The organism is Kribbella pratensis, from assembly GCF_004365355.1.
Lineage (GTDB): Bacteria > Actinomycetota > Actinomycetes > Propionibacteriales > Kribbellaceae > Kribbella.
The window spans coordinates 2,285,824-2,341,983 of sequence record NZ_SODP01000001.1 but is presented as its reverse complement, the minus strand read 5'-3'; the positions used below and the strand labels follow the sequence as shown (position 1 = coordinate 2,341,983).

The window sequence follows — 56,160 nt, the reverse complement described above, 5'->3', positions numbered from 1 at the left end:
TACAACGTGAGCACCGGGTCCAGCTCCACCTCACCACAGTGCCTGAAACGGTTGCCTTCGGCAAGCTAACTGAGGGTCAACCTGCCGGCGCGGTCCGCGATCCGAACTGGCGCTGCCCGGGTGGGGGCACTTGCTCGATGCGGGTCCAGCCCTTCCAGCCGCGTTTCTCCATGATCGCGAGTAGCCGCGCTGCTTCGGGTGCGGACTCGAGCATGACGGCGTCCAGCAGTTTGACGAGTTGGTCGTCGAAGGGCTCGTCGCCCAGCTGACCGGCTTCGGCGGCGCGGATGTACAGGCGTTCCAGGATGTCGGCGATCTCGACGAGCAAGGCCTCGTCACCCTGATTGTCGACGGCCTCGCTCACCAGGCTGTAGAGCTTCTGCGCATCGGGATCCTCCAGCTGCTCGTGCTTCGCGGCGATCACGGTGTCGATCAGGTCCGGTACCTGCGCGGCGATCATGATCCACGCGTCGCGCTCCATCTCGAGGTAGCGCTCGCTGACGCCGTGACGGCGCAGCCGGTCCAGGTAGTCGATGACACTCTGGGGGAGCGCCAGCTGTTCGCCGGCCGCCAGCCTGGCGAGCCGTCGGCGGCTGGCCTCCAACCGCCGGATCTCCGCGCGCAGCTCCTTGTCGATGTCGTGTACGCCGTCCTCGAACTCCTGCGGCGCGGCGTCGAGGAGCTTCTGTACTCGGGCCAGCGGTACACCGGCGTCCGTCAGGGTGCGGATCCGGATCAGCCGTACGACGGCAGCCGAGTCGTACGACCGGTACCCGGACCGGTCGCGCGCGGGCTCCGGCAGCAGCGCGATCTTGTGATAATGCCGCACGGCCCGCACCGTCACACCGGCGTACGTCGCCAGCTGGCTGATAGTGAGCATGCGTCCAAGCCTGCCTCAGGCGGACTTCCGGCGATACGCGACCATCGCCAGGACGTACGCCGCGACGAGCACGCCGACGCACCACGCCAGCGCTGTCCAGATGGCGTTGCCGACCGGCTGCTCGGCGAACAAGGCACGGATCGTGTCGACGATCGATGTGACCGGCTGGTGCTCGGCGAACCACCGCACCGGGCCGGGCATGGTTTCCGTGGGCACGAACGCCGAACTCACGAACGGCAGAAAGATGAGCGGGTAGGCGAAGGCGCCCGCGCTCTCCACCGATCCCGCAGTGAGTCCGGGGATCACGGCGAGCCAGGTCAACGCCAGTGTCGACAGGAGCAGGATGCCGGTGACCGCGAGCCAGGCCAGGACACCTGCGCTCGAGCGGAAGCCCATGAGCAGAGCGACACCGACGACGATCACCAGCGCGATCAGGTTGGCGACCATCGACGTGACGACATGGGCCCACAGCAGGCCCGACCGGGCGATCGGCATGGACTGGAAGCGCTCGAGAATCCCGCTCTTCAGGTCCATGAAAAGGCGGAATGCGGTGTAGGAGATGCCGGACGCGATCGTGATCAGCAGAATGCCGGGCAGCATGAAGTTGATGTACTTCGATCCGGTGGAGATCGCCCCGCCGAACACGTACACGAACATCAGCATCAGCGCGACCGGGGTGAGTACGGTCGTGATGATCGTGTCCAGGCTGCGGGTGATGTGGCGCAACGTCCGGACGGTCAGGGCGAGCGTGTCGCTGAGGAAGTACGTGTTCATCGGCGGTCTCCGATGATGGCCAGGAAGATCTCCTCGAGCGTGGGCTGCTTCTCGACGTACTCGACCTCGGCGGGTGGGAAGAGCTGTTTGAGTTCGGCCAGCGTGCCGTTGGCGATGATCCGGCCCTGGTGCAGGATCGCGATCCGGTCCGCGAGTTGCTCGGCCTCGTCGAGGTACTGCGTGGTGAGCAACACCGTCGTACCGGAGCCGGCGAGCTCCTTGACCATCTGCCAGACCTCGATCCGCGCCTCCGGGTCGAGACCCGCGGTCGGCTCGTCCAGGAAGATCACCGGCGAATCCCCGATCAAGCTCATCGCAATGTCCAACCGGCGGCGCATGCCACCGGAGTACGTCGACACCCTGCGGGTGGCCGCGTCGGTCAGCGAGAAACGATCCAGCAGGCTGTCCGCGATCGCGGCCGGGTCCTCGAGGTGCCGCAGCTTGGCTACGAGTATGAGGTTCTCCCGACCGCTGAGGATCTCGTCGACCGCGGCGAACTGTCCGGTCAGGCTGATGGAGCCGCGCACCTGCCCGCCCTGCGTGGTGACATCGAAGCCGTTGACGGCCGCGGTCCCCGCGTCGGCCTTCAGGAGGGTGGCGAGAATCCTGATGGTGGTGGTCTTGCCGGCGCCGTTGGACCCGAGCAACGCGAAGATGCTGCCTCGCGCCACGTCGAAGTCGACGCCACGCAGGACCTCCAGCTTCCCGTACGACTTCTCCAGGCCCCGCACACGGATCGCCGGACCGGCGCTTTGCCGGTTCTTCTCGATCAACGTCGTCATCATCTGTCTCCTTCGTGGAGCCGTTCCCGTCACCGAGGAAGGGCTTGCCACACAGGATGGAGGGTTGACGCTGCGTCAAGGTCAAGTCGACCGCGGGCGTCAGCCACGCAACCTCGTTCCCAGGCTTGGCTAGGGCTGGAAGCGGTAGCCGATGCCCGGTTCGGTGATCAGGTGTTCGGGGCGGGACGGGTCGAGTTCGAGCTTGCGGCGGAGTTGGGCCATGTAGACGCGGAGATAGTTCGTCTCGGCCTCGTAGGTGGGGCCCCACACCTCCTGGAGCAGTTGCTTCTGGCTGACCAGCTTGCCGGTGTTGCGGACGAGAACCTCGAGGAGGCTCCATTCGGTGGGTGTCAGCCGCACGGGCCCGTCGGTCGTGGTGACCTGCTTCGCGGCGAGGTCGATGGTGAAGGCGTCGGTCTGTACGGTCACGACTCCGCCGGTGGTGGGCGTCGTACGGCGAAGTGCGGCGCGGACGCGGGCGAGCAGTTCGTCCATGCCGAAGGGTTTCGTGACGTAGTCGTCCGCCCCGGCGTCGAGCGCCTCGACCTTGTCGGCCTGGGCCTCGCGGGCGGACAGGATGATGATCGGGGCCGAGAACCAGCCGCGCAGTCCGTACACCACCTCGACGCCGTTCATGTCGGGCAGGCCGAGGTCGAGGATCACAAGGTCCGGCGGCCGGCGCCTCGCGGCTTCGAGCGCCGCGGTGCCGTCGGCCGCGGTCTCGACGTCGTACTGGCGAGCGCGCAGGTTGATGGCCAGCGCACGCAGTAACTGCCGGTCGTCGTCGACGATCAGAACCTTGCTCATGGCATCAATCGCCCGTCAACGGCAGCTGGATCGTCATGGTCAGGCCTCCGCCGGGGGTCGATGACGGGTTGAGCGATCCTCCGATTGCCTCGCTGAAGCCGCGGGCGATCGCCAGGCCGAGACCGACCCCGGTGTCGGGCCGCTGATCGCCGAGCCGCTGGAACGGCGTGAACATCCGCTCCCAGTCCGCCGCCGGAACGCCTGGTCCGGAATCAGCCACGCTGAGATGCGCGACATCGTCTGCCCAGGCTCTGACCAGGACCGGCACACCGCTGGGTGTGAACCGGCACGCGTTGTCGACCAGATTGGCGATCGCGCGCTCGAGGAGTCCCGGGTCGGCGAGAACGAGCGGCAGGTCGTCAGGTACGTCGACAACGACGACGTCGGCCGGGACACCGACCAGCGCCTTGGCGACGACCTCCTGGAGCACGATCCGGCGTACGTCGACCGACAGCGCACCGGCCTGCAACCGGCTCATCGCCAGCAGGTTCGCGATCAGGTCGTCGAGGCGATCCGCCGACTCCTCGATGGTCTCCAGCAGTTCGTCGTGCTCGGCCGGGCTCCAGGTCACGTCTTGCTGGCGGAGGCTGGACACGGCCGCCTTGATGCCGGCCAGCGGTGTTCTGAGATCGTGACCGACGGCGGCCAGCAACGCTGCGCGTAGCCGGTCGATCTCGGCCAGCTGCCGCGCCTGCGCTGCCTCGCCGGCGAGCTGCTGCCCCTCCCAGGCCCGTGCGGCCGCCGAGGCCAGCCGGGTCAGCAGCTTCCGGTCCTCCGCGAAGAGCTCGGGGCCCTCGGCAACCAGTCGTAGGCCGTCGCGGGCCGGGACCGAGATGACCGCGTTGCCGTGCAAGGGCCGTCCGGCGAACGCGGCTACCTGATCGATGTCACCGTGACGTTCCATCAACGCGACGGACTCCATCCCGAACGATTCGCGCACCTCCTCCAGCACCGCCATCAGCGAATCACCCGACACGGGCTCGGTCGTCAGGCGGGACAGCACCTCCGTCTCGCTCCGGCTCCGTACCGCCGCGAGCCGGTAGCGCGTGGCCACTTCGACAGTGACACTGACCGTCACCGCGACCAGGACGAAGACGAACAACGCGATGATGCTGTCCTGCTGGTCGACCACCAGCGTGTGGTACGGCGTGGTGAAGAAGAAGTTGGCCAGCACGACTGCCGCGAACGCGGCCGTGACCCCGGGCAGCAGACCGCCGGTCACGGCGATCAGAACCACGGCGAGCAGGTAGAGCAGGAGAACGCTCTCAAGTGCCAGGCTGTCGCGGATCGGGAGCAGCGCGACCGTCAAGGCCGGCAGCCCCGCCACCACGAGGCCCAGTCCTGCCCAAACGCGCCTCCTGAGACGGGAGTGGCGCGCCTCCTGCCGCTCGGGGGACGGTGACGCAGGCACGTCGTTCTCCACCACGGATCAACTGTTGCACAGCGCCGTACGAGACAGCGCATACGAGACAGCGTCGTACGAGGACGGCGGAGACTCAGACATGCACGGACGGGAGGTCGTCTTCCGCCGCCGTCTCCACGCGCCTGGACTCGAGCCCCTCCGCGGAACCCAGCTGCCACGGCACGTTGATGACCATGACCCCGGGCTGGAACAGCAGTCTGGCCTTCAATCGCAGTGCGCTCTGATTGTGGAGCAGTGCCTCCCACCAATGCCCCACGACGTACTCCGGAATGAACACCGCGACCAGGTCACGAGGGCTTGTCCGGCGAACATCCTTGACGTACTCCAGGACCGGCCCGGTCACATCGCGGTACGGGGAGTGCAGCACCTTCAACGGCACCGGGATGTCCCGGTCACTCCACTCCTGCAGCAACGCATCAGACGCGGCGAGGTCAGTGCTGACGGTCACCGCCGTCAGCGTGGTCGGGCGGGTCGCCCGGGCATACGCCAACGCGCGCAGGGTCGGGGTGTGCAGCTTCGACACCAGGACGATCGCGAAGACTCGCGGCGGTAGCGTCGTACCTCCAGGGGTGGGGCGGAGCTCTACCTCCACGCGGTCGTAGTGCCGCCGGATCCCCTTCATCAACAGGAACAGCCCGGGCATTGCCAGCACCACGATCCACGCGCCGTGGGTGAACTTCGTGATCAGTACCACGACCAGGATCACTGCGGTGAAGACCGCTCCGAGCGCATTGATCGCGCGCGACCGCTGCAGGTGCGTTCGGCTCGGTGACAGCACGTCCCCGCGCAACAACCGGGTCCAGTGCACGACCATGCCGGCCTGGCTCAGAGTGAACGACACGAACACCCCGATGATGTACAGCTGGATGAGTCGCGTCGTACTGGCGTCGAACAACCAGATCAGCAGGCAAGCCAACCCGGACAGGATCAGGATGCCGTTGCTGAACACCAGCCGGTCACCACGCCGGGAGAACTGCCGAGGCAGGAATCCGTCGTGGCCGAGCAACGACGCGAGGATCGGGAAGCCGTTGAACGCCGTGTTCGCGGCCAGGATCAGGATCGCCGCGGTGAACGCCTGCACGGCGAAGAACCCGATCGAGTGATAGCCGCCGAAGACCGAACCGGCTACCTGTGCGATCACCGTGCGCTGGTCGTACCCCGCCGGTGTACCGGTCAGCCGGGCCGGATCGGCGGCCACGTGTACCTGCGAAACAATCGCCAGTGCGGTGATCCCGGCGAACATCGCGATCGTGATCGACCCCATGATCGCGAGCGTGCCGGCCGCGTTCTTGCTCTTCGGCGGCTTGAAGTTCGGCACACCGTTGCTCACGGCTTCGACTCCGGTAAGTGCCGTACAGCCCGAGGCGAAGGCACGCATCCCGATCAGTACGGCCACCAGCCCGGTCGCGTGCGACGCCTGAGTGATCCCGTACGGCGCCGACTCCGCCCGCGGCGGGTCACCAATGACGACCTTGACCAGCCCGACCGCGATCATTGCCAGCACCACCGCGATGAACCCGTACGTCGGGATCGCGAACGCCGTACCGGACTCCTTCACGCCGCGCAGGTTCATCACCGCAAGCAGCGCGATCATCCCGATCGACACCAGCACCGCATGCGGACCGAGCGCCGGAACCGCGGACACGATGTTCTGCACGCCGGCGGCCACCGAGACCGCGACCGTCAGCACGTAGTCCACCAGCAGCGCACTGGCGGCGACCAGCGAAGCATTGCGCCCGAGATTGGCCCGGCTGACCGCGTAGGCACCGCCGCCGTTCGGGTAGGCGTAGCAGGTCTGCCGGTACGACGCGACGACCACGATCAGCAACGCGATGACCACGGCAGCCAGCCAGGGCGTCAGATGGAGCAGCGTCAGCCCACCAAGGCTCAGCATGAGCAGGATCTCCTCGGTCGCGTACGCGTTCGAGGACAGCGGGTCGCTGCAGAACACCGGCAGCGCAAGCCTCTTGGGCAGCAACGTATCGCCCAACCGCTCACTGCGCAGCGGTCGCCCGACCAGGAATCGTTTCGGCAGCTCCAGCACCTTCACGCCACCAGCCAACCGTTGCCCGATACCTGAAGGGCCCGCTCTTGACGCCGTCTTGACGCCCACCCGTCGCATCTTGACGCTTTCTTAGCGCCCCCTCCGGCGTTGTGAGCCCCGTCGATGCGTACGCCTCGACGGGATGTCTGGCTGTCGTGTCCCGTCGCACCTCGTCGAGGCGCGGCTCGGCCTGGTCGCGCGGCGATGGATCTGGCTTCCGACGACTCCACCAGACGGAGCTGGGTGCGCTACTTGCTCAGGTCGGCGAAGACCACCAGGTTGGCCTCGTACTTCGCCGACACGGTGTCGAGTCCGCCGCAGGTGATCAGCCGCAGCCCGGGGTGGTCGATATCGCCGTACACCGCGGCGCTGGGGAAGGTGGCCTTCGGATACTGCTGCACCCGGCTCACCCGGAACAGCGCGGTGGAGCGGTCTTGCCGCGTCACCGTGATCGTGTCGCCCCGCTCGAGCCGCGCCAGCCTGGCGAAGACTCCGGCCCGGCCGGCCCAGTGGACATGACCGGCGATGATGGCCGGACCCTTCTCGCCGGGCGTGGGAGCACCGGTGAACCAACCGGCCGGGAATCCGTTCCGTGGTACCTGCAGGGTGCCGTTGCGGTTGAGGCCGAGACGCACAAGACCCGAGTCCACCCCGATCGCCGGGATGATCACGCGGATCGGAGCCGACTTCGGCATTGGTGCCGACGGTCCGCGCCTCTGGCCTGGTGGCGTCGACGGCCGAGCGGGTGGCCCGGAGCTGTGTGTTGGGCTGGGCCCTCCTGCTGCAGGGGCGTGCCTGGGCGTGGGTGTGATCACGGTGGTAGTAGGCGCAGCGGTTCGCTCGCTCGCGACGCCGGCTGCGGTGGGGCCGGGCTGAGTCGGCCCCGTGCCTGACTCAATACTGCACCCGGTCACAGCCGACGCGGTCGCGAGGAGCAGAACCGCTGCGCCGGTCCTCATGGGGTGCCGGCCCCGATCCAGCCGAACCATGGCGCGGTCGGCGGCTCGACGAGCCAGATCGACGGGCCGGAGGCATCGCCTGTATTGACAGGGCCTTGCGGGGTGTCGGTGACCTGGGGCGGTCCGGGCGAGACCGTGGGCACCGGCGGGGAGGTCGGAGGCGACGTCGGTGGTGGGGTCGTGGGAGATGACGGCGGGGACGTGGGAGGCGATGTCGGTGGAGTCGTGGACGGCGTAGTGGGGGGCGTGGTGGGCGGTGAAGTGGGGGGAGTGGTGGGCGGCGTCGTGGGCGGTGTGGTGGGCGGTGAAGTGGGGGGCGTGGTGGGGGGAGTCGTGGGCGGTGTGGTCGGAGGCGAAGTAGGAGGTGATGTTGGTGGGGTTGTGGGGGGCGTCGTCGGCGGTGTGGTGGGCGGAGTGGTGGGGGTGCAGGACGGTTTGGTGAGGGTGTTGGTGTCGAGCGTGACGGACCCGTTGCGGGCCAGCATCCGGCCGACGGCTGTGGCCGCGGTGTTCATGGTGATGGACGTCAACGCCATGATGGTCCCGCGGAACTGCGTCGCCGTACCAAGGGTGGCTGAGCTGCCCACCTGCCAGAACACGTTGCAGGCTTGGGCTCCGTTGGTCAGTACGACGCTGCTGCTGGGCGCGGTGGTGAGGGTCGAACCTGCCTGGAACACGAAGACCGCTCCCGCGTCGCCCTCCGCGTCCAACGTCAGCGCGCCGGTCAGTCCGATCGAGGACGCCGAGTTGTAGACGCCCTGGGTCAGCGTCTTGCCGCCGAGGTCGTCGGTGATCGGCGTCGGCGGCGATTCGCCGGCGGCGACGTTGTACGCCGTGACCAGATCGTCCTTCGCCCCCTGGGTCACGTTGTCGCCGGCGTGGTTGGTGCCGGTGATCGTCATCGTCCCGGTGCCGCTGATCGCCGGATTCGGGAAGGACCCGATATCCCCGGTCAGCACGGTCGGACCGGTGTTGGTGATGCCGGCCCCGGCCAGGATGACGAAACTCTCGGCGGTGCCGAGTGGCACCACCACGGCCGCCGCCTGAGCAGTGCCGCCGGTGGCCAGCAGACCGCCGGCGGAGACGACGAGCGCGGCCGCGACGGCCAGAACGCTCAGACGCACCCGGCCGATCGAGGTCGCGTAGGTGGACAACTTCATGATCGATTTCACCCTCAGTCCATCGATGTACCGCACCGGATCGATCGGCGCGGCTTTGTTACCAGGCAATTCGTGGTGAAGGAGGATCCGCGGTCGCAAGAACGACATCGAGCGATCCAGGCGGGTCCGGGCCTGGCAACAGGACATCAGGAGAGACCGCCACGAGCAGCAGGACCGTTGCGGCCCCGCCATCTTGATGGCGTGTTCACACCCCGTTGGACCGGCGGTGCAGCAGCGCCTGCGCCGATCACAATTTGTTACTGAGCTTTGACGTTAGGTGAAGGATTGCGCGCTGTCAACGGATCGATGGATGCATTCTGCAACTGGTCGAAGTAGTTGCCGAAGCGAACCGATCAGGCTCCGCAGGGCTGCGCAACGCCGACATCATCGACGTGCTGCCGCATCTGATGATGTGGTCGGTACAACTAGCTGACGGTGACTCCGGCGGCTTCGAAGTCGTAGGTCTTGCCGCCGAACTTGAGTGCGTCGACCGCGCCGGAGAACGCGTAGTCGCGGCCCTTGCTGACGGTTGCCGTGAGCACCTTGGCGTCGTCGCCGCCGTCGTCCAGGTAGTTGAGCACCTCGGTCCAGGTGCAGCGGGCGCCGTTGATCGAGCACGTCGTGCCGTTGAACGCGGTGCCGGTCAGCCCCCAGTGCTTGTCCGCGTCGGTGGTGGCATTGAAGGCTGTCCACTGGTTGGCTGCGCCGTTGGCCGGTGTGTACACCAGCGACGCGTAGTTCGACGTCACCGCCGCCACATTCGGGTCGATCTCGAAGGCGATACTCGGCATGTTGTTGCCCAGGGCATTGTTCTCGCCGGTCGTGTAGACCGAGAAGCCGACCGTGCCGAGGTCTTTCACGTTCTGGCCGGCGAAGTCGACTTCGTTGCCGAACGCCACCTTGTCGTTCGCGGATGCGGTGTGTAGATCCAGGGCGCCGTCACCGAGTGGTGATTGGGTGGATGTCGTGGCGAGTTCGGCGTCTGCCGCGCCGATCACGTTGCGGTGCACCGTGCCCCAGTGCTTCAGGTACGCCGGGCCCGCCTTGTTCAACTTGCTCTGCACCGCTGGGGCGAGGTCGACCTCTGCCACTACGCCGTCCTTCAGCTTGGCCGACGTGTCGACCCCGTTCGCCGGGACCGCGAGCATCTTCGCGACGAACGCCTTCTGCAGGTCGCTCTCGCCGAGGCTGTAGTTGACCACCTGGCTCTCGGCCACCGAGTTGCGGACCAGCGGGTAAGTGATCGCCGTTGCAGTCAGGCCGGTGACGCCGGTGACGCCGGCGTCGGCCGCACCACCACCGAGCAGCGAAATACCGACTGCGGTGACGGCCAGCGTGAATGCGGATCCTGCCGCCACGAGGCGGTTCTTCGAGTTGGACATGATTCCCCTTGCTTCCACCCGAACGGGCGGAATTGCGGTGCGGCCAGGACTCGAACCTGGCCCGTTCCCCGCGCACCGACAGCGGACTATACCGCCTACCGTCCGTCACCATATAGGTCTTCGACAGTAATGGGAACAGCCGAGACCATCGAGGCCGCCCCAAGGCAACGGTCCCGGGATTCATCAACGGGTAACGACCTGGACGAGATCACCGCTCGCCGGTGCCGTCGCCGTATGCCGCAATCTGCCCTATAACCTTGACGATCTGCGGATCGACTTCTGACCGAGCCGGCTCACAATGAGGCGCCTGCGTCCGCGTCGCTGTCCGGGAGCGGGCGGACGTGGACACGCGTGCCGGTGGCCGCGGCTCGGCCCACGAGGTCGGTGACGCCTGCGGCGTCCGTCACCGTGCGGGTCGGTGCGTCGTGCTCGGGCGAGGTACAGGTCACCTCGTAGAGCACGGCGTCGGCTTCTCGGCCTGGATCCGGTCCGTTCAGTTCTTGTCCTCGGGTTGGTCCGGCGGCACTGTCACGTCGTTTTCCCTTGCGAGGTGGAGAAGGCTGTCGAGTTCGCCCGAGTACACCCGCTCGGCGTCGAGGTCACCGTCCCTCTGGGCCGCCCGGAGTGCGTGACGAGCAGCGGCGATCCGCTGTCGCAGTTCCGCGCTGAAGGTGTCCATGGTCTCCCGTCGGGCCGTGCGCTGTGGACACACTGCACAAGAGTTGCGGATTCTTTCAATTCACGATCGCATACATCGCGCAGGACGTGGAGTGATGGAAGGTAGATCGACGACCACGCCGCTGCACCAGTTGAAGGCGGAGTTCTTCAAGGCGCTGGGGCGGTGGCCGAGTTGCTCGCCGTTGCGCGGGCGACCGGGCTCTAACCGGTGCGGAGGTCGGCTCGTCGGTCGGCATCGCTACCTCCCTGGGACTGGGGCCATTGCGATTCCCGCGGCGGTTCGCTGAAGGACGCGGGACAGCGGGATACGTCCCGGAACCGCCAGGCCGTCCGGCGATCTAGGCAACCGATCTTCTGCTGAGCTCATCAGGCGTCTTCGAGGGTTCGCTCGAAGCGCAAGGCGACGCGGGTGAGGGCGCGCAGGGTAGCGACGGCCTCGGCGATCTGCCGGTGGGATTCCCTGGGGTGGGCTGCCTGGAAGGTGTCGTTGCGGAGGTCTTCGAGGTCGTCGACGAGGTGTTCGATCTCGTCCGCGATGATCGTGTCGTGCTGCTGCTGGGCGCTCAGCATCGGCAGGATCCGGCCGCGGAAGGCGAGAATCGTGTGCTGGGCCTCGGCCAGTCGGCGCTCTTCGAGGAACCAGTTGTCGGTCTGGCTGGCGTCGGCGATGTTGTCGAGGTCGGCCTGCCAGCGGTCGATCTCCGCGCGCAGTGCGGTCATGGTGGCTCCTTCAATCGGAGGTCGGCAAACCGGCCGACTGGTTCTCCGATTTCAGCTTCGCCCCGGGAGCCGGGCGCCGCTGGAGGCGAGAGTCCCGACCTGAGAGGCCGTTCGTCAGTAGTAGGCGGTATTGGGGTCTTCCGGGCCATGCCCCGCGAGAACACCGGCCGTGTTGCCGTCCGCAGCGGTCCCTGATCCGCCGGCCGCGGCAAGCGTTCCTGCCTGTTGTGTTGGACCGTCGAGTGGTAGCGTCGAAACCACTTCGAGGTGGCCCTGGACCACGGTGCCCGACGGCGCTCGGTTTGGGAGTCTGGTACTCATGTCGCCTGATCATTCAGTATTTGCTGCGGATGGCGCGTACCTGGATCGCCTGGCGCACTCGGCGCGACTGGACTCGTGGCGGACCGAGGAGCTGGCGGCCGCGCTGGCCTTGGTCGACGACGAGATCGGCGAGCGCCCGGAGCCGCCGGACGGCGAGCCGAGGGTACTCAACATCCGGTTCCAGATCTACCGCCAGCGGCTGCGGCGTGAGCTCGACCAGCGCGTGACGCCGAGGTGATCACCGGGCCAGGTACCCGCCGTCGATGTACAGCTCGAGTCCGGTGACGAACGAGGCGTCGTCGCTCGCCAGGTAGGCGACGCCGGCTGCGATCTCGTCGGGGCGGCCGAGGCGTCCCATCGGCGTCAGCTCGGTCATCGTGTTCCAGAACGGCGTCCCGCGGGCCGAATCCAGGATCGGGGTGTCGATGAATCCCGGGTGGATCGAGTTCACCCGGATGCCCTCGGGCGCCCAGTGCAGCGCGGCGTTCTTGGTGAGGGTCCGGACCGCTCCCTTGGCAGCGTGGTACGCCGGCGACGTGCCGAAGCCGCCGCTTGTGCCGAAGATCGAGCTGATGTTGATCACCGACGCGTGGCCGGAGGACTTCAGGTACGGCGCGCTGGTCCGCATTCCCAGGAAGACACCGGTCTGGTCGACGTCGATGGTGCGCTGCCAGTCCTTCAGCGTCGTCTCCTCGATCGTTTCCAGGTCACCCATTCCCGCGTTGTTGACCAGGATGTCGATGCCACCGAACTGCTCGGCAGCCGTTGCGCAGACGATCTCCCAGTCCGCTTCGCTCGCGACGTCGTGCCGTACGAACACTGCCTGCGCCTCGGAGTCCCGCAGGGCTTCCGCGACTGCTTCACCGGCCTCGACCGCGACGTCGGTCAACACCACGGCCGCGCCCTCGGCCGCGAGTCGCCAGGCGGTCGCCTGCCCGATACCGCTCGCCGCGCCGGTCACCAGCGCGACGCGATCATCAAGTCTGCCCATGTCGTTCGCCCCTTCGGTAGGTGTCACGGCTTCAGAGTTTCAGCGGACCGCGGACGCGGGCAGATTCCGTTGGGGCCTGCAAGTCGAGACTTTGGTCCCTGCCGGTCCGGACTTTCGGCCCTGCGGTCGGACGTGGGTCCGCGGTGCACTGGAAGGGGCGAGGAGGACTCGTCGAGGGCCACGGTTCCGCGAGCGGAGAGAGCAACGGACCAAGAGGCCCCGAACCGCGAGAATGGAAGCGGATTCTCCTCGTCAGCATCGGTTGGAGAGCGGGTCGAGGGGCGCGCCGCTCCAACCGCCGAACGCCGTGCGACCGTGACCTCACCGGCCGCACGGCGTTTGCGTTCGACTGGTGACTTTCGGCCCTGGTCAGGGCACGGGGAAGCGGCTGCACTGAGGGAATGGGGTCAGGGGGATTCTCTTCCGACGGCAACGCGGCGGTAGGCCAGTTCGCCGTGTTCTACCGCACTGTTTGGCGGGCGTTCTGCAGCGTTTCTCTGCTGATCGGCCTTGCTGCCGCGCTGTTGCTTTCTCCGCAGCTGCTGGCTCTCGCACTTCTGATCAGTGCTCTGGCCGGAGCGACGGCTGCGGCTATGTACAGCGGGAGCGACACCATTCGCTGGACGAGACGGCAGGTCATGATGGCCGCCGCTGCCGGAGCCGCGGTCGTCGTCCTGGCCGCCGGCCTCGCGGTCGTTCTCGGTGCGAGCGTGCTTTGGCTTGTGCTTCTCCTGGGTGCGACGTCGCCTCCCGTCGTGCGGTGGGGTCGCGGGATGCGAGGAAGGGGTGGCACGTCCGGATGCCGCGATGTGCCGGAACGCAGTACCGCGGACCTCTGCCGGCAATGGCGTGAAAGCTACGACGCACTACGGCTGGCGAGAACGGACGCGCAGCGCCTCCGCATCGTCATGGAACGCCAGCGATGCCTCGACGAGCTCGACCGGCGCGACCCGGAAGGTCTGCAGGCTTGGTTGGCCTCCGCCGCCAGCGCCGCCGGCGACCCGACCAGATTCCTCAAGAACCAGTAGCCCCAAAAGGTGCGGCTATCCCAACCAGGTCGGGATCAGGAGGCATCGACCTTCACCCGCCTGACGAGTAGGACGCCGATCACGATCAGCCACAGTGCCCACAGGTAGCTGCCGAGGAGGCCGCCCAGGTCCCAGACGGGGAATCCGGAGACTGCTGTGGCCAGGATGTCGCCTTGGTTGATGAGGTAAAGGGCGCTTGCGATGAGGCCGAGCCAGCCGGCCCAGGCGGGGATCACGTGGGAGCGCAAGATGATGACGCTGACGGTGACCGACCAGGCGATGGCCAGCAGTTGCCCGAGGTGCTCGCCCAGGAGCGCGCCGCCGTACTGGTGCTGTGCTGTCCAGGCGGCAGCCACGGCCGAGCGGGTGGTTTCGTCGCCACTCATGTACGAGTCGGCCAGGGGCGGTACGACGAAGACCCAGCGCAGGAAGCCGATCACCGACAAGAGGACAGAGGCAGCGCCGAGATAGGTGGCTGCCCGCAAGGCGGCGTCCCGGCGACGGGCCAATGCGGTCGGCAGCAACAAGATCGGGACCGCGAGTACGGCGTACGTCCAGGCCACCGCGAACCAGGTCCACACCAGACTCGCCCCACCTGCCGCGAACTCGGGCAGAACGACGTCCGGCGGTTCCCGCAGGATGTCGGGCCAGTCGAACGTCATCGACAGCACCGTCGCCGCGATCATGAATGCGATGGTGGAGGCGATGAACAGGCTGCCGGTCACCACAGCCGTTCTACGCCGCGGACCGGACGACGAAAGCCCTACCGCGATCGTCCGCTCTGTTGCCTCGCTACCCTGCCTCCGACCACTGACTGTGCCCATGCGAACCGCCCCCGGCGCGGACACGAACCCGCGGCGACCCTGAAGGAGCCACTCTGCGCAAGATCTGACCGCGCTGTGCCCAGCATGTGCCCTCCCACCACGGCTGTCCATGACCAGGACGCCCAGCATCGTTGACAGTTCGTGTACTCCCGAGGATGGTGGGCAGCACGGGGCGTAAGCGGGTGGGGGCTCCGGGCAGGTCCGTCGTTGACGGTCCTGGGCGCCGTGGTCTTGGGCTGCCTGCAGGGGGAGCTCCGACGCATGGCGACTGTGAGCGCTTTGAGACGTACTGCGATTGTTGCGGGCGTCTTCTATCTGGCCACCGAGATCACCTCGATCCCGGCCTTGCTGCTGTACCGACCGGTTCTGCGTGACGGCAACTACATCGCCGGCGCGAATGCGGACAACAGGCTGCTGTTCGGAGGGTTTCTCGAGCTCTTGCTCGTTGTCGCCTGCGTCGGCAGCGCAGTCACCCTCTATCCGGTGGTCAAGCGGCAGAACCACAGCATCGCGCTCGGCTACGTCTGCGGCCGGGTCCTCGAGTCGGCGATCATCATCGTTGGCGCTGTCAGCGTTCTCGTTGCCGTGACATTGAGACAGGACCTGGCCGGTACTGCGGATGCGGGCAACCCGGCGGTCGCCGCGATCGAGCGGTCTCTCGTGGCGATCCACGACTGGACCTTCCTGCTCGGACCGAGCTGGGTACTGGGATTCAACAGCTTCCTCCTGGCCTACCTGGTGTACCGAGCGGGGCTCGTGCCACGCGCGATCGCCGTACTGGGGATGAGCGGAGGCACGCTGGTCACCTTGTCGGCGACGGCGATGCTGTTCGGCGTCTACGGCCAGAGCGTCCACACAGTCCTGGCGCTCCCTGTGTTCGCATGGGAGGTCAGCTTCGCCCTCTGGCTCATCGTCAAGGGGTTCAAGCCGTCAGCGATCACTGCGATCAGCTCTTCCGGCGTAGAAGAACACATCCCGCTACAAAACCTTTGAGAGTTGGTTCTGGTGACAACATCTGTGGCATACCCGGTGCATGTGAACGCGGCGACGGATCCGAGATCGTCGCGGTGGCTGTGGCTGGTCAAATGGATCCTCGTGATCCCGCACTTCGTCGTACTGGCGTTTCTGTGGCTCGGCTTCATGGTCGTTTCGGTGGTTGCGTTCTTCGGGATCCTCTTCACCGGTCGCTATCCCCGCGCTCTCTTCAACTACAACGTCGGCGTGATGCGCTGGTCCTGGCGGGTGACGTATTACGCGTACGGTGCACTCGGCACCGATCAGTACCCGCCGTTCACCCTTGCCGAGGTGGAGGACTATCCGGCGCACCTGTCGGTCGACTACCCCGAGCGCCTGTCCCGAGGGCTGGTCCTGGTGAAGTGGTGGCTGCTCGCGATACCGCACTACATCATCGTCGGCATCTTCGTCGGCGGTGGAGCCTGGGCCGCGAACCGCTCCGAGAACTGGCAATGGAACATCAGCGGAGGCGGTGGACTGGTCGGGATCCTGGTGCTCATCGCCGCGATCATCCTGGCATTCACCGGCGCGTACCCTCGGCCGCTGTACGACCTGATCCTGGGACTGAACCGTTGGGCTCTCCGAGTCGCGGGCTATGCCGCCCTGATGACTGACGTCTATCCGCCGTTCCGCCTGGACCAAGGCGGCAGCGATCCCGACCTCTCCGTACCGCCTCCGTCCTCCGGCGCAACGCCCGAGACGCTCACGTAGAGGTAGGGGTTCAGATGGACGTTGACACAGATCGCGGGACCAGCACGGTCCACGCACGGAAGGTCGCCACGCTGACGGGGTGGTTGATGGTCGTCACCTTCGTCGCATCGATCCCGGCGTACTTCGTCTTGTACGCGCCGGTGCGGGATCATCCCGACTACATCACCGGGGTCGGCGCCGACCCCACCGCGAGTGTGGCTCTGGGCGCCACCCTCGAACTCATTGTCATCATCGCCAACATCGGCACCGCTGTCGTGCCGTACGCGATCTACCGGCGATTCAGCGAGAGCCTTGCCTTGGGGTACGTCGCTGCGCGCCTGGTCGAGGCCATGTTCATCGCGATCGGCATCGTCAGCCTGCTCACCTTCGTGTTCATGCGGCAGCAAGGAACGGCCGGCACCGGCGCTGCACTCGGCCAGGTCTTCGTCGCGATCTATGATCGGGCATTCCTGATCGGACCCGGATTCTGCGCCGGCTTCGCGAACGGAATCATCCTGGGCTACCTGATGTACCGGTCCGGTCTGGTGCCACGCGGCATGGCGATGCTCGGGCTCATCGGCGGCCCGCTGATCGTGATCTCGGGGATCGCCGTCATGTTCGACGTCATCGAGCGCGGCGGCACGGTCCAGGGCATCGCGACGATCCCGGAGTTCTTCTGGGAGTTGTCGTTCGGCATCTACCTCATCGTCAAGGGATTCAAGCCGTCGCCGAGGTTGGCCGTGCCGGTCGGCGGGACGAATTCGGGTCTATAGGCCTACGGAGGAGGGCCGTTAGGTGCGTAGTGGTGGCGGCGATATGGACGAAGACTCTAAGCAACAACGTTCACCACTCTGCCGCCGCACCTCGCGGCTCGAAAGGAACCGATCATGCGCCGCAAGACTTTCGACGCGTTGCTCACCTCCGCCGGACTTGTCCTCGCGATCGTCTTGGTCGCGGCGGGCGGTCTGTTGCTGTGGGCCCACAACTTCGTGGACAACCAGGTCCACAGTCAGCTCGCCGCCCAGCAGATCTACTTCCCGAAGGCAGGCAGCGAGTCCCTCAACGATCCGGCCGTCAAGCCGTACCTGTCGCAGTACGCCGGGCAGCAGCTGGTGACCGGCGCCCAGGCCGAGGCGTACGCGAACCACTTCATCGCCGTGCACATCAACGAGATGGCCGGTGGCAAGACGTACTCGCAGCTGTCGGCTGAGTCGCTGGCCAACCCCAACGACACCAAGCTGGCCGGCCAGGTCCAGACCGTCTTCCGTGGTGAGACGCTGCGTGGCCTGCTGCTCAACGCCTACGCGTTCGGCAAGATGGGCCAGATCGCCCTGATCGCCGCCATCACCGCGTTCGTGGCGGCCGGGCTCCTGCTGGTCCTGTCAGCTCTGGGCTACGCCCACCTGCGCCGGGTTCCGGCCGAAGCCGAGGTCATGCCGAAACTCACCAACCCGACACCCAGCACCGCCTGACCCACACAGCCAGAACCGCCGGCCCGATTCAGGGTTCGGCGGTTCTGCCATGCCCGGGAAGTCGTCCTCGGTCCCGTCCGGTGGCGGTGAAAGGCCTGGGGTGGCGGCTCTCAACGACCATCGGAGGCGGGTCCTCCGGCTTTCGGAGTGGGGCCTGAGGCCCGTGGTTCGAGTCATATGTTCGGCCGAGACTCGAAGTACCAAAGGGAGGTTGTGATGAGCACGGTGGGCGGCGCCACACCGCGGCCTCCGCCGGGCTGGAACCGTCCGCGACCCAACCAGCACGACACGAGGAGCGAGCATGACCAGAACAGCAGCCCAAAAGATTGCCGCTGGCAACGGGCAACCGACCAGGGAACAGGTCTGGCGACAGATCGCGAAAGCATCGTTCGCGGTGCTGAGCTACGTGACACCGACCGGTGAGCCGCGCTCGAGCGGAGTCGTGTACGCGGCCGCTCATGGCAGGCTGTATGTCGCGGTCGCGCCGGACAGCTGGAAGGCGCTGCACATCCCCGCAACAGATCAGGTCGCGGTGACGGTGCCCGTACGGCGTGGTGGCCTGCTCGCACTGCTGTTCCCGATCCCTCCGGCCACGATCAGCTTCCACGCGCGCGCAGTCGTACACACGACCGGTCGACCCGACATCACGTCGGTGTCGTCGGAACTGGCGACCCTGGTTCCGGCCGAACGGATGGCCGAGTGCCGCATCGTGGAGATCTTCCCCGAGGGCAACTTCCTCACCTACGGCATCGGCACCTCACTTCTCGCGATGCGCACGCCCAGCCTTGCCCGCTCCCGTGTCCCGGTCGGCTGAGGCGGAGGCCTTCGGACCAGCTGATGGTCCAGACAGCCGTGGCCAGGACCCACGGAAACAGCACGATCCAGACGATGATCTCGAGGAGGAGCGGTCGGGGTGGCGTCCGGCCGCAGGGCCGAAGGTCCGTGTAATGCGGTGCGTTCGGCCCTGCTGTGCGGACCTGGCGCGAGGTGTGGTGGAGGTGACGAGAAAGACGAGCGGAAGGAGACAGCATGACGACGCTGCAGCGCAGGGACGGCCGGCGGCAGCTCGCGGACCTGTTCGAGTGGGCCGAGGGCTTGCCGAACCTGTTCACCATGCCGGTAACGATGCGTGGCGTCCGGATCGAGGAGTTCACCGAAGAGGACAAGTACGTCGTTCGCGCGGAGCTGCCCGGCCTGGACCCGGCGAAGGACATCAAGGTCGAGGTCGCGAACGGGATGCTCACCATCTCCGCGACTCGTCAACAGGAGGAGCACGACGGTGCGCGCTCGGAGTTCCACTACGGCGCGCTCACCCGCCGGGTGTTGCTACCGGACGGTGCAGACGAGCAGGCGGTCGTCGCGAAGTACACGGCCGGAATCCTCGAGGTGACCGTGCCGCTGTCGGCGAAAGCTGCCGAGGCGCGTTCGATCACGATCGACCACACCGACTGACACATCCCGGCCCGGTCAGGTGCACCTGACCGGGCCGGCTCACGAAGGGATGGCTGTGATGAGACGGTTGGTGATATTGGGTGCCGGCACCGCCGGCACGATGGTGGCCAACAAGCTGAGGCGCCGGCTGGCGCTCGACGAATGGCAGATCACTGTCATCGACCGCGACCCGGAACACTTGTACCAGCCGGGACTGTTGTTCGTCCCGTTCGAGCCGGAACCGCCGGACCTGCTGAAGTCACGGCGAGGTTTGCTGCGGCGAGGGATCCAGTTGCTGATCGGCGAGGTCGGCGCGCTCGATACGGAGAACAAGACGGTCCGGCTCGCGGACGGCGGAGTGGTCGGCTACGACTACCTCGTCATCGCCACCGGCACCAGCCCGCGACCCGATCAGACACCGGGAATGCTGGGACCTCAATGGCATCGAAGCATTCACGACTTCTACACCTACGACGGCGCGTTGGCCGTTCGCGATGCCCTGCAATCGTTCCCCGGCGGCCGCCTCGTCGTCCACGTGGTGGATCAGCCGATCAAGTGCCCGGTGGCGCCGCTGGAGTTCACGTTCCTTGCCGAGGCGTTCTTCCGTCGGCGAGGGATGCGGGACCAGGTCGAGATCGTGTACGTGACGCCGCTGGACGGCGCCTTCACGAAACCGGTCGCGTCGCGCTTCCTGGGCCGTCTGCTGGACGAACGCAAGATCGCCGTCGAGACCGACTTCCTGGTGGAGCGGATCGATGCGGAGCGCAAGACGCTGGTCAGCTACGACGAGCGTGAGATCGGATACGACCTGCTGGTGACCGTTCCACTGAACATGGGTGCGGACTTCCTCGGCGACTCCGGTCTCGGCGACGAGCTGAACTACGTCCCGGTCGACAAGCGCACGCTGCAGTCGATAGCACACCCGGACGTCTTCGCCGTTGGCGACGCCAACGATCTGCCGACGTCGAAGGCCGGCTCGGTCGCACATTTCTCGAGCGAGATCTTCGTCGAGAACTTCCTCCAGTACGTCGACGGCCGCGCGATGACGCACCGCTTCGACGGCCACGCGAACTGCTTCGTGGAGACCGGTGACGGCAAGGGACTGCTGATCGACTTCAACTACGACACCGAACCGCTGCCCGGACGGTACCCGCTCGGGCGACTCGGCCCGCTGTCCCTGCTCCGCGAGACCAAGGCGAACCACTGGGGGAAGCTCGCGTTCCGCTGGATCTACTGGCACCTGCTGCTTCCCGGGCGGCGCCTGCCGGTGCCGAACAAGATGTCCATGACCGGCAAACACCGACCGGGCGAGGAGGTCCGACCATGACCACCATCCATGTCGACTCCGAGGGGTTCCTGACCGAGTACGGCGAATGGAGCGAGGATCTCGCGGCAGAACTGGCCGCGAGGATCGGCATCGAACTCACCGACGAGCACTGGAAGGCGATCCGCTTCCTGCGCGCGGACTACCCCTCGCACGGCGAGACCGCCACCCTGCGCAGGGTCTCGGTCCTGACCGGGATGCCGATCAAGCAGCTGTTCACCCTGTTCCCGGGCAAGCCGGCCAAGAAGATGGCGTACGTCGCCGGCCTGCCGAAGCCCCGCGGTTGCGTCTGAGAGAAGGCACCGTCATGACCACCACCGACAGCACTCCACTGGTCGTCCCCGACTTCGGCGACGAGGCAACGCAAGGCCGCAAGCTCGCGATCATCTGCTCGAAGGGCAACCTCGACATGGCCTACCCGGCTCTGATCCTGGCCAACGCGGCGCTCGGCGAAGGCGTAGAGACGCATCTGTTCTTCACGTTCTGGGGCTTCGACATGATCACCAAGTCGCGGATGAACGACCTCAAGTTCACGATGCTCGGCAACACCGCCACCCACCTGCCGCAAGGGCTTGGCGGCCTGCCCGGGATGACCGCGATGGCCACCCACCAGATGAAGAAGCAGATCCACGACATCGGCGTCCCCGACATGCCGGAGTTCCTCGAGCAGATCGTCGCCTCCGGCGGCCACCTCTGGGCCTGCCGGATGTCCGCCGACATGATGCACCTGGACGAGTCCGACCTGTACGACGACGTAGAAGCCATCATCAGCGCCGCCGACTTCATCGAAAAAACCGACGGCGCCCAGATCATCTTCATCTGAGCGCCGGCGCGAGGGATGGTCGGGGGCTCATGCCGATCTCCTCGGGGCCGCAAGGGGGATACCGTCGCTAGCGGTCAGGAGCTCGCGGAGGCGGCGTACGAAGCGGGCCGTGGGGGCACCGTCGACGACGTCGTGATCGACGCTTATGGTCAGCTGCAACCAATCACGTTCGACGAGGCGGCCTTGGAAGAGGACCGGGCGGCGTGTGATGCCGCCGATGACGATGCTGAGCGTGTGGAGTTGGAAGGCGATGCCCCAGCCGCCGCCGGCGCCGAACATTCCGACGGCCGTCACGCCGACAGTCCCGGCGAGTGCCCGCTGCCGGTAGGGCAGCCGGTGCAGTGCGCCGAGCAAGCGGGTGCGGGCGAAGCCCGGAAGCATCAGATAGGCGTGTGCCCAGGGAGCCTTGTGGACCGATGGACTGAGCTGCGGATCCGCCTTCACCGCGCGGATTTCCTCAGACAGCTCCGGCACGGTACGGCGGCCGGCATCCCGCAGCACGTGAGTGAACGCAAAGGACGTTCCGTCAAGATCGACCTCAACGGGCAGGCCGATATCGACCTGATCGAAGATCACCTCGCGGCCGCGGAAGTCGCGATACGCCTGCACCGTCGGGTCTGCCGCGACCGCACGAGCAACGCAGCTGGTCACGAAGGCGGTGAACGAGAGATTCTCCCCGGTCGTCTCGAGGTGTCGCTGCAACGCCCCGCGGGCCGACGTCACGTCGACCTCGATCAAGCCATGAATGGCATGCCGGCGGCGTGCAGCTCTACCGGCATCGATCACCAAGCGCCGCGCCCATGGCACGGCGACGACCTTCGAATGCAGCTGACGCACGGTCCACCTCCAGAGCAGATGCTCCGAGCATGAGCCGCCCGCACTGCCTTCCGCACCGGCCGATCGGTCCCCGCGGACCGGGACCTTGGACCCCTAGCGCCGGAGTTCGGCCGCGTGGTCCGGGACCTGGGTCTGCATCTCGCGGGGCGTGCGTTCGTATCCCTTGGTCGGCGGCCGCGGTGGTAGTTCCAGCGGCGGTCGCTGGACCTCGTGGTACGGCACGGTCGACAGCAGGTGGGCGATCATGTTGATCCGCGCGGAGCGTTTGTCCTCGCTCTCGACCACGTACCAGGGTGCTTCGGGGATATCGGTGTGGACGAACATCTCGTCCTTGGCGCGGGAGTAGTCCTCCCAGCGGGTGATCGATTCGAGGTCCATCGGCGAGAGTTTCCAGCGTCGCATCGGGTCTTCGAGGCGGCTGCGGAACCGGTTCTCCTGCTCGCTGTCGCTGACCGAGAACCAGTACTTGCGGAGCAGTACTCCGTCCTCGACCAGCAGCCGCTCGAAGATCGGGCACTGATGCAGGAAGCGCGCGTACTCCTGGTTCGTGCAGAACCCCATCACGCGCTCGACACCGGCGCGGTTGTACCAACTGCGGTCGAACAGCGCGATCTCGCCGGCCGCCGGCAGGTGCTCGACGTACCGCTGGAAATACCACTCGGTCCGCTGCCGCTCGGTCGGCGCGGGGAGGGCGACGATCCGCGCGACGCGGGGATTCAGGAACTCGGTCACCCGTTTGATCGTGCTGCCTTTCCCGGCGGCGTCGCGTCCCTCGAAGATCACCACCACTCTCTCGCCCTCGACGCGGACCCACTCCTGCAGCTTCACCAGCTCCGCCTGCAGCCGCAGCAGTTCCTGGTCGTACAGCTTCCTCGGCAACCGCTTCTTCTTCGCAGCACTCATCCCCGAACCATCTCGCATCTGTCACCCAGATCACAGCAGGTCATGGCCCGGACGGGTCTTTGGGGCGCTACGGCCGTCCATCGGCCCGGCGTTCGCTCGAAGGGGCCGGCCCGCTCCAGGGCCGGCCCAGTCGGTTCTCGTCAGTGTCGGTGTGCGATCCGGTCCATCGTCGCCCGGACCGCGGTCTCACTCGGCTGCGGCCACAGCACGTCCCAGGCATGGAAGACGATCCCGATGCCCCAGGCGAAGATCGGGAACACCGGCCAGAAGAAGCCAGCTCCACTGGCGTACCAGACGATCACCACGAAGGTGTTCACCATGACGAACGCCAGGACGTGACTGGCGAGTTCGCGCCGCTTCCGGAGCTCGGTCAGAGCCTGTGCGCGCAGTTGGTCGTCCGTCGGCGGCGGATCGACCCGGTCGACGAGTCTCTCGTCGTTCATGACTCTCTCCTTCCTCTCACCTTCACCGTCTGCCGGCGCCGGTCGGCCGGACAGGGCATCAAGGCGCGCTGTCAGCAGGACCTTCGGCTCTGCTGAGGTCGCCGGCGGCGGCACAGCCTGGCAGTGACGGAAGGAGAGCGTCATGAGTACGACGACGTATCCGGTCCGGGTGGACGGGGCACTCGACGACCGGCTGAATCGGTGGCTGTGGCTGGTGAAGTGGGTGCTGGTGATTCCGCACCTGTTCGTGCTCGCGGTGCTGTGGATCGCGTTCGTGGCACTGAGCTTCGTGGCTTTCTTCGCGATCCTGTTCACCGGACGGTACCCACGCGGGATCTTCGACTTCAACGTCGGTGTACTGCGTTGGACCTGGCGCGTGCAGTTCTACGCCTACGGCGCGCTCGGCACCGACCGCTACCCGCCGTTCACCCTGCACGATGTGCCGGACTATCCGGCCCATCTGGAAATCGCGTATCCGGAGCACCTGTCGCGCGGACTGGTTCTGGTCAAGTGGTGGTTGCTCGCGATCCCGCACTATCTGGTGGTCGGGTTCTTCCTCGGCGGCGGGACCTGGTTCGCCGTGCAGGCCGACAAGCAGGGCTGGGCCTCGGGCCTGGTCGGTCTGCTCGTCCTGATCGCCGCGGTCGCGCTGCTGTTCACCGGCCGGTATCCGCGGCCGATCTTCGACCTCGTCCTCGGCATGGACCGCTGGGCCTTGCGAGTCGCGGCGTACGCCGGACTGATGGTCGACCAGTACCCGCCGTTCCGCCTGGACCTGGGCGGCGACGATCCGGGCACGACGAGGCTGGACGACCCGTTGCGGCACCCCACGCCCGCCGTACCACCACAGCCGGCACCGCACGAACCCGAGCTGCGGATGTCGGCCGGACGGACCATCGCGCTGGTCACCGGCATCCTCGTGACCCTGGCTTCGGTGGTCGGGCTGGCAATCGGCGGAACACTGGCCTGGCTGGATCAGGGACGCCGTGACACCGCGGGCTTCGTCACTTCGGACACCGTGACTTTGAGCACCGGCGGGTATGCGCTGGCGAGTGAGCGGCTGACGATCAGTGCCGGCTCCGCGACGGTTCCGCACCGGTGGTTCGGTGATGCCCGGGTGCGCGTCGCGCCGGTCGACGGCAGTCCGGTTTTCGTCGGGCTCGCGTCGGCCACGGACGTGCAGAGGTATCTGAGCGGCGTCGAGTACACAACGGTCAAGGCCGTCGGCCCGAGCCACACGACGTACGCCGAGCATGCCGGCAGCGAGCCGTCGACGGCACCGGCCCAGCTGAACATCTGGCGTGTGCAGGCGGCCGTTACAGGCATGCAGACGATCACCTGGCCGCTCGAGAACGGCGACTGGACGCTTGTCGTGATGGCGCCGGACGGCAGTCAGGACGTGAGTGTCCGGGCCGATGTCGGCGCCACCGCACCTGGCCTGCAGGCGCTGTGGATCGGAGTTCTGGCCGGTTCGGGCCTGTTCCTGCTGCTCGGCACGCTGACTGTCGGCCTGGCGGTCGTCCGGCGGCCGAAGGCGGGACCTTCGACTCTGCAGGCGCCTCGGTGACACCGGTCGAATGAAAGAGAACGAAGCAACCGACTGAAGGGTCGATCATGAGCGTACGGGTCGGAATCAACGGGTTCGGGCGGATCGGACGGGACTACCTGCGCTGCGTGCTCGAACGGACGTCCAGCGGCATCGAGGTGGTCGCGATCAACGATGTCGCGGCACCCGCGACACTCGCGCACCTGCTGCGGTACGACTCGACCTACGGGCCCCTGAAAGCAGAAGTCGGGCACACCGACGACACGATCACGGTCGGCGGACGCACCCTTCGGGCGACCGCCGAGCGTGATCCGGCCAAGCTCGACTGGGCCGGTGTCGGCGTCGACATCGTGATCGAGTCGACCGGCAAGTTCCGCACTCGCGAAACCGCCGGGGCGCACCTGATCGCCGGCGCTCGCAAGGTCATCCTGTCGGTGCCCGGCAAGGACGTCGACACCACGGTCGTCCTCGGCGTCAACGAGGACAGCTACGACCCGGCCGCTCACCATGTGATCTCGAACGCCTCGTGTACGACGAACTGCGTCGCGCCGATGGTGTCCGTGCTGCACAGCGCGTTCGGTATCGAGCGCGGACTGATGACGACGATCCACAGCTACACCAACGACCAGGTGCTGCTGGACTCGCCGCACAAGGATCTGCGCCGCGGTCGCTCCGGCGCCACGAACCTCATCCCGACGAGCACCGGCGCGGCCCGGGCGGTCGGCCTCGTGATCCCCGCGATGGCGGGAAAGATCGACGGCGTCGCCGTCCGCGTCCCGGTCGAGGACGGCTCACTCACCGACCTGTCGGTCGAACTGTCCGAAACCGTCACCGTCGACCAGGTCAACCAGGCCTTCGCCGACGCCGCGGCCGGACCACTCAAGGGCATCTTGCGCTACACCACGGATCCGATCGTGTCCCGCGACATCATCGGCGACCCAGCGTCGTGCATCTTCGACGCGCAACTCACGCAGGTCCAGGACCACCTGGTCAAGGTCTTCGGTTGGTACGACAACGAGTGGGGCTACACGAGCCGCCTGGTCGACCTGACCGAACTCGTCGCCAGGTCGTTGTGATGGGAGCAGTCATGAACAGCAAGACGATCGTCCAGCTTCAGGACGGGGTGGACCCGGATCAGGTCGGCGTGAAGAACGCTCGCCTCGGCGTACTGGCCGACGAGGGCGTTCAGGTGCCCGAGGGGTTCGTGGTGACCGCGTCGGCGTACCGCTCCTTCGTCGAGGCGAATCGTCTCGGTCCGGTGATCGCGCAGGAGATGCGCCGGTTCCGGGCCGGCCGGGATCTGGTCGTGGTCGCCGCGGCGATCCGGACGGCCTTCCGGGACGCGTCGCTGCCGGCAACGGTGGCCGACGAGATCCTGCGAGCCTACGCCGCGCTGGGTGGCGAGGGCACAGAGGTTGCCGTCCGGTGCAGCCCGGTCGCACCGCAGGACGACGGTCGCGAAGAGGTGTTCCTGCATCTGCGTTGCGGTGCCGACGTGCTGGCCGCGTGCCGACGCTGCTTCGCGTCGCTGTTCAGTGCCGTTGCCGTTGGCAACCGCGAGGTGATCGGCGCCGACCAGCTGGCGGCGGTGATGCCGGTGACCGTGCAACGGATGGTGCGTTCGGACCTCGGCGGCTCGGGAACGGCGTACGGCGAGAGCACGTTCGTCCGCATCATGGCCGGTTGGGGACTGGGATCGCCACCGGCCACCGACGCCGATCTGTATTCGGTGCACCCCGGTGGCCGGTCGTTGATCGTGAAGCACCGCGGCGCCAAGCGCGCCAAGACCGTGTACGCCGATCCGCGCGGAACCCGCACCGTTCCGGCGACACCGTCGGAGCAGACCGGCCTGGTGCTGACCGACGACGAGATCCGGGAGATCGCCGGCTGGTCGGTCATCGCGGACCGGCTCTTCAAGCATCCGATGGAGCTGGAATGGGCCAAGGACGGTTGCTCCGGCGACCTGTCCGTGGTCGAGGTCCGGCGCCGGGCGATCCCCGCCGTGACCATCGACGCCCCGGACTACTCCGGGGCCTGGGCCCGGGTGACGTGATGTTCGAGATCCGGATCCACGGCAACGCGGGTACGACGAATCGCTGGGCTTCGTCGACGGCTTGAAGAAGATCCTCGTCCAGCACCCGAATCGATGAAAGGGAACAGGTCGATGAGGAAGTACATCCTCGTGGGTGTCGATGACACGTCCGAGAGTCAGCTTGCGTTGCACTGGGCCGTCGATGCGGCCGAGGGGCGCGGGCTGGCGGTCCGGGTGGTCCGCGCCTACCTGAACGAACTCAGCCGGTGGCCGGCGCTGGGCGTGGAAGGGTACGTTCCACCGCCGATGCCGCTGGACAAGTTCCAGCATGAGCTGGACCACGCGGTGCAGTACGCGCGGGACCGGCTCGGGCGCGACGGCGGCTCGGGCTGGCTGGCGAACTCGGATGCGGCGAACGCGATCCTGCTCGAGGCGGGTCAGGCCGAGTTGGTGGTCGTCGGGACCCGGTCGCGGAACAAGGTGTCGGCCGCGGTGATGGGGTCGGTGGCGACGTCGGTCGCCGCGAAGGCGCCCTGCCCGGTCGTCGTCGTGCGCGGTGAACGGCGTACCGGACCGGTGGTTGTGGGCAGCGACGGGTCGACAGAGTCGGCCGAGGCAGTGGAGTTCGCCTTCGAGGAGGCGGCCCGGACCGGTCAGCCGCTTCGGGTCGTGTACTGCTGGCAGCCGCTGGACCAGCACGTGTCGCCGATCGCGAGCACGGAAGAGCTGCTGACGAACTGGCTGGCCGAGAGCCTCGAACCGTACCGGGACAAGTTCCCGACGGTGAGGGTGACCGCTTCGTTGCTCGAGGGCCGAGCGAGCGCTCGGCTGATCGAGCTGTCGGAGGACGCGTCGCTGATGGTGGTCGGCTCTCGCGGCCGCGGTGGTGTCACCGGTCTGCTGCTGGGATCCGTCAGCCAAAGCCTGTTACACCACGCGGACGCACCGGTCGCGGTCGTCCGCCGGCACAAGGAGTCCTGATGAAGCACCTGCTGACAGTTGCCGACGTGATGACGACCGAGGTCGTGACCGTCGCCGCGGATACACCGTTCAAGGCGGTCGCCGCGACGCTGGCGGAGCACCACATCAGCGCGGTCCCGGTCCACGACGGGTACGGCGCTGTGGCCGGAATCGTCTCCGAGACCGACTTGCTGCGCAAGGAGCAGTACCAACGGACCGCGAAGAGCTGGTTCCACTGGAGGGACCGGGTCAAGGCCGAGGCCTTGACCGCAGGCCAGCTGATGACGAGCCCGGCCGTCACCATCGAAGGCAGATGCACCCTCGACGAGGCTGCTCGGCTGATGGCGACTCGCAAGATCACCCGTCTGGTCGTCATGGACGACGACAAGCTCGCCGGCATCGTGACCCGGTCCGACCTGCTCAGCGCCTTCCTTGCCCCGGATCAGGAGATCCTCGCCCGGGTACGTCGTGATGTCGTCGATCGGCACCTGTGGGATGACCACTTCGCGGTCGACGTGAGTGTTCTCGAGGGTGTGGTCACCTTGAAGGGTCAGGTGGAGAAGCGCAGTACGGTCACGTTCGCCGAGGATTTGATCGGCGCGGTCGACGGCGTTGTCGGTGTCCGGAACCAGCTGACCTTCCTCTTCGACGACACTGCTCCTACAGCCGGCCCGTTCTACTAGGAGCCCGCGACGTTGACCACGACAGAACTCCCAGGTCGTACGCGAGGTCAGCGGACGATGGCGACAGGGGAGTGGGCGTGGTGCAGGACGCTTTGGCCGATGGAGCCGAGGAGCAGGCCGGTGAAACCGCCATGGCCGCGGGAGCCTACGACGACCAGGTCGGCCGAGTCGGCCCGGCGGATGAGCGCCTCGGCGGCTGAGCCGCTGACGAGGTCGGTCGTCCACCGCACATCGGGATGATCGGCGGCCGCGCCGGCCAGGGACTCGGCGACGAGCAGGCGGGCCTGTTCCTTCACCTTCTCCTCGTCGAACTGGAGTATCGACACGTCGTCGGTGTAGGTGACGAACGGCGAGGTCCACGCGTGGACGGCGACCACCTGCGCGTGCATCCACTCGGCCTGGTCGAAGGCGAAGTCGATCGCCTTCACGGACGCCTTCGAACCGTCGACACCGACGACCACCGTTCGTCCTTCATCGGTGTGTGGGGGCCGCTCGGTCGGAACGACGATGACCGGGCATTGGGCATGTGTGCTCACCTGTGCCGCGACCGCCCCGACCATCAGCCCGCTCCAGCCGCCCAGACCGCGTGAACCGAGAACAACCAGCCGGGCCTGCTCGGCCTGCTCGACCAACGTCCGGGCAGCCATGCCGCCCTCGAGACACGTTTCGACCGGTAGCCCCGGGTGCTCGAGACGGATCCTCTCAGCGAGGGCGTCGAGGCCCTTCTGGCGGTTCGCGCGCAGAGCTTCGAGCGGTGCGGCTCCGCCGGGTGACGGTCGCGAGACGACGACCAGCTCGAACGCTTCGACGATCCGCAGCGGCGCCAGTTGACGGACGGCTTCCGCGGTCGCCCATCGGACCGCGATATGACTCGACGGCGAGCCGTCGTATCCGACGACTACGGGCGCGGACTGGACAGACATGATCGGTCTCCTCGGTCTGGATGGATCAGAACCACTGGTCGAAGGATTCGCGCCAGTCGCGGCGATGCGTCCGGCCGGCGGGTTGTGCGGGGTAACCGATGCGGATCACCATCTGCGGCCAGGAGTGGTCGCCGATCAGGTCCCGGAGCTGGTACCGCGGTTCGGTGCGCTCGATCACCTGGTTGAGGAACGAGGCGGCAAGGTCGTACGTCGTCGCCACCAGCAGGACCCGCTGGAGGGCGAGGCCGGCTCGCACCCAGGCGGCGGTGTCCTCGTCCGGAGTACAGAGCACGGCGATGGTCGGGTCCGGCTCGTACACGGCCCGGCTGCGCTGAGCGCTGTCGAAGCCGGCGGACAGGTCGCGGACCAACGAGTGGCGAGCCGGGAGCGGACCGAGCGCGTTGGCAGGGATGCCGTCAGCTGGCCGATCCCCGCCGATCCACTGCAGGCGTTCGTGCAGGCGGTCCTCGTCGTGCAGATCGTCGGAGTCGGCCCGCCGCAGCATGGAGCCGAGCTCGGTCACCTCGGCCGGACCGAGCCAATGCAGGTCGGCCCCCTCGGCGTGGGCCGCCTCGTCGAGCTTGTGCAGCACGTTCGGCGGCACGCTGCGGCTCAGCAGGGGACCGCGGTACGTATGCCGTCGACCGACCTCGCCGTACAGGCGGCTGAGGTCGGGCACCGGCGACGTCCGGGCGGCGAGGAAGAGGCGAGCCGCGACCTGAGGGAGCATCGGGTCCGGGTTCGGCACGCCGCGCGACTCGTGACCGAGCATCCCGGCAGCCACCCGGAGGTTGAAGACCGCTGCGCCGATCCCGATGCGGGCCGCACGGCCCACCGGGTCGGCGACGGCGAGCGTGCGTTCCTCGTCGAGGAGTACGTCGATCACCGGGCCCTGGACCTCGAAGCGCCAGGGCTGTGTGTTGTGGATCGACGGCGCCTGCACAGCGGCTGCGAGCAGGATGCCCACCTCGTCGTCGGTGAGAACTGCGGTCGTGTTCATCTGCGGTCCGATCGTCGTCGTCTCGTGCTCTCCAGCCTGGCCCCGGCCGGCGGCGTGGCCCAGCGGCATGAGTCCCGAAGTCGACGGGCCTTTTGGCTGGCGGCGCTCGGGTGACAACGGCCCTGACCGCGGCGGCTCCCAGCAGCCACGATCGAAGTGTCGGAATCAACGAAAGGACGAGATCATGACCACCACGCCGCATCAGAGCCGCCTGCCGGTTCCTGCGATGGAGCCTGACGGCGATCGGCTCCCCGTCATCACGACGGCGGCCGGGCGTGCGATCGCCGTACTGCGGATCGCCTTCGGGCTCGAGTTCCTGTGGGCTTTCGTCGACAAGCTGTTCGGCCTCGGCTACGCGACCCCGTCCGGCAAGGGCTGGATCGACGGTGGCGATCCGACGGCCGGCTTCCTGGGCAAGGGCACCAGTGGCCCGATGAGCAGCTTCTACCACTCGCTGGTCGGTGACTGGTGGGTCACGCCGCTGTTCATGATCGGCCTGGCCGGCATCGGGCTCGCGCTGACGCTCGGCATCGGGATGCGGATCGCGGCTGTCGCCGGGACCTTGCTGTACCTGCTGATGTGGTCGGCGAACCTGCCGCCGGAGAACAACCCGGTCCTGGACGACCACATCCTCGGCGCCATCACGCTGATCGTTCTCGCGCTGGTTGCCGCTGGCAACGTATGGGGTCTGGGCAAGTGGTGGAGCAGCCTAAACTTTGTCCGCAAGTACCCGTGGCTGCGGTGACCGAGATGACTGTGAAGCCGGTCATCCACGTCGGAGTCGACGGCTCCTGGCGGGACACCGGCGCGCTGGAGTGGGCCCTGCAGGAGTGTCTGCTCCGGCGGGAGCCCCTCCACGCGGTGCACGTCATCGAGGAGAAGCTCCGGCGCTCACCGGGCTGGGAGCCGGACGCGGTGGACGACGCGTCGATGGAGCTGGTTGACCAGGTCCAGAAGTACCTGGACGAGAGCGCCGGCCGGCTCGACCACGAAGCCGACCTCAGAGCCGGGGCACCAGCCCGGACGCTGGTCGAGCTCGCCGCCGGCAGCCGGATGCTGGTTGTCGGCCGGCGGGGCATGGGGACGTTCAAACGCCTGCTGATCGGGTCGACCTCGGAAGCGGTCGCGGCGTACGCGTCGGTGCCCGTCGTCATCGTGCCCGACCACTGGAAGCCTGCCGATCACGCCGGACCGGTGCTCGTTGCCCTCGATGACGGCGACGACAACGCCGCCGTCATCGAGTTCGCGATCGCCGCGGCGATCGAGCGCGACCTGCCGGTCCGGCTGGTGCACGTCTGGGACCTGCCGGTCGTCCTCAGCTGGGACGCGATGAACTCGGCCGGGGTGAGCGCCGAATGGTCCGAGAACGCCGAGCGCCACTTCGAGAACGTCGCCGCCGAGTGGCGCGCGAAATACCCGGAGCTGACCATCCGGACCGATGTCCGCCGGGGTCACCCGATCGACGGCATCATCACCGCCGCCGAGCAGGCCGACGCCCAGCTCCTGGTAATCGGCACCCGCCACCACACCAAGGTGGCGTCCTTCCTCCTCGGCTCGGTGACCCGAGGTGTCCTGCACCACGCAACCTGCCCGCTGGCGATCGTTTCGGCAGCCGGAGTGAATTGAAGGAAGGCACGTGAGATGAGTACCTGGAACCGGACCGGACCCGTGGTGGTCGAGGTCGACGGCAGTGCGGAGAACCTGCGAGTGGTGGACTACGCGTCCGCGGAGGCGCTTCGGGCCGGTGCGGAACTCGTACTGGTCGCGCCGTACTCCGCGCACAGTTCGTACACGCCGATGATGCCGGGATACGCCCCGAGGTCTCCGGCCGAGCACGCGGACGACGCGCTGCGGGCAGCTGTCGCGCATGTCCGGCATCGTGACGGCTATGCGACCGAGCTGGCCGCGGTCGCCGGTGAGGGATCGCGGGTGCGGGTACTCGCGCACGCGGCACGGAACGCGCGGATGCTCGTGGTCAGGCGGTCCCGTAGCCGGGGCGCGCAGCGCCTTGTCAACACGCAGGTCAGCCTGACGCTGGCCGGCCGGGCCGGCTGCCCGGTGGTCGTCGTACCGGCAACCTGGAAGCCGTCGCTGCTCGACCGGAAGGTTGCCGTGGGCATCGATGGTACGGCGCTGTGCACGGAAGCACTCGAGTTCGCGTTCGGCGTCGCCGCCGGCCGTGAAGCCGACCTGGTCGTCGTACACGCCGGACTGCCGGCTGAGCACGCCTTCGACGACGGCGATCCGGACCACACCTGGATCAGCCGGGCGGATCACATGCTCTCGGAGACACTCGCGCGGTGGACGAGCCGGTTCCCGGCCGTCAAGGTGACGCGGTTCCTGAGCAGTCGCCAGCCGGCCGCCGCGCTCGTGCGCGAGAGCGCCGACGTGGGGCTGGTCGTGGTAGGGGCGCATGCGGGCCCGTTGCCGATCGACCCGGTGGCGCGCCGTTCGGTCGCGGCGATGACGTGCCCGGTTGCCGTCGTGCCGCATCACCCGGCCACGGCCGAGCGTGGGCACGAGCTGCACAGCTCCCGGCACAGCGACGCCGTCGTGCCGACGTACTGATCCGATCGGAGCCGTGAGGAGCAGCAATGATGCATTCGATCGGTTCCGGCACGGCCTGGATGGTCGGCGCGGGGATGCCTGCGCGAGCATGAGCTGGATCGCTGACAAAGCACGAAAAGGGCCTCGCCGTCCGGCGACGGTGCGACCCCTTTCGTGTTCTCGTGCTCACCCGGACCGGATGCGTCGGCCGGTGATGCGGTGGGGCTCGACGACCATGCAGGTCTCGCGGGTGCCGCCGGCCCACGGCTCCACCCGGCCGCGGGCGAGCTGGCTCTCCTCGGGCGTGGCCGGACGGACGATCCCGTTCACCAGGACGCTCCAGCCCTCTCGCATTCCTTCGTCGAGGTCGTCCAGCTCGAACGCGACCGGGGCCAGGTCGTACTGCGCGACCGCGCTGTCGGCCGCGGTCCGGAAGATGATCAGTCCGTTGAGGTGGCAGTAGTTGACCGGGATCACCACCAGCTCGTCGGCTCGGTTGTACGCGATCCGGCCGACGTCACGGGCGTCGATCAGCGTGATGCATTCCTCGCGGCGCATCGGATCGAGGACCGGCGCGATCGGCGCGCGGTGAGGAGTCCGGGGACGGCGCGGCGAGGTGAGATCGTCGACGTCGGTGTCGAGAGCGCGGGCCAGGCGGACGAGTCCGCCGCCGGTCAGCGCGAACGGGCCGGTCTCGATCTGCTCGATGCGTTCGATGCTCGAGCCGGTGCGTTCGGCAACTTCCGCGGTACTCAGGCCGAGCGCCAGCCGGCGCCGCCGGATCCGGAGGCCGAGGTCGCTCGGCGTTGGTGTGGTCTGTGACCTGCTGTCCATCGCAGTCCCTTTCGCATCGATGTGCCATCTTCAGACAATCAATTCCGGGCCCGGGCGGGCAGGGGCCGATGTCCTGAGCGACCAGGGCCGCTCGGCCCGTTCCCGCCGAAGGTCCCGGTGGGCCCGGGACCGTTGACCCTGGCCCTCGGCTGACCGCGGGAGCGATCCTTCGGAGGAGTGTCCGGAATCCGAAGGAGTCGGTATGGCGATCAAGGTGTTTCTGCTCGACGACCACGAGGTGGTCCGGCTGGGACTGCACCAGCTGCTCGACGCGGAGCCTGACATCGAGGTCGTCGGTGACGCTGGGACCGCCGCGGAGGCGATCGCGCGGATCCCCGCCGTACGTCCCGATGTCGCCGTGCTGGACGTCCGCCTGCCCGACGGCGACGGGATCACCGTCTGCCGTGAGGTCCGGTCGCTGATGGACGAGCCGCCGGCCTGCCTGATGCTGACGTCGTACTCGGACGACCAGGCGCTGTTCACCGCGATCATGGCCGGAGCCTCGGGGTATCTGCTGAAGCAGGTCCACGGCCAGACCCTGATCGACGCGGTCCGGAGCCTGGCTGCCGGCGAGTCGCTGCTCGACCCTGCGATGACGGCGAAGGTCCTTGACCGGCTCCGCCATCCGGCCGAGGCCGAGGACCCGAGGTATGCCTCGCTGACCGACCAGGAACGACGCATCCTGGCCGAGATCGCCGAGGGGAAGACGAACCGGCAGATCGCCCAGTCGCTCTATCTCGCCGAGAAGACGGTCAAGAACTACGTGTCGTCGCTGCTGCGCAAACTCAACCTCGAACGTCGTACCGAGGCTGCCGTCTTCGCTATCGAACACTCCAAGAAGAACCAGCAGCCGTAGCGCACGACTGTTGGTCGGCCCGGCAACATCGCCGAAGAGGTGGTCATGATTGCTCGTCGGTGGGAGCGAAGTCGGCGACCGGGCGACGGGCTGTGTGCGGGCCCGGCCGGCTGTGAGCGAAACGGATGATCATGTGGGCGTGCCCGGGCTGCCCGGTGAGGCTCTGCACCTTGCGGCGCAGGTCCTCGAACTCGAGCGGCTGGTTCAGGAACGACGCACTGACGCCGGCCCGGGTCGCGGTCAGCAGGACTCGTTCGAGTGCGGCCCCGGCGGCGACCTGATCCGCGGGCTCGTCGTAGGCGGTCGACAGGACCGCGAGATCCGGATCGGCCTCGAAGGCCGACTGCTCGCGCATCCGGTCCAGAGGCTGAGTGGCAAGGTCGCGGACGGTGGACGGATAGCTGGTCGATCGCGGCCCGAGCGCCGAACTCGGTACGCCGTCGGTCGTCCGCGCGCCGCCGACCCAATGGGCCCGTTCGGCGCGGCGATGCCAGTCGCTGATCTCGCGCAGGTCGGTATCCAGCACCAGATCGAGCACGGTGTGGATCTCGGCCGCGCCGAGCCAGCTCAGTTCGGCACCTTCGACGTACGCCGCGTGCAGCAGAGCGATCCGGACGTTCTCCGCCAACGGCGTGGAATCGGTCGGACGACGGTCCGTGCGGCGGTGGGGGATCTCCTCGGCGAGCACACTCAACGCCTCGTCCGTCGTGCTGCTCGGTTCGATGACGATGCGGGCCAGGAGGTCGGGCTCTTCGGCGTACGGTGCGAGTCCGTACCAGGTGCCATAGCCCAGGGCGGCGGCCGCGCAGCGCAGGTTGAAGGCCGCGGCGCCGGCGCCGATCCTCATGGCCCGGCCGGTTGGGTCTTCGGCGGGCAGAGTGCGTGAGTCGTCAAGGAAGAGGTCGATCACGTGCCCGCTGACCTCGAACCGCCAGGGCTGGGTGTTGTGCATGCTGGGTGCGGCGACGGCCGCCTCGAGCAAAGCGTTGACATGTTCTGCCGGCAACTGCTGGTCAGCCACTGGAGGCTCCTCCCACTGGTGCTCTCCTTCAGCCTCGCCGTCAGAGGAGCGCGGCGCTGCAGGCAAGAGTCCCGAGTCGGAAGGTCTTTCGGCTGCCGGTCGCCGATCAGTCGCCGGTCGGCGCGGTCAGCTCGACCACCGTGCCATGCGGCTCGTTGTCGCTGATCTGCACGCTGCCGCCGAGTGATTGAGCGCGCTCGGTGAGGTTGCGCAGGCCACTGCTGCGGCTGCCCGAGCCGATGCCGACACCGTCGTCGGAGATCCGGGCGATCACTTGGCCGGCGCCGACCGTGACCTCGACGGTCACGTGCGAGGCCTGCGCGTGCCGCACGACGTTGGACAGCGATTCGCGGATCGTGGCGAGGATCTGTGGCCGGACGGGGGTAGGTACGACGGTGTCGATCGGGCCGGTGCAGATCAGTTGGGGCCTGAATCCGAGCGGTTCGGCGTATTCGGAGACCAGTGTCTGGATGTCGCCGCGCAATGAGCTGGCATCCGGTGCTTGCTGGAGTTCGAAGATCGCGGCGCGAAGATCATGGATCGTCATGTCGATGTCGTCGACGGCGCGGCTGAGTCGCTCTCGGTGTTCCGGTCGCACGAGCCGTTGCATGCCCTGGAGCTGTAGCCCGGTGGCGAAGAGTCGCTGGATGACGAGATCGTGCAGGTCGCGGGCGATCCGGTCGCGGTCCTCGAGCACCGCCAGCATGTCCCGGTCGTGTTGTGCCTGGGCGCGTTCCAGCGCCAGGGTGGCCTGACCGGCGAACATCCGGACCAGGTCGGCACTCTCCGAAACCCGGGTGGCTGATCCTTGTTCGGCGGCTACCACGAGCAGGCCTCCGGTACCGGAGCTGCCGGCCGGCAGGGGCGCCATCGTCGTCCGGCCGAGATTCGCACCTTCGGGGAAGTCGGACACCCCGGCGTCCTTCAGCAGTTGTGCCAGGTCTTCGATCACGACCTGCTCGTCCCTGGTCGTCGCCAGGCCGAGCACGGGAAGGTCGGCAGGGATGTGACGGCCCAGGAATCGGTGGAACTCGGGCGGTCCGTCGACGGCGCGCACAACCAGCTCGTCGCCGTCCGCAAGCAGTACGGCTGCCACCTGCGCCCTGGAGAGTTCCCGGGATCGCTGGGCGATGAGTTGGAGCGCCTGCTCGGCGTCGAACTCGCCGAGCATCAGCTGGGTGATCTCCGCGGTGACCTCATGGCCACGCCGACGCTGCTCGGTATCGGCGTACAAGCGGGCGTTGTCGATCACGACGCCCGCGGCGGCAGCGAGAGCGGTGACCGTGCGTTCGTCGTCCTCGGTGAAGTCTGCGCCGCCGGTCTTCTCGGTCAGGTAAAGGTTGCCGAAGGCGTGTTCACGGGTCTGGATCGGGACGCCGAGGAAGCTCTTCATCGGCGGGTGGTTGCTCGGGAAGCCGTAGGATCGCGGGTGTTCGGCGAGGTCGTGCAGGCGGATCGGTTCGGGGTGTTCGATCAGGAGTCCGAGGATGCCGTGGCCTTCTGGGTACGGGCCGATGGCGGCGATCTCCTTGTCGGTCACGCCGTGGGTGATGAAGCGGACGAGCCGTTTGCCGTCGGGGCCGACGACGCCGAGTGCGCCGTACCGGGCTCCGGCGAGTTCGCAGGCGGCGGTGACGATGCGGTCCAGGGTGCTGTTCAGGTCGAGGTCCGCGCCGATGCCGACGACCGCGTCGAGCAACGCCCGCAGGCGTTCCTGATAGTCCATGATCTCGTCGACGCGACCGAGCAGTTCCTGCAGCAGGGCATCGAGGCGCACGCGGGACAGACCGGCGTACTCCAGCGCCCCCTCGTCCCATTTCCCGCGCCCCTGTGGGCCTTCAGCCACCCACTCACCATACGCACAGTCACGGTGTCTGTGAACCGGCGTGCCGGTGAGCAGTATGGCCTACGCGCCCGAACGTGGACGCTGTGCCCACGGAACCAGACGCCGCCCGTGGACGGACTCGATCCCCAGGCGGACCAGCGCCGGGTCGTCCATCGGCAGCCATGAATGCAGTGGCAGCCTGCGGCGCAGCGCGGCGGTCTCGTCGTCGGTGACCATCGACAGGTGTCCGACGGCTGTGACGGTCCAGCCGGTGTGGCGCTCCGGGTCGACGTCGTCCGCCTCGAAGCCGACCACGTCGCCACGTTCGGCCGCCCGGAGCTTGTCACCTGGCCCGGTGTTGAACACGATCGTGTCGTCGTCGACCTGGAAGTTGACCAGGCGGATCGCGGGGAGGCCGCCGTACGTGTAGACGAGTCGCCCGAGCGGAACCGACTGGAGCAGGCGGAGACAATCCGCATTGCTGAGCACCTCCAGCCGGGAGTGATCGGATCTCGGTCGCTGCGCAGTCATGGGGCCTCCTCGGGTGAACAAACCCACGATGTTCTGCCACGCCTTGTCGCAGTAGGGCCGAAAGTCCTCGGTGCACAGGCGTTCGTGCAGAGCAATGGGACCTCTGGCGAACGCGGCCGGGACGTCGGTCCCTAGTTGCCGGTCATGCCCGGGCGCGACAGTGAAGGCAATCCACTCAGCGATCGCTCGGAGGACGTCGAAGCATGTACGAGATCCTGGAGAAGCCGCTCAGCGCCGACGAGGTGGACGCGCTCGACGCGTACTGGCGTGCCGCGAACTACCTGTCGGTCGGACAGATCTACCTGATGCGCAATCCACTGCTCCACCAGCCGCTGCGGCCGGAGGACGTGAAGCCACGCCTCCTGGGCCATTGGGGAACCACTCCGGGGCTGAACATCCTCTACGCGCACTTGAACCGGGTCATCCGGCAGCGCGACCTGAACATGATGTACGTGATCGGCCCCGGCCATGGTGGTCCGGCGATCGCCGCCAACACCTGGTTGGAGGGCAGCTACAGCGAGACCTACCCCGACGTACCGCAAGATGCGTCCGGGATGGAGCGGCTCTTCCGGCAGTTCTCGTTCCCGGGTGGGATCCCGAGCCACGTGGCGCCGGAGCTGCCGGGCTCGATCCACGAGGGCGGTGAGCTGGGCTACTCGCTCAGCCACGCGTACGGCGCGGTGCTCGACAACCCGGATCTCGTCGTCGCCTGTGTGATCGGTGACGGCGAGGCCGAGACCGGTCCGCTGGCCGCGTCGTGGCACTCGAACAAGTTCCTCGACCCGCGGACCGACGGCGCGGTACTGCCGATCCTGCACCTCAACGGCTACAAGATCGCGAATCCGGCGATCCTGGCCCGGATCGGCGACGACGAGCTGACCAGCCTGCTGGAGGGCTACGGCTATCGGCCGTACCTCGTCGACGGCGACGAGCCCGAGCACGTGCACCAGCAGCTCGCGGCGACGCTCGAGCAGGTGCTCGACGAGATCGCCGCCATCCAGTCCGAGGCCCGGGCGGTGAGCGGTACGCCGCGGCGGCCGTGGCCGATGATCGTCCTGCGTACGCCGAAGGGCTGGACCGGGCCGCACGAGGTCGACGGCGTGCAGGTCGAAGGCACCTGGCGGGCGCATCAAGTGCCTGTGAGCGACGTGCGGGGTAACCCGGACCATCGCCGGCTACTGGAGCAGTGGCTGCAGAGCTATCGCCCCGAGGAACTCTTCGACGAGGCGGGCTCACCGATCGACCTCCTTCTCGACCAGGTGCCCTCGGGCGATCGCCGGATGGGCTCGAACCCGCACAGCAACGGCGGGCCGGCTTCGCGAGACCTGAAGCTGCCGGACCTCGCGTCGTACGCCGTACCTGTGCCAGTCCCCGGGGCGACCGACCACGAACCGACGCGGGTTCTGGGTGACTATCTGCGTGACGTGATGAGTGCCAACGCGACCGAACGCAACTTTCGCGTCTTCGGCCCGGACGAGACGGCGTCGAATCGCCTGGATGCGCTGTATCAGGTCACCGACAAGGCCTGGAACGCCGAGGTGTTGCCGACCGACGAGCACCTGGCCGTGGACGGCAGAGTGATGGAGATCCTCAGCGAGCACACCTGCCAGGGTTGGCTCGAGGGATACCTGCTGACCGGGCGGCACGGCTGGTTCTCCTGCTACGAGGCCTTCGTGCACCTGGTCGACTCGATGGTCAACCAGCACGCCAAGTGGCTCAAGGTCACGCGCGGGCTGCGGTGGCGCCGATCGATCCCATCGCTCAACTACCTGCTGACCTCGCATGTGTGGCGGCAGGACCACAACGGCTTCTCGCACCAGGATCCTGGCTTCATCGACCATGTGGTGAACAAGAAGGCCGAGGTTGTCCGGGTGTATCTGCCGCCGGACACCAACACGCTGCTCGCCACCGCCGACCACTGCCTGCGCAGCAGGCACTACATCAATGTCGTTGTCGCGGGCAAGCAACCGCAGGCCGACTGGCTCGCTCCGGAAGCAGCCGCACTGCATTGCGCGCGCGGCATCGGGGTATGGGACTTCGCCACCAACGACCAGGGCGACCCGGACGTGGTGCTCGCCTGTGCCGGCGACGTACCGACCCAGGAGACGCTGGCGGCGGTGAGCCTGCTGCGCGAACACCTGCCAGACCTGCGGATCCGTGTGATCAACGTCGTCGACCTGATGCGCCTGCAGCCCGCCACCGAGCACCCGCACGGCCTCACCGACGCCGAGTTCGACGCGCTCTTCACCACCGACAAACCGGTCGTGTTCGCGTACCACGGCTATCCGTGGCTGATCCATCGACTGACTTACCGGCGGCACAACCACGACAACCTGCACGTCCGCGGTTACAAGGAGGAAGGCACCACGACGACGCCGTTCGACATGGTCGTCCGCAACGACCTCGACCGCTATCACCTCGCGATCGACGTGATCGACCGCGTCCCGCATCTCGGCCGGCGCGCCGTACAGGTCCGGCAATGGCTGACCGATCAGCGCGCGCGCCACCACGCCCACATCATCGAGTACGGCGAGGACCTTCCCGAGGTACGCAACTGGCGCTGGACATCCGGCCCGAGCACCGAAGAGGCACGCACATGAGCACCTTGCCGACCGATCGCCACGTCTTCGACTTCGCCGAGGGGAGCATGGCCGAGAAGGATCTGCTCGGCGGCAAGGGCGCCAATCTCGCGGAGATGACCCGGATGGGGCTCCCGGTGCCGCCGGGGTTCACGATCGCGACCACCGCATGCCGTGAGTACCTGGACAACGGCGACCTGCCGGCCGGAGTGGCCGAGGAGATCACTGCGCACCTCGGCCGGCTGGAGCGGACGATGGGCCGCGGCCTCGGTGACCCGGCTGATCCGTTGCTGATCTCGGTGCGTTCGGGTGCGAAGTTCTCGATGCCCGGGATGATGGAGACGATCCTCGACATCGGGCTCACGGACGAATCGGTGCATGGTCTGGCCAAGCATTCGGGCGACGAGCACTTCGCCTGGGACTCGTACCGGCGGCTGTTGCAGATGTACGCGCGGACGGTCCTCGACGTACCGGAGGAGCTGCTGGAGGCGGCCGTGTCCACGGAGTATGCCGAGTGGGATGTCGCGACTCCTGAAGAGCTTCCTGCCGGCGCGATCGAACGGGCGTGCTCGGCGCTCAAGCAGGTGATCGCCGAGCAAGCCGGCCGTCCCTTCCCGCAGGATCCGGCCGAGCAGCTCGACCTCGCGGTGCGGGCCGTCTTCCGCTCGTGGTCCACGCCTCGGGCGCAGTTGTACCGTCACCAGGAGCAGATCCCGGACGACCTCGGCACGGCGGTCAATGTGATGGCAATGGTCTTCGGCAACCGCGGACCGGACAGCGGAACCGGCGTCGCGTTCACGCGCGATCCCGCATCGGGTGCGCACGGCGTCTATGGGGACTACCTCCAGGACGCCCAGGGCGAGGACGTCGTCGCCGGCGTCCGCAACACCGTGCCGCTGGCCAAGTTGGCCGACCTCGATCCGGTGAGTCACGCCGGTCTGCTGACCGTGATGTCCACGCTCGAACAGCACTATCGCGACCTGTGCGACATCGAGTTCACGATCGAGCGTGGACGGCTGTGGATCCTGCAGACACGAGTCGGCAAGCGAACGGCTGCCGCCGCGTTCCGGATCGCCGTGCAGCTGGTAGACGAGGGACTCATCACCCTCGACGAGGCCTTGTTGCGCGTCACGGGCGCCCAGCTCGGACAGCTGATGTTTCCACGGTTCGACGGGCAGCACGACGTACCTGAGCTGGCCCGCGGTGTCGCAGCCTCACCGGGTGCGGCGGTAGGAGTCGCAGCCTTCGACTCGGTCGCGGCGCGTCGATACGCCGCCGAGGGCTGGAAGGTCGTGCTGGTCCGTCGGGAGACCAACCCCGACGATCTGCCCGGAATGCTTGCAGCCGTCGGGATCCTCACCACGCGTGGCGGTAAGACCTCCCATGCCGCGGTCGTCGCGCGCGGTCTCGGCAAGACGTGTGTCTGTGGTGTCGAGAGCCTGGCAGTCGACCCGGTCGCGCGCCGTGCGGTGACGGACGAGGGGGCCGTCATCGAGGAGGGCGACATGCTTTCGCTCGATGGGACCGCAGGTGTCGTCTACCGCGGCGAGGTTCCGGTGGTCGCATCACCAGTGGTGGAGTACTTCGAAGGTCGCCTGGACCTCTCCGCGGCAGATGATCTTGTTCGGGCGGTCGACAGGCTGTTGCGTCACGCCGATGGCCGGCGCCGGCTCGGTGTCCATGCGAACGCCGACACTCCGGCCGACGCCGAGCGTGCGCGACGGTTCGGTGCAGGCGGAGTCGGGCTGTGCAGGACGGAACACATGTTCCTCGGCGAGCGCCGCAAGCTCGTCGAGCGGTTGGTGCTGGCCGAAGGCGCGTCCGAGCAGGAGGCTGTGCTCGAGGAATTGCTGGTGCTCCAGCGTGATGACTTCGCCGGGATCTTCCGCGCGATGGACGGTCTGCCGGTGACGGTGCGATTGATCGACCCGCCGCTGCACGAGTTCCTGCCCGACCTCACGGAGCTGTCGGTGCGGGTGGCGGTCGGCCAGGCCACCGGCTCTCCCGATGCCGACGCGGAGAGCCTGCTGCCGGCGGTCCAGCGGATCCACGAGAGCAACCCGATGCTGGGGCTCCGCGGTGTCCGGCTGGGGATCCTTATTCCCGGGCTGTTCGCCATGCAGACGCGCGCCATCGCCGAGGCCGCCGCCATTGTGACGGCGGAGGGCTGGACGGTACGCCCGGAGATCATGGTTCCGTTGGTGGCGGGCGACGTCGAGTTGCGTCTTGTCCGGCAGGAGATCGAACGGGTCCTGGCCGAGGTGGCTGATCGGACCGGGGCCCACGTACCGATCCGGATCGGGGTGATGATCGAAGTACCGCGAGCGGCGTTGGGAGCGGAGCGGATCGCCCGGTCCGCGGACTTCTTCTCGTTCGGCACCAACGACCTCACCCAGTTGACCTGGGCGTTCAGCCGCGACGACGTGGAGGCGTCGATCTTCCCGCGCTACCTCGACGCGGGCATCTTCGCAGTCTCGCCGTTCGAGTCCCTGGACGTCGAAGGCGTCGGCCGGCTCGTCCGGATCGCCGTCGCCGAGGGACGCAGCGGCAACCCCGACCTCGTGATCGGCGTCTGCGGTGAACACGGCGGCGACCCCGCCTCGATCGCCTTCTTCGCCGCGGCCGGCCTCGACTACGTCTCGTGCTCCCCGTTCCGCATCCCGATAGCCCGCCTCGAAGCCGGCCGCGCCTCCGTCGGCGCCACGGCTTCCGAGAGCGACACTCGCTGAACCGAGGTCAGACAGCACGCTGACCAGGCACCAAGGCCTGGAACAACTGGCAGCCCGATGATGACGCGCGCCGCACGTGGGTTCAGAGCCTGCTGGCTGGCACCGCTGCGCCGAGCCAGGGCCACCGGTCACGGGCCCTGCGCTGTCGGTCTCCCGGGGCCGGCGTGGAATTCGGGTACTGGTCCTGACCAGAACGGGACGTTTGGCCCTGGGAGGTGGTCGCAACCGGTCGCACGCTCGAAGCACCGCTGCTGTTCGGCGGCGGTGGGGGAGGGCGAAGGCTATGAAGTACAGAACACGGGCCGCGGTGGCCCTGGGGCTAGCCGCGGTGGTGCTGGCAGCCGGCGCAGCGACGGGAGCGACGGCACCACCTACGGTCACACCTGGAATCCCGATCCTGCCCGCACTGCCTGAACCGGGCGAGTCCCAGTTCGTGCCGGGGGCAACAAATGTCGTACCGCCGACTGCCGCGCCGGCGACCGATATCGGGAAGAAGCAGGTCCAGTCGTTGGCGGCGCCGTTCTATGCGTGCTCGGGGTTCAGCGGGATCGAGAAGACCAATCCGCTGGCGAATCTGTACGTCGACAAGTTCCAGTGGGGGCCGTATGCGGCGTACAAGGTCGGCAATGGCGGCGGCAACATCAACTGGGCGTCGAACCCGTACAAGAATGCCAGTTGGTACATGTGGTTCCATTCGCTGCGTTGGCTCGGGCAAGGAATCATCGCGGCCGGCCAGGGCAACCTGACCGCGCTGACGCGGGTCAACACGATTGCCTACGACTGGTACCGCGACAACCCGTACTCGTGGAAGGCGAATGTCGGCGCGTGGGAGTCGACCATGCACCGGACGAATGTGCTGATCTGCCTGCGTCAGGCGATCCTGTCGGGGTTGAAGGTCACCACGCTGCCGACTCGCTACGCCTGGCTGGACACGGCGTTGCTGAGTCACGCGAGGTTCCTGACGAACTACTGGAGCGGCGCGTGGAACCACGGCACCGATGAGAGCATCGCGCTGTTCGGCGTTGGGGTGACGTTGAATCGGGCCGACTACAAGAACCTCGCCGTGCAGCGGCTGGGGGCAGGAATCACGACGTCGATCGACACGCAGGGATCGACCAACGAGCAGTCGACCGGGTATGCGTCGTTCAACTATTCCCTGTGGGGCCGCGCCATAGCGGTGTTGCAGAACGGCGGGGTCGACCCTGGTACGACGATGGCGACCAGGCGGGCGTTGCTCGGGAAGTGGCTCGCACTGGCGACGAACTCGCTCGGCAAACTTCATCAACTCGGCGACACCGAGGTGCAGTCGACGTACCCGTGGGTGGGAACGCCGATGGAGTATGCCGGCTCACTGGGCACGAAAGGCACGGTGCCGCCGTGGCGGGTCGGGATCTATTCCGCCGGGTATGTGTTCGGGCGGACCGGTTGGGGCACTGATCCTGCGAGAGGTTTCACGGGCGAGTCGGCGTACAGCATCAGGTTCGGTCCGCCGCGGGCGTTCCACGGGCATTTCGACCACACGAGCATCACGTACACGGCGCGCGGGCGAGACATCATCGTCGACGGCGGATATGCGGCCTACAACGCCGGCGCTTATCGGACCTGGGCCGTGAGTCCCAGCGCGCACAGTGACCTGACGACGCCGCTGTCGACGTACCTGAACCCGACGACCCGGCTGACGGCGTCATCGGTGAAGACGAACGCCGAGGCCTATGTGTTGAGCGATGCGCCGGGGAGTGGGATCAGTCGCGTGCGTTCGGTGCTGGTGCTGAAGGACCCGGACCTGCTGGTGACGTGGGACCGTGCATCGGCGAGAACCGCTCAGGCGTTCCAGACGCTGTGGCATCTGCCGTCCGATCAGAAGGCGACTGTGTACTCGCGGACCACCGCGACCGCGATCGCGGCGGGCGACACGACGAAGACGATCCTGTTCCAGGTGCCGTTCAAGCAGGCGCTGCCGGCCGGCGCGATCCTGGTCAAGCAGGCCCAGACCAACCCGATCCAGGGCTGGGTCTACCCGAGCAGCTACGTCCGCCGGTCTGCACCGACCATCATGCTGGCCCGCTCCGGCACAACGGCATCGATCCTGTCGTTCGTCGTGCCGATCCGAGCTTCGGGAGGGGTCACCTACAAGACCTACTGGTCGGGGACGACCTTCGTCGTATCGCTGAAGGTCGGCGGCCGCGCCGTGGCCGTTGCCATCTCCGGCGGCGGCTCGCTCTACCGAGCCGGCTAGGAGGCTGACCTTCCTTCCATCCGAGCGGGAGTGGACTTGCCGGCAGTGGCGTCGGGTCACGCCGCTGCCGGCATCGTTGCCGGCCGAGCCGTCACCATGATCCGCGGCTGCTCCTGAGGCCGGCGGCTCGCCTTCGCCGCAACGCCGGCGTCGGTGCCAGGAGACCGTAATGCCCGTCGTATCTCGCGTAGAGGACAGACACACGCCCGGTGGCCCGATCGACGAAGATCTCGAACGGTGCGCCGGTGAGGTCCAGCCACGCGGTCGCGTCCGCGACGGTGAGCCGGTGTGCGGCCGTCAGGACGATCGGCGGCGACGTGATTTCGATGCCGATCGCGTTGGGCAGCGACTGCAGAATCCGGTAGCTGCCCGAAGCGCTCCGGACGACGACGCTGTCCTCACGGCTGTGCCGCTCCCGGAACAGGTGGAACCGGTAGTCCATCGCCTCGAGTACGCCGATGGCCTCGTTGGCAGTCATCGCCGCCGGCTCGCACAACTTGTGACGGGCCAAACGGCGGGCGAACGGCGGCAGGAGCTCCGGCGGCGTAGGCGGCGAGGTGCTGATCGCTTGGTCGCGCAGGCACGGAGCAAGGACTCCCGGGAATGGGTGCAGTTGCCCGATGGTGCGGACCGCGAGCATGCTGACGACCTCCGACGTCGTAGCAGCTGCCACCTGGGCCCGAACCCGGTGCCGGGCGAGTTGTACGTCGAGCTGGGCAACTATCGGCCGGACCAGGTCAGGCTCGCTCAGCCGGGCCAGTCGCACCCGGCTATGGACGGCCGATGCACCGAGGATCGGCAGGAGGCGTTCGGACACCACCTCCGCCGCGTTCGTCGGCAGAATCCCCTGCATGGTGACGTGAAGTGCCCAGCCGGACCTGGTCGGCAGCATGGTCCGCGACTCGATTGTCATGTTTCCCCCATGAATGCTTGCCTAGGACAACAGCCTGACACGTCGCCGGCAGCTCGGTGCGGGTCCGTTGGCCCTCGAAGTCGGGACTTTGGTCCCGCCCCTCGCCGGTTTGGGTACGTGACCTCGCGCCCTTGGTGCAAATTCGAGGCAGCGGCGCAGGATCGGTGCTCGTCTGCTCGGCTCGAACACCTCCTCGACCGTCACCTCTCCACGAATGTGCGTCATGTCGGCCTGTGAGCGACCCTTGCAGGGGACCGGCTCGGGTACGGACCGGACAGGGTCACCCACACTGTGCCGCGCCGTCGGCAAGAGATACCCGGGCCAAAGGTCCCGAGTTCGCTGGGCCACAGTCCCGAGGCCGAGCTGGACCAGGCTCGTGAGCGGGAGCCTGGCGCCGTACATTGCCGATGCGTGAGCGTGCAAATACGAGAAGCAACACACTCGGGACCTTTGGCCCTAGAGCCAAGGGCGCTAGTCCGGTTTGTTGGAGTTGTAGGGCTACGACAGTGAGGCTGAACAGGGGCAGCTGGCTGATCTGGAAGCGTTTCGGTAGCGGCCGGAATGCGATGACGTCCATTTTCGGGCCGGGCGATTTCAACGCTGACGGATTCATGAACGTGCTCGCGAGGCAGAGCACTGACCGCGATCACCGCCTGATCTCCTATTGGAGGATGGTGTTGCGCGTGGCGGGAGCCCGCGAGCTCGGTGTCGCCCAATGCGGCATCGAGATCCCTAACCTGGGTTCTCGCCACTCGGTCCGGTCTGGCCCAGCGGCGTACGGCGCGCATCGAAGGGCAGCAGCCGATGCGTCTGGGAACACAGGACTTTCGTCCCTGTGCTCGACCTGGCGGGCGAGCTATCGGTGAGGGTATGACTGAATTCGCGTGGCCCCTTCGGACGTCGGTGTTACGTGATCCGTGGTTCCGGCAGCACCCGGTGATGGCGCTTGTGGTGGCCGAGGGCCTTTTGGAACTGTTCTGCTGCTGACGCTGATCGCAGGCGCCGTGGGAGTGCATCTTGACCGACAGCGGGCGGCACCCGCATCCTCGGACGGCGCGGGAGGGGCACCGGCTGAAGGTGCCCAGCACTCGACCATCGCGGAGATCTGGAGACCCGCGGTACACCCGATATGCGGTCTACGGCCGGTGGCAGAAGGTGGAAGAACTCCTTGATGCCGATGACGTCGCTGGCGGCTACGTCGTCAAGGATGTGATCACGCCTGGAATCCATCGCTGGATCGGCTCGTGGTGCGCATCATCGCCTGCGCCAGCTTGTCCACCGACGACTCGCTGCCCTCAGGCAGGAGCTGCAGGTCGCCCAGAAAGTCGAGCAGCTCACCGGCGTCGATTTCGAGGTGCTTCGCCCAGCTGACGCGCGCCTTGCCCAGCTTCGAGCGAGATCCCGCGACGCGGATGCTGTCGACCTGCAGGTGGCCGTCGTACAGCCTGCGGGCTGTGCGAATATGGGGTGGCGGGCGTCGAAGCCGCGGTTGGTGACGAGCGCGAGCTCGAACGATCCTCCGGCGCTCCGCAGGGTCCGCCAGGTGGCGTAGAAGTGCTGCAGCGGGCTGGAACCTTCCGTGGTCTCCATCGTCGCCGAAATCGCCCGACGCCACCGCGGCATCGTGACGCTCACCGAAACCTCCACCTTCACAATCCGTCTACCCACCGCCGGTCCCTCATAGCGCGCCGTTGCCCACAGCAACGGTTAGGCGTCTCGACGGGTTGAGCTACAACCCGCTCCGAAAATCGGGAGTCGGTCGACGGGGATGAATCGTTTGGTCGGAAAAGCCCGCGCCGCTGTGCTGGACGACGCCTGGATCATGCCCCTACAGGTCGGTTCAGATGAGTGCCTCGATCTCCGTCTTCAATCAAACGCTGCAACGCCGGCGGGTTCGTCCGCCGTCTTGCCCTTTGCGGGTGGCAGGGATTTGATGGAGTGATCCCGATGGGAGGCGCGGGGAATCAGTCCTCGTGCCGCCTCGGGACGGGGGTGGGGACCATGTCGACCCGTTGGTCGAAGGCAGCAATCTTTCTCGCAGTGATCTTGGTGGCAGTCGCAGTTCCGACATCAGCTCAGGCTACTTTTCCCGGCCGGAACGGGTTGATCGCCTTCACGGCGGGAACAGACGCCGGCAGCCAACTGTTCACCGTGCGCCCCGACGGCACGGATCTTCGTCAGATCACGCGCGTGGACGGTGATGCCGTCAACGTCGACTGGGCGCCGGATGGCAGCCGCATCGTCTTCTCCATCGGCAGCGAAGACTCGGTCCGGATTGCCGTCGCCAGACCGGACGGATCCCGGCTCAAAGTGCTGCCACAGCCGGCGGGCGTCTTCGACGACCAACCGTCGTTCTCGCCCGATGGACGGACCATCTACTTCGAGCGCTTCACCATCGCGACCAACGACGATGCGATCTGGCGTATGTCGAGCGACGGCAGCCACCAGCGCCGACTACTCGGCCCGTTCCCCAACGGTTTCGTGACCGACCCCAACGTGTCGCCGGATGGCAAGACCCTTAGCTTCCAGGGCTTCGACGGCTCGGTGACGGGTCCGCCGCCCAACCTGGAGCCGGCACAAGGCCTGTTCACGGCCGACGTCGACGGTCGTCATATCAGGCAGATTCGACCGTTCACGGCAGATGAGACGATCAAGGCGGACTGGGCCCCGAGCGGTCGTCGGATCGCGGTGACCGAGAACGCGAACCACTTCCATCCCGCAGATTCGGCGAACATCGTGACGATGCGCCCGGATGGCTCGGCTGTTCGAGAAGTCACTCATTTCCACGATGGCGAGACGAATGCATACCTCGGATCGTATTCGCCCGACGGTCAGTGGGTCGTGTTCAGACTAGAGATCGGCGGCCTGTTCGGTCTTTATCGCATGCATCCCGACGGAAGCCAGCGGAAGGCGATCTTGGCGCCATCGGCGTTCCGACCGTCTCTTATCGACTGGGGCCCTCGTGCCAGGTCCGATGTGCATGGCGCCTAGCTGAAGGCTTGCGGTTCCAGGTTGCCGGCGCGCTCCAGAGGTGTTGATCGCGCCGGACCGCCCGGTCCGAGTTCTGGAACGCGTGATCAGAGGGTGGAGCAGGAGCCATCTCAAGCCGGCTGGCTCCCTGCGGGTAGCTCGGCGGCGACGTCGTGACGCGAACGGGCGGCCTGGTGCCGGTCCGGTATGCAGCCGGTGACGCAGCTCGACCGCTGCCTCTATGTGTGCTTCCTCGATCGCTGTCTACTCCAGACCGTAGGCTCGAACAGCGTTGTCGCGGCCCAGCATTTTGACGTAGCGGCGCGCGTCGGCTGCGCCGATCAGGTTGTCGGCCAGCCACTCGTCGAGGACCAGGCCGACGGCTCGGCGCCAGAGCCAGGATCCGCATGCGTACAGCTCGGGCAGGCCGAACGCATCCGAGGCGTAGAGCAGCTTGTGCATCGGCGCGATCTCCAGCGACTCCCGCACCAGCGTTTCGCTGGACGGCCCGGTATGGCTGACTGCGCAACTGGTGTCGAGCCAAACGTGCGGGAAGAGCTGCGCGAGGATCCCGGCCTGACGGATGTACGGGTAGCAGTGCAGCAGCATCAGCTGAGCGCCCGTCGTACGTGTCGCGTGCGCGAACCTGGTGAGGTGGGACGGATCGCAGCGATGCAGCACGATGTCCGGGTCGCCGTACCCGACATGCAACTGGATCGGCTTGCGGAGTTCCACCGCCCGCCACAACAAATGCCGCAGCAGCACCGGGTCCGCGAGACGCCCCGGTGAGCCTGCCTCGATTCTCGTCAGCCAGCGGCCCGCGGCCGCGGTTACCTGAGCAGGTTCCGGTCGGGCCGGGTCGAAGTCGAGACCGTACCGGTAGGCGATGATCGATTTGACGCCAACCGCGTTTGCGGCGGCCGCCTCGAGCGCGTCGTCGAAGGCGCTCGCGAAGCCGGCGGCAGTACAGCCCGGCGCGATCGACTCGGCGAGCCTTTCCAGGCGCACGATCTCGTCGGTAGCCGAGCCGGTCAGGGTCGCCATCTCGTGCGGCGTCGTGATCGTCGAAGCCCGGAAACCGGTGTCGAGCAGGTACCGCTCGGTTCCGCTCGAAGCCAGTAGCCGCGTGCTGACCTCCGTGCCGCCCAGCTCCCCGCGCCGCTGAAGATACTCCTCTGCGGTGCAATGCCGCGGCAGGTCGAGCAACGGCGCGCACAGCGAGCGCACCGTGATTCCGAACGGGTTGTCGAACACCGACGTACCGGGTGGGGCAGGCCAATCCGATTCGGTGGCCAGCAGCTCCACCTCCGCATCGGTCGCGGTGCCGGTCTGTACGCCGTGGCAGTGGTGGTCGATCAGCGGCATTTGGAAGGCCAACTCGGCCACACTCTCACCAGTCCGCACAACCGGCAGGGCTTCCGTGGCATCCGGGATCGCTCCTTGATCGCTCATGCCGACCACGCGAACCGCAACCGCTCGGCCACTGCGGACGGGTCCTGTCCTTCGAAGGCGGTCACCTCGTGTCGCCGTACGGCGAGCAGCGCGGACAGCAGGTCTGCGCCGAGTATGTGTTTTGCCTGGGCCGACTGCTTGAGCGCGTCCAGCGCCGCGGTCTGATCGGTAGGAAGTGTCTGGTGCTGTGCGTCGGCCGGATGAGTCGTGGCCTCGGTCGGCAGCGGGGTCTTGCGCCGCACACCGTCCACGATCAGGCCGAGCACGACCGCGGTCGCGAGGTAGGGGTTGGCGGACGGGTCGATACATTTGACCTCGATGTTGGCGCTGCCTGCCTCGACCGCGCACAGACGTACTGCGGCCTCGCGGTTCTCCAGTCCCCAGCAGGCAAACGCGCCCGACCAGTGCCCGGGAAGCAGCCGCTGACCCGACAGCACGGACCCGGCGAACACGCCGATCACGCCGGGCAGCCCGGCGAGAATACCGCCGATCGCCGACTCGCCCTCCACGGTCAGCCCGTGCGGTCCGGGCCCACCGGACAGCATCGGCGTACCGTCGCGATGGAGCGAGACATGGACGTGGGCTCCGTTGCCGCTACCACCTGCGAACGGGACCGGCGAGAACGACGCGGCAAGCCCTGCGCGCCGCGCTGCGCGGCCGATCACGATGCGCGCCAGTACCACGATGTCGGCCGCGGCGACCGGATCGGTGGGGGAGAAGGAGATTTCGTACTGATTGTCGCCGTACTCGGCATGGCACTGCACGACGTCGAGCCCGGCGGTTCTGCAGTCGTCGAGCAGTCGCAGGAGGAAGTCCTCCCGGTCCAGTCCTGCGGTCAGGCCGTAGCAGCTCCATGGGCGTTCGGTCAGCGCCGCACCGTCGGCGGCGGTGAGTACGAACTCGACCTCGCAGCCGACTGTCGCGGTGATGCCAAGTGACGCCAACTCGTCCACGGTCTCCCGTAGCCGCCCGCGTGTGCACAGCGACGAGGGCGAGCCGGACTGTTCCTGGAACTCTGCCGGCGCCCACGCCAGGCCGCCGCCGAGCACGCGCAGCGCGCGCAGGTCGGGACGCAGCCGTTGGTCGCCGACCACGCCCAGCTCGGGCGTGAATGCAATGCCGTTGTCGATGCAGAAGACATGCCAGCTCGGTGCCGCCCCCAGCCCCGACCGGTGCGTCTCCGCGATCTTCTCGCGCGGCACGAACTTCGCGCGAGGCACACCACTGGGATCGACAGCAGTCACCGCGAGCGCGCTCACCGCGCCCCGGACGAGATCGGCGTCGAGCTCGACGAGCTCATGGTTGCCGAGGACGGGAAGAAGATGCGAGGCCATACAGAGACCGTCTCACCTCACCCGCCGGTTAGCCTCCTACGCCCCGACGAGACGGCCCCGCGTGTCTAGTGGCCCCCGACGTCTGTCCCACCACCGGTGAAGTGAGCCCGTGGTGGGACACGTGCCTACTCGCCCGCGAGTGGGTCGTTGGTTGCGGTGGCCCAGCGGAAGTACGCCGGGTCGTTGAACGTGCCAGGGACCTTGCCGAGGCCCTGGATGACTGTCGCGGTGCCGTTCGCGTGTCCGACCGCGTACAGGTAGGCGGATTGGGTGTCTTTGTCGATGCCGAGCAGCAGGGTGCCCTGGTTGCCACACTTCTGTGCGATCAGGAATTCGAAGCCCTGCCAGGTACGGGTGCGTACCGGTTTGATGATCGGCTTCATCGGCGATGTCGTCGGGATGTGAATCGTGTAGAGCGCGCCGCCCCGGGTGTTCGCGAGGAACGTGTCGTAGGTCCGGGTCTTGCTGATCAACGTCATCGCCTTCACCGACGCGAAGCCCGTTGACGTGCCGGTGACGCTCCAACCCCCGCTGGTCGAGGTCCATCTGAAGAGCACGCCGCCGCGGTTCAGCCCGTAAAGCTTCGTTCGCGCGGAGGTTCCCTCGCGATAGCGGGACTCCTCGAATGCGACGATGTCACTGTATTCGCCGGGGTCGACCTCGCGGCCGATCGAGTCCGGATCGAGTTCACGGCCCTCGACGAGCGTGTAGCCGCTGTAGGTGAGGGTCCCGCCGATGATCACATGGCCCGCGACATAAACCCCGCCGGGAGTCGGTGAGGTGAACATCGAACCGCTGAGTCGTACCTGATCATCGAACAGGCCAGGCGCCACAACGCGATCGTTCGTTCTCGTCGGCGGCGAGTTGGCAGTAATGCGTTGTGACCTGTGATCACCTCCAGCCGTGACCGACCCCAGATCCATCGTGCACTTGCCGGCGCTTGCATCGCCGCTGGTCGTCGTGACAGCGTCCGCGGCTCCGGGGAACAAGCCGACGGCCAAGAGTGCAGCCGCGCTCAGTACTACCGAGCCTCGACGGACTAGCCCTTGCTTACCTCGCATGTCGCAACCTCTCGTGACCTGACCCCCAGGTTGCAGGCTCCATGCCAGCAGCAGATCGTCACCCAGCTTGATGCGGCTGAACCGATAAAAGTTGCGCAGTCGTCCCCGAACGGCCAACGTGGGCAGGATTTCTGCCTCACTCGCATGCACGGGACTGCGCAGCCGGATTGTCAGTAAGCCGGACCCCCGCCGCCGGAGCGGTTCGTCGTCTCGCCGGAGGACCAGCCCGAGCTGGCCACTCTTGGCCAATCGGTGAAGGTGAGCAGCATCGTCGCGTACGGCGACCGCCGGACCATCACCTTGGCACGGGCGGTCGCGACCTGTTAGGCGGCGATGCCATGTGCTGTTGGAGATTCGGCGGTTGGTGCGGCGTGGGTCGCGCGATCGGCCGGGAGTCCGGAAGCTGAACGCTGAGTCCGATGAATCTCACGCGCGACGGCACTGATGGCGGCCGAGCCGGATGTGATCGGCCGCCTTCAGTGTCAGTTGTGGTGAGAAACCAGATCGTGGGCGGCGTCGGAGTCGTCGCAGACGGAGGGGGAGTTATGGACTGGGCGACTGTGGGGGTGATCGCCGCCGTGGTGGGGCTTCCGTTGGCGGCATTGGCGACATGGCGACGATCCGGACGATTCCGCCGAAACGACGTCTCGGCATAGAGATGACGCCGACGCGTCTGTTCACACGCGATAAGGCGTCAGGCGCAGCAGATCGGCTGTCGATCTCTCATGCCACGTTCGGCGTCCTCGCCGATCCGACAGTCGTACGTTTGTCGATCCGGAACACCGGCCGAGCAGCGATCTCGTCGGCGCTGTACGACAGGGATACCTCGATCAAACTCCACCCCGGCGTGAAGATCCTGGAGTTGCTCGAGGCCTCGAACGCACTCACCACTCAGGTCGGCCCGCCCGCTGAGATCGCCGACGAGATCCTCTCGGTCGGGCCGGGACTGATCGGTCAGCAGGAATGGCTGACCTACGAGCTGCTGGTCGACGGCGACCCGCACCTCACGATCGAGCATTCCCTGATCGACGTTGAGGTTGAGGAGATCGACCTAGCCCAAGAGCGCTTGGCGGTGACCATCGGCGCTTCACGTTGAACGCAGTACTGAACTCTGCACTCGAAGTTGTCGCACCGGGACCGCTCCGGTTCCTACGGTGAGGTGCGACTACCAATCTTGCACCTGACGCAGGGCAGCTTATCGGCGCGCCGGAAGCTGGTCTCTCTGCCCTTGCAGGGGGCCGGGCGGAGGTCGGAGCCAGGGCCGGGGCCAGGGACGGGGCCGTTCTTTTCTCGGACGCGGCCGAGCCACTCGCCGTTGTCGTTGATCTGGACGTCCAGCTCGCCGGTCGCCCAGGCGGCCCGCTGAACCGGCTGCGCCGGGTCCACGTGAGCGTCGTACTGGACGCAGAAGCGGGGCCGCTTGAGTGGGCGGTCAGGGGGTTTGTGAAAATGTGCCTGCCCGGCGTGTCCGCCCCTTCCAGGGATTTCCGCAGCGCGTGGCACACCGTGCACCTCGACCAGGAGACAGCGCATCCATGCGATCACTGCAAGTAGAGGTGCCTACGGAGTCTGCCTGGGGCTACTTGATCGGGCATGTCGTGCTGCGATGGCTTTTCGTGGCCATGCTGATGTCCGGCTTCGCCCTGTCGTTGAGCTGGCCGCAGATGGGCCTCTTCCTGACTCAGGAGCTGCATCTGTCGGTGCGGGCCGCCGGGCTGTACTACGTGACGAACCTGGCTGCCCCGGTCGCCGGATTCCTTGTCGGCGCGCTCTCGGACCGATTCGACAAGCGGATCCCGCTCGCCGTGGGAGGTTCGCTGCTTGCTGCCGCGGGTTGGACCGTGATTGCGGTGTGGGAGCAGCCGTGGGTGCCGTACGTGGTGAACGTCGTGGTCCTCAGTCTGGCGGGGACCTCTGGTGGGCTGCTGTTCACCGTGGCCCGTGGATATCTGGAGCGACATCCGACGCCGTCGCGGTACGGCGTTCTCGCGCTGTTGAGGATCAGCCAGGCGGTCGGCTGGATCACCGGGCCGGCGCTCGGTGCTTGGCTCGCAACGGTGGCCGGGCTGCGGGAGACGTTGCTGGCCACGGCCGCGTTGTCGGCCGTCGGGGTGGTTCCTGTGGTCCTGGCCGGTCGGCACCTGCCCTCGGAGCATACGAGGCCGCGTTCGGATGCGACTGTGGCAGCTCGACGAGCCGAGCCGGCCGTGCCGCGAGGCCGGTTCGCGTTGTTGGCGATGTTCACGGCGGTCGGTGTGCTGGTGATGTCGGGTGAGTCGATCAAACTGTCGTTCCTCTCGATCTATATGGCCGAGACCCTGCGCGTGAGTGCGTTCGCCCGTGGTGCGGTCATCTCGTTGCAGCCGCTGCTGGAGGTCGTGTTCATGGCCACGTTGGCCCGGCTCGCGGGGCGGTTCG

The 56,160-nt window shown here is 67.2% G+C and carries 55 protein-coding genes (2 of these 55 cut by a window edge); 26 read left to right on the top strand and 29 right to left on the bottom strand.

Annotated features, from left to right (window positions below; translation table 11 throughout):
• The 13 genes from EV653_RS11145 to EV653_RS11090 all read right to left on the bottom strand — a co-directional run.
• On the bottom strand, positions 1-29 hold the start of the coding sequence (locus EV653_RS11145) for a hypothetical protein (RefSeq protein WP_134101148.1). 898 nt of this gene lie to the left of the window's left edge; the window shows 29 of its 927 coding nt (coding positions 1-29); its start codon is at positions 27-29; the stop codon falls past the left edge of the window.
• 47 nt (positions 30-76) lie between these two features.
• Complete coding sequence (locus tag EV653_RS11140) at positions 77-880, bottom strand: helix-turn-helix domain-containing protein (RefSeq protein ID WP_134101144.1); 804 nt, start codon at positions 878-880, stop codon at positions 77-79.
• A 15-nt stretch (positions 881-895) separates the two neighbouring features.
• Positions 896-1,654 carry an ABC transporter permease gene (locus EV653_RS11135; protein ID WP_134101141.1) on the bottom strand — a complete coding sequence of 253 codons (759 nt, stop codon included), beginning with the start codon at positions 1,652-1,654 and terminating at the stop codon, positions 896-898.
• Entirely contained in the window at positions 1,651-2,436 is a 786-nt protein-coding gene (locus EV653_RS11130) for an ABC transporter ATP-binding protein (RefSeq protein ID WP_134101137.1), read from the bottom strand. The genes EV653_RS11135 and EV653_RS11130 overlap by 4 nt, the downstream gene beginning before the upstream one ends.
• 129 nt (positions 2,437-2,565) lie before the next feature.
• Entirely contained in the window at positions 2,566-3,243 is a 678-nt protein-coding gene (locus tag EV653_RS11125; protein WP_134101134.1) for a response regulator, read from the bottom strand.
• A gap of 4 nt (positions 3,244-3,247) precedes the next feature.
• On the bottom strand, positions 3,248-4,570 hold the full coding sequence (locus EV653_RS11120; protein ID WP_166679347.1) for a sensor histidine kinase: 1,323 nt from the start codon (positions 4,568-4,570) through the stop codon (positions 3,248-3,250).
• Positions 4,571-4,739: 169 nt separating this feature from the next.
• Positions 4,740-6,716, bottom strand: coding sequence for an APC family permease (locus EV653_RS11115; RefSeq protein ID WP_238159676.1), 1,977 nt, complete (start codon positions 6,714-6,716; stop codon positions 4,740-4,742).
• Positions 6,717-6,958: 242 nt separating this feature from the next.
• Positions 6,959-7,405, bottom strand: coding sequence for a class F sortase (locus tag EV653_RS11110; protein ID WP_134101122.1), 447 nt, complete (start codon positions 7,403-7,405; stop codon positions 6,959-6,961).
• A gap of 260 nt (positions 7,406-7,665) precedes the next feature.
• Entirely contained in the window at positions 7,666-8,829 is a 1,164-nt protein-coding gene (locus EV653_RS11105) for an ice-binding family protein (protein WP_166679346.1), read from the bottom strand.
• 425 nt (positions 8,830-9,254) lie between these two features.
• Positions 9,255-10,211 (bottom strand): hypothetical protein, encoded by a 957-nt coding sequence (locus EV653_RS11100; protein WP_134101116.1) that lies wholly within the window; start codon positions 10,209-10,211, stop codon positions 9,255-9,257.
• A gap of 293 nt (positions 10,212-10,504) precedes the next feature.
• The gene (locus tag EV653_RS41070) at positions 10,505-10,672 is read right to left on the bottom strand and encodes a hypothetical protein (RefSeq protein ID WP_166679345.1); all 168 of its coding nucleotides are present in this window, start codon (positions 10,670-10,672) and stop codon (positions 10,505-10,507) included.
• A 32-nt stretch (positions 10,673-10,704) separates the two neighbouring features.
• Entirely contained in the window at positions 10,705-10,890 is a 186-nt protein-coding gene (locus tag EV653_RS11095) for a hypothetical protein (protein ID WP_134101113.1), read from the bottom strand.
• A gap of 365 nt (positions 10,891-11,255) precedes the next feature.
• On the bottom strand, positions 11,256-11,609 hold the full coding sequence (locus tag EV653_RS11090) for a hypothetical protein (protein WP_134101108.1): 354 nt from the start codon (positions 11,607-11,609) through the stop codon (positions 11,256-11,258).
• Between the two features lie 319 nt (positions 11,610-11,928).
• Between EV653_RS11090 and EV653_RS11085 the strand changes: the two genes are divergently transcribed.
• Positions 11,929-12,168 (top strand): hypothetical protein, encoded by a 240-nt coding sequence (locus EV653_RS11085; protein ID WP_134101105.1) that lies wholly within the window; start codon positions 11,929-11,931, stop codon positions 12,166-12,168.
• Here the strand turns inward: EV653_RS11085 and EV653_RS11080 are convergent, their stop codons facing one another.
• Complete coding sequence (locus EV653_RS11080; RefSeq protein WP_134101102.1) at positions 12,169-12,921, bottom strand: SDR family NAD(P)-dependent oxidoreductase; 753 nt, start codon at positions 12,919-12,921, stop codon at positions 12,169-12,171.
• A 401-nt stretch (positions 12,922-13,322) separates the two neighbouring features.
• Here EV653_RS11080 and EV653_RS11075 point away from each other — a divergent pair, with 401 nt between their 5' ends.
• Positions 13,323-13,949, top strand: coding sequence for a hypothetical protein (locus EV653_RS11075; RefSeq protein WP_134101099.1), 627 nt, complete (start codon positions 13,323-13,325; stop codon positions 13,947-13,949).
• Between the two features lie 35 nt (positions 13,950-13,984).
• Here EV653_RS11075 and EV653_RS11070 read toward each other — a convergent pair whose 3' ends face one another.
• Positions 13,985-14,674: a DUF4386 domain-containing protein gene (locus tag EV653_RS11070; RefSeq protein WP_202871540.1), complete on the bottom strand. Its 690-nt coding sequence runs from the start codon at positions 14,672-14,674 to the stop codon at positions 13,985-13,987.
• 360 nt (positions 14,675-15,034) lie between these two features.
• Between EV653_RS11070 and EV653_RS11065 the strand changes: the two genes are divergently transcribed.
• The 9 genes from EV653_RS11065 to EV653_RS11025 all read left to right on the top strand — a co-directional run bounded on the left by EV653_RS11065 (position 15,035) and on the right by EV653_RS11025 (position 21,527).
• A complete protein-coding gene (locus tag EV653_RS11065) occupies positions 15,035-15,766 on the top strand; it encodes a DUF4386 domain-containing protein (RefSeq protein ID WP_134101093.1) in 732 nt (243 codons plus the stop codon).
• A gap of 12 nt (positions 15,767-15,778) precedes the next feature.
• The gene (locus tag EV653_RS11060; protein ID WP_238159675.1) at positions 15,779-16,498 is read left to right on the top strand and encodes a DUF4389 domain-containing protein; all 720 of its coding nucleotides are present in this window, start codon (positions 15,779-15,781) and stop codon (positions 16,496-16,498) included.
• Positions 16,499-16,512: 14 nt separating this feature from the next.
• Complete coding sequence (locus tag EV653_RS11055; protein ID WP_134101089.1) at positions 16,513-17,250, top strand: DUF4386 domain-containing protein; 738 nt, start codon at positions 16,513-16,515, stop codon at positions 17,248-17,250.
• A gap of 114 nt (positions 17,251-17,364) precedes the next feature.
• Positions 17,365-17,949 carry a hypothetical protein gene (locus tag EV653_RS11050; RefSeq protein WP_134101086.1) on the top strand — a complete coding sequence of 195 codons (585 nt, stop codon included), beginning with the start codon at positions 17,365-17,367 and terminating at the stop codon, positions 17,947-17,949.
• A gap of 301 nt (positions 17,950-18,250) precedes the next feature.
• Positions 18,251-18,763 (top strand): pyridoxamine 5'-phosphate oxidase family protein, encoded by a 513-nt coding sequence (locus EV653_RS11045; RefSeq protein ID WP_134101083.1) that lies wholly within the window; start codon positions 18,251-18,253, stop codon positions 18,761-18,763.
• A gap of 215 nt (positions 18,764-18,978) precedes the next feature.
• Positions 18,979-19,401, top strand: a complete 423-nt coding sequence (locus EV653_RS11040; protein WP_134101079.1) for an Hsp20/alpha crystallin family protein — start codon at positions 18,979-18,981, stop codon at positions 19,399-19,401.
• Positions 19,402-19,459: 58 nt separating this feature from the next.
• Positions 19,460-20,707, top strand: coding sequence for a type III sulfide quinone reductase, selenoprotein subtype (sqr, locus tag EV653_RS11035; protein WP_134101077.1), 1,248 nt, complete (start codon positions 19,460-19,462; stop codon positions 20,705-20,707).
• Positions 20,704-20,997 carry a TusE/DsrC/DsvC family sulfur relay protein gene (locus EV653_RS11030; protein WP_134101074.1) on the top strand — a complete coding sequence of 98 codons (294 nt, stop codon included), beginning with the start codon at positions 20,704-20,706 and terminating at the stop codon, positions 20,995-20,997. Before sqr ends, EV653_RS11030 begins: the two co-directional genes overlap by 4 nt.
• Positions 20,998-21,011: 14 nt before the next feature.
• The gene (locus EV653_RS11025; protein WP_134101071.1) at positions 21,012-21,527 is read left to right on the top strand and encodes a DsrE/DsrF/DrsH-like family protein; all 516 of its coding nucleotides are present in this window, start codon (positions 21,012-21,014) and stop codon (positions 21,525-21,527) included.
• 27 nt (positions 21,528-21,554) lie between these two features.
• On the opposite strand, the gene EV653_RS11020 is transcribed toward EV653_RS11025, so the two are convergent.
• From EV653_RS11020 to EV653_RS11010, 3 genes are all read right to left on the bottom strand, one after another.
• The gene (locus tag EV653_RS11020; protein ID WP_134101068.1) at positions 21,555-22,364 is read right to left on the bottom strand and encodes a 2-oxo acid dehydrogenase subunit E2; all 810 of its coding nucleotides are present in this window, start codon (positions 22,362-22,364) and stop codon (positions 21,555-21,557) included.
• 93 nt (positions 22,365-22,457) lie between these two features.
• On the bottom strand, positions 22,458-23,267 hold the full coding sequence (ppk2, locus tag EV653_RS11015; RefSeq protein ID WP_134101065.1) for a polyphosphate kinase 2: 810 nt from the start codon (positions 23,265-23,267) through the stop codon (positions 22,458-22,460).
• 140 nt (positions 23,268-23,407) lie between these two features.
• Positions 23,408-23,710 carry a 2TM domain-containing protein gene (locus EV653_RS11010; RefSeq protein WP_134101062.1) on the bottom strand — a complete coding sequence of 101 codons (303 nt, stop codon included), beginning with the start codon at positions 23,708-23,710 and terminating at the stop codon, positions 23,408-23,410.
• Positions 23,711-23,852: 142 nt separating this feature from the next.
• On the opposite strand from EV653_RS11010, the gene EV653_RS11005 reads away from it, so the two are divergent.
• The 5 genes from EV653_RS11005 to EV653_RS10985 all read left to right on the top strand — a co-directional run bounded on the left by EV653_RS11005 (position 23,853) and on the right by EV653_RS10985 (position 28,931).
• Entirely contained in the window at positions 23,853-25,277 is a 1,425-nt protein-coding gene (locus EV653_RS11005; RefSeq protein WP_134101059.1) for a DUF4389 domain-containing protein, read from the top strand.
• A gap of 47 nt (positions 25,278-25,324) precedes the next feature.
• A complete protein-coding gene (gene gap, locus EV653_RS11000; RefSeq protein ID WP_134101056.1) occupies positions 25,325-26,332 on the top strand; it encodes a type I glyceraldehyde-3-phosphate dehydrogenase in 1,008 nt (335 codons plus the stop codon).
• Positions 26,333-26,343: 11 nt separating this feature from the next.
• Positions 26,344-27,309 carry a PEP/pyruvate-binding domain-containing protein gene (locus EV653_RS10995; protein ID WP_166679344.1) on the top strand — a complete coding sequence of 322 codons (966 nt, stop codon included), beginning with the start codon at positions 26,344-26,346 and terminating at the stop codon, positions 27,307-27,309.
• 111 nt (positions 27,310-27,420) lie between these two features.
• Complete coding sequence (locus EV653_RS10990) at positions 27,421-28,269, top strand: universal stress protein (protein WP_166679343.1); 849 nt, start codon at positions 27,421-27,423, stop codon at positions 28,267-28,269.
• Positions 28,269-28,931, top strand: a complete 663-nt coding sequence (locus EV653_RS10985) for a CBS domain-containing protein (protein ID WP_134101048.1) — start codon at positions 28,269-28,271, stop codon at positions 28,929-28,931. Before EV653_RS10990 ends, EV653_RS10985 begins: the two co-directional genes overlap by 1 nt.
• 47 nt (positions 28,932-28,978) lie before the next feature.
• Here EV653_RS10985 and EV653_RS10980 read toward each other — a convergent pair whose 3' ends face one another.
• Together EV653_RS10980 and EV653_RS10975 are read right to left on the bottom strand one after the other, a co-directional pair.
• Positions 28,979-29,854, bottom strand: coding sequence for a universal stress protein (locus EV653_RS10980; RefSeq protein WP_134101046.1), 876 nt, complete (start codon positions 29,852-29,854; stop codon positions 28,979-28,981).
• Positions 29,855-29,879: 25 nt separating this feature from the next.
• On the bottom strand, positions 29,880-30,854 hold the full coding sequence (locus EV653_RS10975) for an Acg family FMN-binding oxidoreductase (protein WP_134101043.1): 975 nt from the start codon (positions 30,852-30,854) through the stop codon (positions 29,880-29,882).
• Between the two features lie 184 nt (positions 30,855-31,038).
• Here EV653_RS10975 and EV653_RS10970 point away from each other — a divergent pair, with 184 nt between their 5' ends.
• Genes EV653_RS10970 through EV653_RS10960 form a run of 3 tightly spaced genes read left to right on the top strand, consistent with a single transcriptional unit; the run spans position 31,039 to position 33,422 of the window.
• Positions 31,039-31,599, top strand: coding sequence for a hypothetical protein (locus EV653_RS10970; RefSeq protein ID WP_134101040.1), 561 nt, complete (start codon positions 31,039-31,041; stop codon positions 31,597-31,599).
• Positions 31,600-31,604: 5 nt separating this feature from the next.
• Positions 31,605-32,480, top strand: coding sequence for a universal stress protein (locus EV653_RS10965; protein ID WP_166679342.1), 876 nt, complete (start codon positions 31,605-31,607; stop codon positions 32,478-32,480).
• A 15-nt stretch (positions 32,481-32,495) separates the two neighbouring features.
• Positions 32,496-33,422 (top strand): universal stress protein, encoded by a 927-nt coding sequence (locus tag EV653_RS10960; RefSeq protein WP_134101034.1) that lies wholly within the window; start codon positions 32,496-32,498, stop codon positions 33,420-33,422.
• A 165-nt stretch (positions 33,423-33,587) separates the two neighbouring features.
• On the opposite strand, the gene EV653_RS10955 is transcribed toward EV653_RS10960, so the two are convergent.
• Positions 33,588-34,235 carry a pyridoxamine 5'-phosphate oxidase family protein gene (locus tag EV653_RS10955; RefSeq protein WP_134101031.1) on the bottom strand — a complete coding sequence of 216 codons (648 nt, stop codon included), beginning with the start codon at positions 34,233-34,235 and terminating at the stop codon, positions 33,588-33,590.
• A 202-nt stretch (positions 34,236-34,437) separates the two neighbouring features.
• Between EV653_RS10955 and EV653_RS10950 the strand changes: the two genes are divergently transcribed.
• The gene (locus EV653_RS10950) at positions 34,438-35,091 is read left to right on the top strand and encodes a response regulator (protein ID WP_134101028.1); all 654 of its coding nucleotides are present in this window, start codon (positions 34,438-34,440) and stop codon (positions 35,089-35,091) included.
• A 43-nt stretch (positions 35,092-35,134) separates the two neighbouring features.
• Here EV653_RS10950 and EV653_RS10945 read toward each other — a convergent pair whose 3' ends face one another.
• The 3 genes from EV653_RS10945 to EV653_RS10935 form a co-directional block, all read right to left on the bottom strand.
• On the bottom strand, positions 35,135-36,112 hold the full coding sequence (locus EV653_RS10945; protein ID WP_166679341.1) for an Acg family FMN-binding oxidoreductase: 978 nt from the start codon (positions 36,110-36,112) through the stop codon (positions 35,135-35,137).
• Between the two features lie 106 nt (positions 36,113-36,218).
• A complete protein-coding gene (locus EV653_RS10940; protein ID WP_202871537.1) occupies positions 36,219-37,958 on the bottom strand; it encodes a sensor histidine kinase in 1,740 nt (579 codons plus the stop codon).
• Positions 37,959-38,018: 60 nt separating this feature from the next.
• The gene (locus tag EV653_RS10935; protein WP_134101022.1) at positions 38,019-38,468 is read right to left on the bottom strand and encodes a pyridoxamine 5'-phosphate oxidase family protein; all 450 of its coding nucleotides are present in this window, start codon (positions 38,466-38,468) and stop codon (positions 38,019-38,021) included.
• A gap of 203 nt (positions 38,469-38,671) precedes the next feature.
• Here EV653_RS10935 and EV653_RS10930 point away from each other — a divergent pair, with 203 nt between their 5' ends.
• From EV653_RS10930 to EV653_RS10920, 3 genes are all read left to right on the top strand, one after another.
• Positions 38,672-41,068, top strand: coding sequence for a phosphoketolase family protein (locus tag EV653_RS10930; protein ID WP_134101019.1), 2,397 nt, complete (start codon positions 38,672-38,674; stop codon positions 41,066-41,068).
• Positions 41,065-43,776 carry a pyruvate, phosphate dikinase gene (gene ppdK, locus EV653_RS10925; RefSeq protein WP_134101016.1) on the top strand — a complete coding sequence of 904 codons (2,712 nt, stop codon included), beginning with the start codon at positions 41,065-41,067 and terminating at the stop codon, positions 43,774-43,776. Before EV653_RS10930 ends, ppdK begins: the two co-directional genes overlap by 4 nt.
• A gap of 283 nt (positions 43,777-44,059) precedes the next feature.
• Complete coding sequence (locus EV653_RS10920) at positions 44,060-46,012, top strand: heparinase II/III domain-containing protein (protein WP_134101013.1); 1,953 nt, start codon at positions 44,060-44,062, stop codon at positions 46,010-46,012.
• A 91-nt stretch (positions 46,013-46,103) separates the two neighbouring features.
• Here the strand turns inward: EV653_RS10920 and EV653_RS10915 are convergent, their stop codons facing one another.
• Together EV653_RS10915 and EV653_RS10910 are read right to left on the bottom strand one after the other, a co-directional pair.
• On the bottom strand, positions 46,104-46,925 hold the full coding sequence (locus EV653_RS10915; protein ID WP_134101010.1) for a sigma 54 modulation/S30EA ribosomal C-terminal domain-containing protein: 822 nt from the start codon (positions 46,923-46,925) through the stop codon (positions 46,104-46,106).
• A 1,213-nt stretch (positions 46,926-48,138) separates the two neighbouring features.
• Positions 48,139-48,540, bottom strand: a complete 402-nt coding sequence (locus EV653_RS10910) for a hypothetical protein (RefSeq protein ID WP_134101007.1) — start codon at positions 48,538-48,540, stop codon at positions 48,139-48,141.
• A 386-nt stretch (positions 48,541-48,926) separates the two neighbouring features.
• On the opposite strand from EV653_RS10910, the gene EV653_RS10905 reads away from it, so the two are divergent.
• Positions 48,927-49,916 carry a TolB family protein gene (locus EV653_RS10905; RefSeq protein ID WP_166679340.1) on the top strand — a complete coding sequence of 330 codons (990 nt, stop codon included), beginning with the start codon at positions 48,927-48,929 and terminating at the stop codon, positions 49,914-49,916.
• A 243-nt stretch (positions 49,917-50,159) separates the two neighbouring features.
• Here the strand turns inward: EV653_RS10905 and EV653_RS10900 are convergent, their stop codons facing one another.
• The 3 genes from EV653_RS10900 to EV653_RS10890 form a co-directional block, all read right to left on the bottom strand.
• Entirely contained in the window at positions 50,160-51,347 is a 1,188-nt protein-coding gene (locus EV653_RS10900; protein ID WP_202871536.1) for an amidohydrolase family protein, read from the bottom strand.
• Positions 51,344-52,681: a glutamine synthetase family protein gene (locus EV653_RS10895; RefSeq protein ID WP_134101002.1), complete on the bottom strand. Its 1,338-nt coding sequence runs from the start codon at positions 52,679-52,681 to the stop codon at positions 51,344-51,346. The genes EV653_RS10900 and EV653_RS10895 overlap by 4 nt, the downstream gene beginning before the upstream one ends.
• A gap of 125 nt (positions 52,682-52,806) precedes the next feature.
• Entirely contained in the window at positions 52,807-53,514 is a 708-nt protein-coding gene (locus EV653_RS10890) for a hypothetical protein (protein ID WP_238159674.1), read from the bottom strand.
• Positions 53,515-54,352: 838 nt separating this feature from the next.
• Here EV653_RS10890 and EV653_RS10885 point away from each other — a divergent pair.
• The gene (locus EV653_RS10885) at positions 54,353-54,838 is read left to right on the top strand and encodes a hypothetical protein (protein WP_134100999.1); all 486 of its coding nucleotides are present in this window, start codon (positions 54,353-54,355) and stop codon (positions 54,836-54,838) included.
• A gap of 439 nt (positions 54,839-55,277) precedes the next feature.
• A protein-coding gene (locus EV653_RS10880; protein ID WP_134100996.1) for an MFS transporter crosses the window boundary here: on the top strand, positions 55,278-56,160 show its 5' portion. The gene runs 377 nt beyond the window's last position; 883 of the gene's 1,260 nt are visible here — the first part of the coding sequence; the start codon lies at positions 55,278-55,280; the stop codon falls past the right edge of the window.

Excerpts from the sequence above, each read along its gene's own strand:
- EV653_RS11110 (WP_134101122.1), bottom strand. The coding sequence starts at position 7,405 with ATGCCGAAGTCGGCTCCGATCCGCGTGATCATCCCGGCGATCGGGGTG.
- EV653_RS10980 (WP_134101046.1), bottom strand. The coding sequence starts at position 29,854 with ATGTCTGTCCAGTCCGCGCCCGTAGTCGTCGGATACGACGGCTCGCCG.
- EV653_RS11090 (WP_134101108.1), bottom strand. The coding sequence starts at position 11,609 with ATGACCGCACTGCGCGCGGAGATCGACCGCTGGCAGGCCGACCTCGAC.
- EV653_RS10995 (WP_166679344.1), top strand. The coding sequence starts at position 26,344 with ATGAACAGCAAGACGATCGTCCAGCTTCAGGACGGGGTGGACCCGGAT.
- EV653_RS10935 (WP_134101022.1), bottom strand. The coding sequence starts at position 38,468 with ATGACTGCGCAGCGACCGAGATCCGATCACTCCCGGCTGGAGGTGCTC.
- EV653_RS10905 (WP_166679340.1), top strand. The coding sequence starts at position 48,927 with ATGTCGACCCGTTGGTCGAAGGCAGCAATCTTTCTCGCAGTGATCTTG.
- EV653_RS10895 (WP_134101002.1), bottom strand. The coding sequence starts at position 52,681 with ATGGCCTCGCATCTTCTTCCCGTCCTCGGCAACCATGAGCTCGTCGAG.
- EV653_RS10970 (WP_134101040.1), top strand. The coding sequence starts at position 31,039 with ATGACCACCACGCCGCATCAGAGCCGCCTGCCGGTTCCTGCGATGGAG.
- EV653_RS11100 (WP_134101116.1), bottom strand. The coding sequence starts at position 10,211 with ATGTCCAACTCGAAGAACCGCCTCGTGGCGGCAGGATCCGCATTCACG.
- EV653_RS10950 (WP_134101028.1), top strand. The coding sequence starts at position 34,438 with ATGGCGATCAAGGTGTTTCTGCTCGACGACCACGAGGTGGTCCGGCTG.
- EV653_RS10955 (WP_134101031.1), bottom strand. The coding sequence starts at position 34,235 with ATGGACAGCAGGTCACAGACCACACCAACGCCGAGCGACCTCGGCCTC.
- EV653_RS10985 (WP_134101048.1), top strand. The coding sequence starts at position 28,269 with ATGAAGCACCTGCTGACAGTTGCCGACGTGATGACGACCGAGGTCGTG.
- EV653_RS10960 (WP_134101034.1), top strand. The coding sequence starts at position 32,496 with ATGAGTACCTGGAACCGGACCGGACCCGTGGTGGTCGAGGTCGACGGC.
- EV653_RS10990 (WP_166679343.1), top strand. The coding sequence starts at position 27,421 with ATGAGGAAGTACATCCTCGTGGGTGTCGATGACACGTCCGAGAGTCAG.
- EV653_RS10900 (WP_202871536.1), bottom strand. The coding sequence starts at position 51,347 with ATGAGCGATCAAGGAGCGATCCCGGATGCCACGGAAGCCCTGCCGGTT.
- EV653_RS11085 (WP_134101105.1), top strand. The coding sequence starts at position 11,929 with ATGTCGCCTGATCATTCAGTATTTGCTGCGGATGGCGCGTACCTGGAT.
- EV653_RS11010 (WP_134101062.1), bottom strand. The coding sequence starts at position 23,710 with ATGAACGACGAGAGACTCGTCGACCGGGTCGATCCGCCGCCGACGGAC.
- EV653_RS10965 (WP_166679342.1), top strand. The coding sequence starts at position 31,605 with ATGACTGTGAAGCCGGTCATCCACGTCGGAGTCGACGGCTCCTGGCGG.
- EV653_RS11065 (WP_134101093.1), top strand. The coding sequence starts at position 15,035 with ATGGCGACTGTGAGCGCTTTGAGACGTACTGCGATTGTTGCGGGCGTC.
- EV653_RS11050 (WP_134101086.1), top strand. The coding sequence starts at position 17,365 with ATGCGCCGCAAGACTTTCGACGCGTTGCTCACCTCCGCCGGACTTGTC.
- EV653_RS11125 (WP_134101134.1), bottom strand. The coding sequence starts at position 3,243 with ATGAGCAAGGTTCTGATCGTCGACGACGACCGGCAGTTACTGCGTGCG.
- ppk2 (WP_134101065.1), bottom strand. The coding sequence starts at position 23,267 with ATGAGTGCTGCGAAGAAGAAGCGGTTGCCGAGGAAGCTGTACGACCAG.
- EV653_RS11105 (WP_166679346.1), bottom strand. The coding sequence starts at position 8,829 with ATGAAGTTGTCCACCTACGCGACCTCGATCGGCCGGGTGCGTCTGAGC.
- EV653_RS11030 (WP_134101074.1), top strand. The coding sequence starts at position 20,704 with ATGACCACCATCCATGTCGACTCCGAGGGGTTCCTGACCGAGTACGGC.
- EV653_RS11130 (WP_134101137.1), bottom strand. The coding sequence starts at position 2,436 with ATGACGACGTTGATCGAGAAGAACCGGCAAAGCGCCGGTCCGGCGATC.
- EV653_RS11005 (WP_134101059.1), top strand. The coding sequence starts at position 23,853 with ATGAGTACGACGACGTATCCGGTCCGGGTGGACGGGGCACTCGACGAC.
- EV653_RS11140 (WP_134101144.1), bottom strand. The coding sequence starts at position 880 with ATGCTCACTATCAGCCAGCTGGCGACGTACGCCGGTGTGACGGTGCGG.
- EV653_RS11095 (WP_134101113.1), bottom strand. The coding sequence starts at position 10,890 with ATGGACACCTTCAGCGCGGAACTGCGACAGCGGATCGCCGCTGCTCGT.
- EV653_RS10920 (WP_134101013.1), top strand. The coding sequence starts at position 44,060 with ATGAAGTACAGAACACGGGCCGCGGTGGCCCTGGGGCTAGCCGCGGTG.
- EV653_RS10885 (WP_134100999.1), top strand. The coding sequence starts at position 54,353 with ATGGCGACGATCCGGACGATTCCGCCGAAACGACGTCTCGGCATAGAG.
- gap (WP_134101056.1), top strand. The coding sequence starts at position 25,325 with ATGAGCGTACGGGTCGGAATCAACGGGTTCGGGCGGATCGGACGGGAC.
- EV653_RS11135 (WP_134101141.1), bottom strand. The coding sequence starts at position 1,654 with ATGAACACGTACTTCCTCAGCGACACGCTCGCCCTGACCGTCCGGACG.
- EV653_RS11025 (WP_134101071.1), top strand. The coding sequence starts at position 21,012 with ATGACCACCACCGACAGCACTCCACTGGTCGTCCCCGACTTCGGCGAC.
- EV653_RS10930 (WP_134101019.1), top strand. The coding sequence starts at position 38,672 with ATGTACGAGATCCTGGAGAAGCCGCTCAGCGCCGACGAGGTGGACGCG.
- EV653_RS10915 (WP_134101010.1), bottom strand. The coding sequence starts at position 46,925 with ATGACAATCGAGTCGCGGACCATGCTGCCGACCAGGTCCGGCTGGGCA.
- EV653_RS11040 (WP_134101079.1), top strand. The coding sequence starts at position 18,979 with ATGACGACGCTGCAGCGCAGGGACGGCCGGCGGCAGCTCGCGGACCTG.
- EV653_RS10975 (WP_134101043.1), bottom strand. The coding sequence starts at position 30,854 with ATGAACACGACCGCAGTTCTCACCGACGACGAGGTGGGCATCCTGCTC.
- EV653_RS11080 (WP_134101102.1), bottom strand. The coding sequence starts at position 12,921 with ATGGGCAGACTTGATGATCGCGTCGCGCTGGTGACCGGCGCGGCGAGC.
- sqr (WP_134101077.1), top strand. The coding sequence starts at position 19,460 with ATGAGACGGTTGGTGATATTGGGTGCCGGCACCGCCGGCACGATGGTG.
- EV653_RS11055 (WP_134101089.1), top strand. The coding sequence starts at position 16,513 with ATGGACGTTGACACAGATCGCGGGACCAGCACGGTCCACGCACGGAAG.
- EV653_RS11045 (WP_134101083.1), top strand. The coding sequence starts at position 18,251 with ATGACCAGAACAGCAGCCCAAAAGATTGCCGCTGGCAACGGGCAACCG.
- ppdK (WP_134101016.1), top strand. The coding sequence starts at position 41,065 with ATGAGCACCTTGCCGACCGATCGCCACGTCTTCGACTTCGCCGAGGGG.
- EV653_RS11075 (WP_134101099.1), top strand. The coding sequence starts at position 13,323 with ATGGGGTCAGGGGGATTCTCTTCCGACGGCAACGCGGCGGTAGGCCAG.